Source organism: Polaromonas sp. (assembly GCF_010365105.1).
Lineage (GTDB): Bacteria > Pseudomonadota > Gammaproteobacteria > Burkholderiales > Burkholderiaceae_C > Polaromonas.
The window spans coordinates 1-57671 of the sequence record NZ_JAAFGZ010000027.1 but is presented as its reverse complement, the minus strand read 5'-3'; the positions used below and the strand labels follow the sequence as shown (position 1 = coordinate 57671).

Annotated in this window: 49 protein-coding genes and 1 tRNA gene (1 of these 50 running past the window's edge); 22 read left to right on the top strand and 28 right to left on the bottom strand. The window is 62.9% G+C overall.

The annotated features are described in order from the left end of the window. The 10 genes from rpoC to GZ092_RS16065 form a co-directional block, all read left to right on the top strand. On the top strand, positions 1-3405 hold the 3' portion of the coding sequence (gene rpoC / locus GZ092_RS16110; protein ID WP_293637904.1) for a DNA-directed RNA polymerase subunit beta'. It extends 810 nt beyond the left edge of the window; only the last 3405 of its 4215 coding nucleotides appear in the window; the start codon falls outside the window, past its left edge; it ends in the stop codon at positions 3403-3405. A gap of 277 nt (positions 3406-3682) precedes the next feature. Beyond that, on the top strand, positions 3683-4276 hold the full coding sequence (locus tag GZ092_RS16105) for a LemA family protein (RefSeq protein WP_293637902.1): 594 nt from the start codon (positions 3683-3685) through the stop codon (positions 4274-4276). Positions 4277-4296: 20 nt separating this feature from the next. Next, positions 4297-5313 (top strand): M48 family metalloprotease, encoded by a 1017-nt coding sequence (locus GZ092_RS16100; protein WP_293637900.1) that lies wholly within the window; start codon positions 4297-4299, stop codon positions 5311-5313. A gap of 304 nt (positions 5314-5617) precedes the next feature. Beyond that, positions 5618-6970, top strand: coding sequence for a 16S rRNA (cytosine(967)-C(5))-methyltransferase RsmB (gene rsmB / locus GZ092_RS16095; RefSeq protein WP_293637898.1), 1353 nt, complete (start codon positions 5618-5620; stop codon positions 6968-6970). Further along, a complete protein-coding gene (locus GZ092_RS16090) occupies positions 6951-7586 on the top strand; it encodes a DUF4390 domain-containing protein (protein ID WP_293637896.1) in 636 nt (211 codons plus the stop codon). Before rsmB ends, GZ092_RS16090 begins: the two co-directional genes overlap by 20 nt. Then, a complete protein-coding gene (locus tag GZ092_RS16085) occupies positions 7583-9871 on the top strand; it encodes an ATP-binding protein (RefSeq protein WP_293637894.1) in 2289 nt (762 codons plus the stop codon). The genes GZ092_RS16090 and GZ092_RS16085 overlap by 4 nt, the downstream gene beginning before the upstream one ends. Positions 9872-9950: 79 nt before the next feature. Then, positions 9951-10628, top strand: a complete 678-nt coding sequence (locus tag GZ092_RS16080; protein WP_293637892.1) for a response regulator — start codon at positions 9951-9953, stop codon at positions 10626-10628. Between the two features lie 58 nt (positions 10629-10686). Continuing rightward, positions 10687-10762: transfer RNA gene (locus tag GZ092_RS16075), tRNA-Phe, on the top strand. A gap of 6 nt (positions 10763-10768) precedes the next feature. Continuing rightward, on the top strand, positions 10769-11308 hold the full coding sequence (locus GZ092_RS16070) for a hypothetical protein (RefSeq protein ID WP_293637890.1): 540 nt from the start codon (positions 10769-10771) through the stop codon (positions 11306-11308). 73 nt (positions 11309-11381) lie between these two features. After that, on the top strand, positions 11382-11909 hold the full coding sequence (locus tag GZ092_RS16065) for a hypothetical protein (protein ID WP_293637888.1): 528 nt from the start codon (positions 11382-11384) through the stop codon (positions 11907-11909). Here GZ092_RS16065 and GZ092_RS16060 read toward each other — a convergent pair. Further along, on the bottom strand, positions 11902-12135 hold the full coding sequence (locus GZ092_RS16060; protein ID WP_293637887.1) for an integrase: 234 nt from the start codon (positions 12133-12135) through the stop codon (positions 11902-11904). The genes GZ092_RS16065 and GZ092_RS16060 overlap by 8 nt on opposite strands. 260 nt (positions 12136-12395) lie before the next feature. On the opposite strand from GZ092_RS16060, the gene GZ092_RS16055 reads away from it, so the two are divergent. After that, positions 12396-12572: a hypothetical protein gene (locus tag GZ092_RS16055; protein ID WP_293637885.1), complete on the top strand. Its 177-nt coding sequence runs from the start codon at positions 12396-12398 to the stop codon at positions 12570-12572. A gap of 240 nt (positions 12573-12812) precedes the next feature. On the opposite strand, the gene GZ092_RS16050 is transcribed toward GZ092_RS16055, so the two are convergent. Both GZ092_RS16050 and GZ092_RS16045 read right to left on the bottom strand, forming a co-directional pair. Next, positions 12813-13640, bottom strand: a complete 828-nt coding sequence (locus tag GZ092_RS16050; RefSeq protein WP_293637884.1) for an RcnB family protein — start codon at positions 13638-13640, stop codon at positions 12813-12815. A gap of 119 nt (positions 13641-13759) precedes the next feature. Beyond that, entirely contained in the window at positions 13760-14890 is a 1131-nt protein-coding gene (locus GZ092_RS16045) for a HAMP domain-containing sensor histidine kinase (protein ID WP_293637883.1), read from the bottom strand. Between the two features lie 463 nt (positions 14891-15353). Between GZ092_RS16045 and GZ092_RS16040 the strand changes: the two genes are divergently transcribed. Then, positions 15354-15734, top strand: a complete 381-nt coding sequence (locus GZ092_RS16040) for a response regulator (protein WP_293637882.1) — start codon at positions 15354-15356, stop codon at positions 15732-15734. Positions 15735-15892: 158 nt separating this feature from the next. On the opposite strand, the gene GZ092_RS16035 is transcribed toward GZ092_RS16040, so the two are convergent. From GZ092_RS16035 to GZ092_RS16000, 8 genes are all read right to left on the bottom strand, one after another. Then, positions 15893-17068 carry a glycosyl hydrolase family 18 protein gene (locus tag GZ092_RS16035; protein WP_293637881.1) on the bottom strand — a complete coding sequence of 392 codons (1176 nt, stop codon included), beginning with the start codon at positions 17066-17068 and terminating at the stop codon, positions 15893-15895. Between the two features lie 606 nt (positions 17069-17674). Next, positions 17675-18070 (bottom strand): RidA family protein, encoded by a 396-nt coding sequence (locus GZ092_RS16030; RefSeq protein WP_293637880.1) that lies wholly within the window; start codon positions 18068-18070, stop codon positions 17675-17677. Further along, a complete protein-coding gene (locus tag GZ092_RS16025; protein WP_293637879.1) occupies positions 18067-18507 on the bottom strand; it encodes a thioesterase family protein in 441 nt (146 codons plus the stop codon). Before GZ092_RS16025 ends, GZ092_RS16030 begins: the two co-directional genes overlap by 4 nt. Next, positions 18504-20156 (bottom strand): AMP-binding protein, encoded by a 1653-nt coding sequence (locus GZ092_RS16020; RefSeq protein ID WP_293637877.1) that lies wholly within the window; start codon positions 20154-20156, stop codon positions 18504-18506. The genes GZ092_RS16025 and GZ092_RS16020 overlap by 4 nt, the downstream gene beginning before the upstream one ends. Further along, positions 20153-21334 carry an acyl-CoA dehydrogenase family protein gene (locus tag GZ092_RS16015; protein ID WP_293637876.1) on the bottom strand — a complete coding sequence of 394 codons (1182 nt, stop codon included), beginning with the start codon at positions 21332-21334 and terminating at the stop codon, positions 20153-20155. The genes GZ092_RS16020 and GZ092_RS16015 overlap by 4 nt, the downstream gene beginning before the upstream one ends. 34 nt (positions 21335-21368) lie before the next feature. Continuing rightward, entirely contained in the window at positions 21369-22223 is an 855-nt protein-coding gene (locus tag GZ092_RS16010) for an enoyl-CoA hydratase family protein (RefSeq protein WP_293637875.1), read from the bottom strand. Then, entirely contained in the window at positions 22220-22711 is a 492-nt protein-coding gene (locus GZ092_RS16005; RefSeq protein WP_293637873.1) for a MarR family transcriptional regulator, read from the bottom strand. The genes GZ092_RS16010 and GZ092_RS16005 overlap by 4 nt, the downstream gene beginning before the upstream one ends. A gap of 31 nt (positions 22712-22742) precedes the next feature. Then, positions 22743-25238 carry a bifunctional salicylyl-CoA 5-hydroxylase/oxidoreductase gene (locus GZ092_RS16000; RefSeq protein WP_293637872.1) on the bottom strand — a complete coding sequence of 832 codons (2496 nt, stop codon included), beginning with the start codon at positions 25236-25238 and terminating at the stop codon, positions 22743-22745. 176 nt (positions 25239-25414) lie between these two features. Between GZ092_RS16000 and sstT the strand changes: the two genes are divergently transcribed. Then, a complete protein-coding gene (gene sstT, locus GZ092_RS15995; protein ID WP_293637871.1) occupies positions 25415-26650 on the top strand; it encodes a serine/threonine transporter SstT in 1236 nt (411 codons plus the stop codon). A gap of 80 nt (positions 26651-26730) precedes the next feature. Here sstT and GZ092_RS15990 read toward each other — a convergent pair whose 3' ends face one another. After that, positions 26731-27483 (bottom strand): 2OG-Fe dioxygenase family protein, encoded by a 753-nt coding sequence (locus GZ092_RS15990; RefSeq protein WP_293637870.1) that lies wholly within the window; start codon positions 27481-27483, stop codon positions 26731-26733. A 150-nt stretch (positions 27484-27633) separates the two neighbouring features. Here GZ092_RS15990 and GZ092_RS15985 point away from each other — a divergent pair, with 150 nt between their 5' ends. Next, positions 27634-27930 carry a DUF1840 domain-containing protein gene (locus tag GZ092_RS15985; protein WP_293637869.1) on the top strand — a complete coding sequence of 99 codons (297 nt, stop codon included), beginning with the start codon at positions 27634-27636 and terminating at the stop codon, positions 27928-27930. 80 nt (positions 27931-28010) lie between these two features. On the opposite strand, the gene GZ092_RS15980 is transcribed toward GZ092_RS15985, so the two are convergent. The 11 genes from GZ092_RS15980 to GZ092_RS15930 form a co-directional block, all read right to left on the bottom strand. After that, on the bottom strand, positions 28011-29024 hold the full coding sequence (locus tag GZ092_RS15980; protein ID WP_293637917.1) for a tripartite tricarboxylate transporter substrate binding protein: 1014 nt from the start codon (positions 29022-29024) through the stop codon (positions 28011-28013). 139 nt (positions 29025-29163) lie between these two features. Beyond that, positions 29164-30162 carry a tripartite tricarboxylate transporter substrate-binding protein gene (locus GZ092_RS15975; protein ID WP_293637868.1) on the bottom strand — a complete coding sequence of 333 codons (999 nt, stop codon included), beginning with the start codon at positions 30160-30162 and terminating at the stop codon, positions 29164-29166. A 168-nt stretch (positions 30163-30330) separates the two neighbouring features. Continuing rightward, positions 30331-31665, bottom strand: coding sequence for a ferric reductase-like transmembrane domain-containing protein (locus GZ092_RS15970; RefSeq protein ID WP_293637866.1), 1335 nt, complete (start codon positions 31663-31665; stop codon positions 30331-30333). Between the two features lie 403 nt (positions 31666-32068). Further along, complete coding sequence (locus GZ092_RS15965; RefSeq protein ID WP_293637865.1) at positions 32069-33319, bottom strand: AMP-binding protein; 1251 nt, start codon at positions 33317-33319, stop codon at positions 32069-32071. Positions 33320-33582: 263 nt separating this feature from the next. Then, complete coding sequence (locus GZ092_RS15960; protein ID WP_293637864.1) at positions 33583-34392, bottom strand: ABC transporter ATP-binding protein; 810 nt, start codon at positions 34390-34392, stop codon at positions 33583-33585. Positions 34393-34513: 121 nt separating this feature from the next. Next, the gene (locus GZ092_RS15955; RefSeq protein WP_293637862.1) at positions 34514-35842 is read right to left on the bottom strand and encodes an ABC transporter substrate-binding protein; all 1329 of its coding nucleotides are present in this window, start codon (positions 35840-35842) and stop codon (positions 34514-34516) included. Positions 35843-35908: 66 nt separating this feature from the next. Next, positions 35909-36985: a branched-chain amino acid ABC transporter permease gene (locus GZ092_RS15950; RefSeq protein WP_293637860.1), complete on the bottom strand. Its 1077-nt coding sequence runs from the start codon at positions 36983-36985 to the stop codon at positions 35909-35911. Positions 36986-37010: 25 nt separating this feature from the next. Beyond that, positions 37011-37940: a branched-chain amino acid ABC transporter permease gene (locus GZ092_RS15945; protein WP_293637858.1), complete on the bottom strand. Its 930-nt coding sequence runs from the start codon at positions 37938-37940 to the stop codon at positions 37011-37013. 161 nt (positions 37941-38101) lie between these two features. Continuing rightward, positions 38102-38887, bottom strand: coding sequence for an ABC transporter ATP-binding protein (locus tag GZ092_RS15940; RefSeq protein ID WP_293637856.1), 786 nt, complete (start codon positions 38885-38887; stop codon positions 38102-38104). Between the two features lie 11 nt (positions 38888-38898). Then, the gene (locus tag GZ092_RS15935) at positions 38899-40845 is read right to left on the bottom strand and encodes an AMP-binding protein (protein ID WP_293637854.1); all 1947 of its coding nucleotides are present in this window, start codon (positions 40843-40845) and stop codon (positions 38899-38901) included. Positions 40846-40991: 146 nt separating this feature from the next. Further along, a complete protein-coding gene (locus tag GZ092_RS15930; RefSeq protein WP_293637852.1) occupies positions 40992-42179 on the bottom strand; it encodes an ABC transporter substrate-binding protein in 1188 nt (395 codons plus the stop codon). 146 nt (positions 42180-42325) lie between these two features. Between GZ092_RS15930 and GZ092_RS15925 the strand changes: the two genes are divergently transcribed. The 7 genes from GZ092_RS15925 to kdpE all read left to right on the top strand — a co-directional run bounded on the left by GZ092_RS15925 (position 42326) and on the right by kdpE (position 51416). Beyond that, positions 42326-43057, top strand: a complete 732-nt coding sequence (locus GZ092_RS15925; protein ID WP_293637850.1) for a Crp/Fnr family transcriptional regulator — start codon at positions 42326-42328, stop codon at positions 43055-43057. A 268-nt stretch (positions 43058-43325) separates the two neighbouring features. Continuing rightward, on the top strand, positions 43326-43424 hold the full coding sequence (locus GZ092_RS15920) for a potassium-transporting ATPase subunit F (RefSeq protein WP_293637848.1): 99 nt from the start codon (positions 43326-43328) through the stop codon (positions 43422-43424). Beyond that, complete coding sequence (gene kdpA, locus GZ092_RS15915) at positions 43424-45223, top strand: potassium-transporting ATPase subunit KdpA (protein ID WP_293637847.1); 1800 nt, start codon at positions 43424-43426, stop codon at positions 45221-45223. Before GZ092_RS15920 ends, kdpA begins: the two co-directional genes overlap by 1 nt. Positions 45224-45235: 12 nt before the next feature. Beyond that, positions 45236-47317: a potassium-transporting ATPase subunit KdpB gene (gene kdpB, locus GZ092_RS15910; RefSeq protein ID WP_293637846.1), complete on the top strand. Its 2082-nt coding sequence runs from the start codon at positions 45236-45238 to the stop codon at positions 47315-47317. 12 nt (positions 47318-47329) lie between these two features. Next, entirely contained in the window at positions 47330-47920 is a 591-nt protein-coding gene (kdpC, locus tag GZ092_RS15905) for a potassium-transporting ATPase subunit KdpC (RefSeq protein WP_293637844.1), read from the top strand. A gap of 18 nt (positions 47921-47938) precedes the next feature. Continuing rightward, complete coding sequence (locus tag GZ092_RS15900) at positions 47939-50644, top strand: DUF4118 domain-containing protein (RefSeq protein ID WP_293637842.1); 2706 nt, start codon at positions 47939-47941, stop codon at positions 50642-50644. A gap of 64 nt (positions 50645-50708) precedes the next feature. Then, the gene (kdpE, locus tag GZ092_RS15895; protein WP_293637840.1) at positions 50709-51416 is read left to right on the top strand and encodes a two-component system response regulator KdpE; all 708 of its coding nucleotides are present in this window, start codon (positions 50709-50711) and stop codon (positions 51414-51416) included. Between the two features lie 385 nt (positions 51417-51801). Here kdpE and GZ092_RS15890 read toward each other — a convergent pair whose 3' ends face one another. The 4 genes from GZ092_RS15890 to GZ092_RS15875 form a co-directional block, all read right to left on the bottom strand. Beyond that, positions 51802-54189 (bottom strand): heavy metal translocating P-type ATPase, encoded by a 2388-nt coding sequence (locus tag GZ092_RS15890; RefSeq protein ID WP_293637838.1) that lies wholly within the window; start codon positions 54187-54189, stop codon positions 51802-51804. A 449-nt stretch (positions 54190-54638) separates the two neighbouring features. Beyond that, positions 54639-54881 (bottom strand): SHOCT domain-containing protein, encoded by a 243-nt coding sequence (locus tag GZ092_RS15885; RefSeq protein WP_293637836.1) that lies wholly within the window; start codon positions 54879-54881, stop codon positions 54639-54641. Positions 54882-54987: 106 nt separating this feature from the next. Beyond that, on the bottom strand, positions 54988-55485 hold the full coding sequence (locus tag GZ092_RS15880; RefSeq protein ID WP_293637835.1) for a hypothetical protein: 498 nt from the start codon (positions 55483-55485) through the stop codon (positions 54988-54990). 177 nt (positions 55486-55662) lie between these two features. Continuing rightward, positions 55663-55926, bottom strand: coding sequence for a heavy-metal-associated domain-containing protein (locus GZ092_RS15875; RefSeq protein ID WP_293637833.1), 264 nt, complete (start codon positions 55924-55926; stop codon positions 55663-55665). 225 nt (positions 55927-56151) lie between these two features. Here GZ092_RS15875 and GZ092_RS15870 point away from each other — a divergent pair, with 225 nt between their 5' ends. After that, positions 56152-56604, top strand: a complete 453-nt coding sequence (locus GZ092_RS15870; RefSeq protein ID WP_293637831.1) for a DUF305 domain-containing protein — start codon at positions 56152-56154, stop codon at positions 56602-56604. A 205-nt stretch (positions 56605-56809) separates the two neighbouring features. On the opposite strand, the gene GZ092_RS15865 is transcribed toward GZ092_RS15870, so the two are convergent. Continuing rightward, the gene (locus GZ092_RS15865) at positions 56810-57370 is read right to left on the bottom strand and encodes a DUF2244 domain-containing protein (RefSeq protein WP_293637829.1); all 561 of its coding nucleotides are present in this window, start codon (positions 57368-57370) and stop codon (positions 56810-56812) included. Between the last annotated feature and the right edge of the window lie 301 nt (positions 57371-57671).

Below are 57671 nucleotides of genomic sequence, written 5' to 3'. Positions count from 1 at the left end.
ATCAACCGCAACAGCCGTCTGCGCCGCTTGCTGGAATTGAAAGCGCCTGAAATCATTGCGCGCAACGAAAAGCGCATGCTGCAGGAAGCTGTCGACAGCTTGCTGGACAACGGCCGCCGTGGCAAGGCCATGACCGGTGCCAACAAACGCGCACTCAAGTCGCTGGCCGACATGATCAAGGGCAAGTCAGGCCGTTTCCGCCAGAACTTGCTGGGCAAGCGCGTCGATTACTCGGGTCGTTCCGTGATCACCGTGGGCCCGACGCTCAAGCTGCACCAGTGCGGCTTGCCCAAGCTGATGGCGCTGGAACTGTTCAAGCCCTTTATCTTTGCGCAGCTCGAAGTGCGTGGCATTGCCACCACCATCAAGGCGGCCAAGAAGGAAGTCGAAACCGGCACGCCAGTGGTCTGGGACATTCTGGAAGAGGTCATCAAGGAGCATCCGGTGATGCTCAACCGTGCGCCTACGCTGCACCGTCTGGGTATCCAGGCGTTTGAGCCGATCCTGATCGAAGGCAAGGCGATCCAGTTGCACCCGCTGGTTTGCTCGGCCTTCAACGCCGACTTTGACGGTGACCAGATGGCCGTTCACGTGCCGCTGTCGGTCGAGGCGCAGATGGAAGCCCGCACCCTGATGCTGGCGTCGAACAACATCCTGTTCCCGGCCAACGGCGAGCCTTCCATCGTGCCTTCGCAAGACGTGGTGCTGGGCCTGTACTACACGACCCGCGACCGCACCAACGGCAAGGGCGAAGGCCTGGTGTTTTCGGACACCGGCGAAGTGCGCCGCGCCTTTGACGCGGGTGAACTCGACCTGAACGCCCGCATCAGCGTGCGCCTGACCGAGTGGAGCAAGGACAAGGAAACCAACGAGTTCGTGCCCTCGACCAAGCTGTGGGAAACCACCGGCGGCCGTGCACTCCTGTCGGAAATCCTGCCCAAGGGACTGCCTTTCTCCAACATCAACAAGGCGTTGAAGAAAAAGGAAATCTCCAAGCTGATCAACGTGTCTTTCCGCAAGTGCGGCTTGAAAGAGACCGTTGTATTTGCCGACAAGCTGCTCCAGTCGGGTTTCCGCCTGGCGACCCGGGCCGGCATTTCGATCTGTATCGAAGACATGCTGGTGCCCAAGGAAAAGACCGCGATCATTGCGCACGCCCAGAAGGAAGTCAAAGAGATCGAGCAGCAGTACACCTCGGGTCTGGTGACGGCCGGCGAGCGCTACAACAAGGTGGTGGACATCTGGGGCAAGTCGGGCGACGACGTGTCGAAGGCCATGATGGCCCAGCTGTCCAAGGAAAAGGTCATTGACCGCCACGGCAATCTGGTCGAGCAGGATTCGTTCAATTCGATCTACATGATGGCCGACTCCGGCGCGCGCGGTTCCGCCGCGCAGATTCGCCAGGTGGCTGGTATGCGGGGTCTGATGGCCAAGCCTGACGGCTCGATCATCGAGACGCCCATCACCGCGAACTTCCGCGAAGGCCTGAACGTGCTGGAGTACTTCATCTCCACCCACGGCGCCCGCAAGGGTCTGGCTGACACGGCGCTGAAAACTGCCAACTCGGGCTACCTGACCCGCCGTCTGTGCGACGTGGTGCAGGATCTGGTCGTGACCGAACACGACTGCGGCACGCTTGATGGCTCGGTCATGCGCGCCATTGTCGAAGGCGGCGAAGTCATCGAATCGCTTCGCGACCGGGTTCTGGGCCGCACCATCGTCGAGGACGTGCTGCACCCCGAGAACCGCTCGGTGCTGACCAAGGCCGGCGTCATGCTGGACGAGGACATCATCGACGGGCTCGAAGCCGCTGGCGTTGACGAAGTCAAGGTACGCACCGCGCTGACCTGCGAAACCCGCTTCGGCCTGTGCGCCAGTTGCTACGGCCGTGACCTGGGTCGCGGCGGCCTGATCAACATCGGCGAGGCGGTCGGCATCATTGCTGCCCAGTCGATCGGCGAGCCCGGCACGCAGCTGACGATGCGGACCTTCCACATCGGTGGCGCAGCATCGCGCGCCGCCATTGCTTCGAGCGTCGAAGCAAAGTCCAACGGTGTGATCGGTTTCAACGCACCGATGCGCTATGTGACCAACGGCAAGGGCGACCTGGTGGTGATTGCCCGTTCCGGCGAGATCGTCATTCATGACGAGCATGGCCGCGAGCGCGAGCGCCACAAGGTGCCTTACGGCGCGACGCTGACGGTCAAGATCGACCAGACCATCAAGGCTGGCGCGATCCTGGCCAACTGGGACCCGCTGACACGCCCCATCATCACCGAATTCGCCGGCAAGGTGCAGTTCGAGAATGTGGAAGAAGGCGTGACCGTGGCCAAGCAGGTCGATGACGTGACCGGTCTGTCCACCCTGGTGGTGATCGATCCGAAGCGTCGCGGCGCGACCAAGGTGATTCGTCCTGGCGTCAAGCTGATCGATGCGACAGGCAACGAAGTAAAAATCCCCGGCACCGACCATTCGGTGACGATCGGCTTCCAGATCGGCGCGCTGGTTCAGGTGCGTGACGGCCAGGACGTGGGCCCAGGCGAAGTGCTGGCCCGCATCCCGATCGAAGGCCAGAAAACGCGAGACATCACCGGCGGTCTGCCGCGTGTCGCCGAGTTGTTCGAAGCCCGTACGCCGAAAGACAAGGGCACGCTGGCCGAGATGACCGGCACCGTGTCGTTCGGCAAAGAGACCAAGGGCAAGATTCGCCTGCAGATCACCGATCCCGAAGGCAAGGTCTGGGAAGACCTGGTTCCGAAGGAAAAGAACATTCTGGTGCACGAAGGCCAGGTGGTCAACAAGGGCGAGTCGATTGTCGATGGCCCGGCCGATCCGCAGGACATCCTGCGCCTGCTGGGCGTGGCCGAACTGGCCCGTTACATCGTCGATGAAGTGCAGGACGTTTACCGCCTGCAGGGCGTGAAGATCAACGACAAGCACATTGAAGTGATTGTTCGCCAGATGCTGCGCCGCGTGGTCGTTGAAAACGTCGGCGACACCACCTACATCGCCGGTGAACAGGTCGAGCGTTCGGCGCTGCTGGATGTCAACGACGCCCTGCGCGCCGATGGCAAGATTCCGGCCACCTTCAGCAACCTGCTGCTCGGTATCACCAAGGCATCGCTGTCCACCGATTCTTTCATCTCGGCGGCTTCCTTCCAGGAAACCACCCGCGTTCTCACCGAGGCGGCCATCATGGGCAAGCGCGACGAGTTGCGCGGTTTGAAAGAAAACGTGATCGTCGGTCGTCTGATTCCTGCCGGTACCGGCATGGCCTACCACGAAGCGCGCAAGGCCAAGGACCTGATGGACGACTCCGAGCGTCGCGCCATTGCCGAGTCCGAAGCCGCCGAACTGGAAGCCTCGCAGGCTGAAACCAGCGATGAAAACGCCGCCGCCGAGTAACTTCTGCGAACGCACGGTGCCTTGACAGGCACCCGGCCCCGCCCTTGAAAAAGTGCGGGGCTTTTTTTCATGGCTGGAAAACCGCTTTTTCTTAATGAAATCAGGTTTTCGCGCAATCTGGGCGTGCATTGACAGCTATTAAAAAAGTAGCGATGCGACGGTGGGATGTGTTCAAGGCGTAGAAAAACTGGCGTCAACCTTGCACCTGTCGCCCCTGATGGCTAGATAAAAGACTGATTTCAGTGCGAAACTGTCCTGCTTCACAAGGAATTTGCCCATGTCATTGCAAACAATTGTTTCCCTTACCCTGCTGGCCATGCTGGTGTTCTGGGCGGTGGGTGCCTACAACCGGCTGGTGCGGCTCAAGAACGTCATTGCCAATGCGTTCGGCCAGATCGATGTCCAGCTCAAGCGCCGCTACGACCTGATTCCCAACCTGGTGGAGGCGGCCAAAAAATACCTGGAGCATGAGCAAGTCACGCTGGAAGCGGTGATTGCCGCCCGCAACCAGGCCCGCAGTGCCAGCGATGCCGTGCGAAGCCGTCCCGGCCAGGCCGATGCGGTCATCGCGCTGGCCGCCGCCGAGCAGACGCTGGACGGCAGCCTGGGCCGGCTGTTTGCGCTGGCCGAGGCCTATCCCGACCTGAAGGCCGACCAGACGATCCGCGAACTCAGCGAAGAACTCACCAGCACCGAAAACAAGGTCGGCTTTGCCCGCCAGGCCTACAACGACGCCGTGCTTGACTACAACAATGCGCAGGGCCAGTTTCCTGCGCTGCTGCTCGCCCGTGCTTTCGGTTTCGCGCCCTCCGTGATGCTGCAGGCCACCGAGAACGCCACAGAGCGCCAGGCGGTTCGCATCCAGATGTGAGCGACCTGGGGGATCAATAAATGCGGTTTTTTCAAGCGCAGGAAAAGGCCCGGGCGCAAACCCTGCGTCTGCTGATGCTGTTTGGCCTGGCCGTGCTGGCACTGGTGCTGTCGGTCAATGGCGCGCTGGCGCTGACCTGGAGGCTGGTGACGCCGGGCTGGACCGGCTATCCGGCGTATTTTTTCAGTGTCAACACCGGCATGACGCTGCTGTTCGTGCTGGGCGGCTGGTGGCTGGAAACCTCGGTGCTGGACGGCGGTGGCCAGGCGCTGGCGCGTCAGGCGGGCGCCCGGGAAGCCTGGCCGGCCAGTCGCGAGGCCGAGCAGCGCCTGTGCAACATCGTCCATGAGCTGGCAATTGCCGCCAGCATGAAGCCGCCCCAGGCGATGGTGCTGCCGCGCGAGGACAGCATCAACGCCTTTGCCGCCGGCTGGGACGAAGACGACGCCATCGTGGCGGTCACGCAGGGCGCGCTCGATCGTCTGAGCCGCGATGAACTGCAAGGCCTGCTGGCACACGAGTTCAGCCATCTGCGCGAAGGCGATACCCGGCTGAACATGCGGCTGGCGGGCATGGTGTGCGGGCTGGAGATGATTTTTAGCCTGGGCCAGCGCATGTGCGAAATTGATGAAAACGGCAACCGCTCCTTTCTGGCGCTGCCGGGCTTTGCCATCATGAGCACCGGCTCGCTGGGCTGGCTGGCGGGCCGGGCGCTGAAGGCTGCCGTCTCGCGCCAGCGCGAATTCCTGGCCGATGCGCGCGCCGTGCAATTCACCCGCAGCAAGGACGGGTTGGGCGGCGTGCTGCGCAAGGTCGCCGGGGAAAGGGCCAGCGCCGGACGGCGGCCGGGTGGCAGGACGCATCATCTGCACCCGGCGGTGCACCATATGCTGCTGGTCAGCGACGCCGCCCCGACGCGCTGGTTTGCCAGCCACCCGCCACTGGCCGAACGCATCCGCCGGATTTACGGCCGGTCGATGCCGATGCTGTCTGCCCGGCACGACGAGGCCGTGACGCGGCCCGACGCCCTGTTCTAGAGTGCATTCATTCTGACCAGAAAATGTTTTTTGACATCAAACAGGCTTCTTGCGCACGCTGCGTATGCGCTGGAAGCTATGGTTTAAGTAGCAAAAATACGGTATTTCCTGCCTGCCGTGAGGGTCGGTCAAACCGGTTCCGCTCTGGCCTGGCCCCCTTTTCGTGCACCCGGCCCTGCCGGTGCTGCACAAGGGCTTTGTCCCGACCGGGGCCGGGGCTGGTCTAATAGGGCGAAATTGCCGCCCGCCGTCCGGGCGGATTCACGCCGGCCGGTGCAAGGCCGGCCTTGACCACACCGAACCGATGCAACCTCAACCGAATTCTTCCCCGTCCGCCCAAGTCCCGTTATGGCGCCAGCTTCAAGGCGCCGCTTCCATATTACTGGCCGTGCGCGACGGCCAGTCGATGACGCCGGCGCTGGAAGACGTCGATGCGCAACTCCGTCCCGGCGTCCAGGCGCTGGCCTTTCATGCGCTGCGCTGGCTGGGCCGGGCCGAAGCGCTGCGCCAGCAACTCGCCAAGCGCCCGCCGCCGCCTGAAGCCGATGCGCTGCTGTGCGTGGCGCTGGCATTGGCCTGCGGCGAGGAAGCGGCGCCTTACACCGCGCACACGCTGGTTGACCAGGCGGTGGAAGCGGCCAAGCGCAGCGACGCCACGCTGCACCAGGCCAGTTTCATCAACGGCTGCCTGCGCCGCTTCCTGCGCGAGCGCGACGCCTTGATGGCGCTGACCGAAAAAAGTCCGCTGGCGGTCTGGAACCATCCGCAGTGGTGGATAGACCGGGTGCGCAAGGACCATCCAACGCAGTGGCAGGACATCTTGCGCGCCAACAACAGCCGCGCCCCGCTGATTTTGCGGATTAATGAACGAAAAACGACTCCTGCGCAATACGTGCAAGCGTTGTTAGCTATGGATATAGGAGCGTTCCCCATCGGGGAACATGGCGTGGTCCTGACCGAGGCGCGGTCGGTGATGTCGCTGCCGGGGTTTGCCGAAGGCCATTTTTCGGTGCAGGATGCCGCTGCCCAGCTGGCCGCGCCCTTGCTGCTCGATGGCCTCATGGCCGCTGGCGAGGGCCAGCCCCGCCTGCGCATCCTGGATGCCTGCGCCGCGCCCGGCGGCAAGACCGCGCACCTGCTGGAACTGGCTGACTGCGAGGTCACCGCGCTGGACATCGACGCCAGGCGCTGCGAGCGTATTGCACAAAACCTGAAGCGACTGGGCCTGCAGGCGAACATCGTCGTGGGCGACGCCAGCCGGCCCAACGACTGGTGGGATGGCCGGCCGTACGACGGCATCCTGCTCGACGCGCCGTGCACCGCCTCGGGCATCGTGCGCCGCCATCCCGACGTGCGCTGGCTGCGCCGGCCCACCGACATTGCCCAGCTGGCGGCCATCCAGGCGCGGCTGTTGGCCACGCTCTGGCCGCTGCTCAAATCGGGTGGCAGGATGGTGTACTGCACCTGCTCGGTGTTCAGGGCAGAAGGCGAGCAGCAGGCGCAGGCGTTTGCCGCGGACCACCCGGATGCGGTGTTGATGCCTTCGCCCGGGCATTTGCTGCCGCAGGGGAGTGTCAAAGGTGCCGTATTCCCCGACAATTTGATGCGTGAACACGATGGTTTTTACTACGCAGTCGTTGAAAAACGCAGCGCTTGAAGCGATTGCGCATTGCCTGCTGGCTGCAATCCTGTGCCTGCTGTGGGTGCCAGCGACCTGGGCGGCAGCACCGACCGAGATCACCCAGCTGCGCACCGAGCGCACCGAAGACGGGGTTTACCTCTCGGCGGTGGTGCGGTTTGAGGTTCCGCCCGTCGTGGAGGACGCGCTGCTCAAGGGGATTGCGGTCTATTTCGTCGTCGAAGCCGATGTTTACCGCGACCGCTGGTACTGGACCGACCTGCGCGTGGCCAGCGCTGCCCGCACCCTGCGACTGGCCTACCAGCCCCTGACCGGCCGCTGGCGCGTGAACATCGTTTCCGGCCTCATCACCAGCTCGTCGGGCCTGCGCGCCACGCTGAGCCAGAACTATGAAAGCCTGCCCGAAGCGCTTTCGGCCATCCAGCGCGTGACCCACTGGAAAATTGCCGATGCCTCCGAGGTCGATCCGGGCGAACAATACATGCTCAACCTGAATTTCTGGCTTGATTTGTCGCAGTTGCCGCGTCCTTTCCAGATCGGCGTCGCCGGGCAGCGCGACTGGACCATTTCTGCCCAGTTCAGGGACCGGCTTCGCCTGACGCCTGCGCCTCCCGCTGCCGAGGGCGGTAAATGAGCCGCACCGTCAAGCTGATTGCCCTGAAAAGCAGTCCTGCGTTTCGCTGGACCGTCGGCGTGGGGGCCGGTGTGATCGTGGCGCTGGGCCTGGTCCTGCTTTATCTGCTGACCCAGGCGACCGACAACCGCGAACTGTACGAGCGCAATTACGCCTTGCTTTTCGGCCTGAATGTCGCCGTCGCCGTCCTGCTGCTCGGCGTCGTCGCGTGGATCACCCTGCGCCTGGTGCTGCGGGTGCGCCAGGGGCGTTTTGGCAGCCGCCTGCTGGTCAAGCTGGCCGCCATCTTTGCGCTGGTCGGCCTGATGCCGGGCCTGATGATCTATGTGGTGTCTTACCAGTTCGTTTCGCGTTCGATTGAAAGCTGGTTCGATGTCGAGGTGGAGTCCGCGCTTGCAGCCGGCCTGAACCTGGGGCGCGCAACCCTTGACACCCTCGCCGCAGACACGGGAAACAAGACGCGCCAGGCTGCCACGCAACTGGCGGAAACGCCGGACGCCACGGTAGGCCTGGCGCTGGAGCGCCTGCGTGAGCAGCTTGGCGCCAGCGACGTGGTGCTCTGGAGCGCCTCCGGCCAGCTGATTGCCAATGCCGGTGAATCGCGCTTCCTGATCCAGCCTGAACGGCCGTCGGTGCAGCAGTTGCGCAGCGCGCGCAGCCAGCAGGTGACGACCCAGATCGAAGGGCTGGATGAAGTCGTGCCGGGCGGCAATGGCGAACTCGGCGCCAGCACCGGTCCGCCTGCGCCCGGCGTCACCACGGCGGCCCGGGTCAAGGCGATTGCCGTCGTCAACAACCCGAGCCTGAATGTGCTCGGGCAATCGCGTTTCCTGCAGATTACCACGGTGCTGCCCGCCAGCCTGGTGGCCAATGCGATCGCCGTGCAGGAGGCCAACCGCCAGTACCAGGAGCGGGCGCTGGCGCGCGGCGGGCTGCAGAAAATGTACATCGGCACGCTGACGCTCAGCCTGTTCCTGGCGGTGTTCAGCGCGGTGCTGCTGGCCGTCATTCTGGGCAACCAGCTGGCCAAGCCGCTGCTGCTGCTTGCCGAAGGTGTCAAGCAGGTGGCCCAGGGCGACCTGACGCCCAAGGCCGCGCTCAAGGGCAAGGACGAGTTGGGCGGGCTGACGCGCTCGTTTGCAGACATGACGCAGCAGCTGGCCGATGCGCGGTCGGCGGTGCAGCACAGCATGAGCCAGGTGGACGCCTCGCGCGCCAATTTGCAGACCATCCTGGATAACCTCACCGCCGGCGTCATCGTGCTCGATGTACAGGGCCGCATCCAGTCGAGCAATCCGGGCGCCACCCGCATCCTGCGCGCCCCCCTGCACGACTATCAGGGCCAGCCGCTCGGGCAGGTTCCGGGGCTGGAAGTATTCGCAAAGGACGTGCTGGCGCAGTTTGCCGACTACCTCAGCAATGCGGCCCAGACGCTGGCGCACTGGCAGCAGTCGTTTGAACTGCATGGCGCGGGACACGGCGCCAGCGACAACGCCATCACGCTGATTGCGCGCGGCGCCAAGATGCCCGGCACCGAGGAATACCTGCTGGTGTTCGACGATATTTCCGACATGGTGTCGGCGCAGCGTGCGCAGGCCTGGGGCGAGGTGGCACGCCGCCTGGCGCACGAGATCAAGAACCCGCTCACGCCCATCCAGCTGTCGGCCGAACGGCTGGAAATGAAGCTCAATGGAAAACTGGCGCCGGTCGAACAGGCGCTGCTGACCAAGTCGGTCAAGACGATTGTTGACCAGGTGGACGCCATGAAGCGGCTGGTCAACGAGTTCCGCGACTATGCCCGCCTGCCGGCCGCCGAACTGGTGGCGGTGGACCTCAATGCGCTGGTGGGCGACGTGCTGCAGCTCTACCACGGCGATGCGGCAGGTCCGGTGGTGCCCGTGGTGGCCGAGCTCGATCCCCGCGCGCCACCCATCCGGGGCGATGCCCAGTTGTTGCGCCAGGTCATCCACAACCTTCTGCAAAACGCGCAGGATGCACAGGAAGGCAGGGAACATGCCCTGGTCACCCTCAAGACCGACTATTCCGACAGCTCGCACCGGGTACGCCTGACGGTACGTGACAATGGGGCGGGTTTTCCGGAATACATCCTCAAGCGTGCCTTCGAGCCTTACGTCACCACCAAGGTCAAAGGCACCGGCCTGGGCCTGGCAGTGGTCAAGAAAATTGCCGACGAACATGGCGCGCGGATTGATATTTCAAACCGTGTGGTGGAGGGGATCGTGCAGGGCGCGCAAGTGTCGTTATCATTTGGCGTTGCGACTTGACCGCGACCCGGACAATTCAGGCGCAAAACCTTCATATTGGCAGCAAACATATCAACAACAGGCAGGCAGCAATTCAATCATGGCAAATATTCTGGTGGTCGATGACGAGCTCGGCATACGCGACCTTCTCTCAGAAATTCTCAATGATGAGGGACACCAGGTCGATCTGGCTGAAAATGCCGCCCAGGCCCGTGCTGCCCGTGCCCTGGCGCGGCCCGATCTGGTGTTGCTCGATATCTGGATGCCCGACACTGATGGCGTGACCCTGCTCAAGGAATGGTCGTCCAGCGGGCTGCTGACCATGCCCGTCATCATGATGAGCGGACATGCCACCATCGACACGGCGGTTGAAGCCACCAAGATCGGCGCCATGGCCTTCCTGGAAAAGCCCATCACGCTGCAAAAGCTGCTCAAGGCCGTCGAACAGGGCCTTGCCCGAACGGTGGCCCGGCCGCCCGCCAATGCGCTGAAGGCGACTTCGCCCCTGGTTGATTTTGTGCCTGAAGTCATCATGGCCGGCAGTGTTTTGATGGCCACCGCCGACAGGGGTCTGCAGTCAACCCAGAGCTTCATGCTCGAAAAGCCGCTGCGCGACGCGCGCGACGAGTTTGAAAAAGCGTACTTTGAATTCCACCTGGCCAAGGAAGGCGGCTCCATGACCCGTGTGGCTGAAAAAACCGGTCTGGAGCGAACCCATCTTTACCGAAAACTCAAGCAGCTCGGCGTTGACCTGACACGCGGCAAGCGCAACCTGTGAATTTTGGCGCCGGAGCGGGGCAAAACCGCCCTGCAGGTGATATATACTCATGTGCTCAGGCCCGGTAGCTCAGTCGGTAGAGCAGAGGATTGAAAATCCTTGTGTCGGTGGTTCGATTCCGCCCCAGGCCACCAGTGTTCATGCGCCCCAGCGCCCTTTTCGGGTTCTGGGGCGTTTCTACAATCATGTCAGAATTTCTACATTTCGTGATGGCACCTGAAGCATTAGAAACGAATCTGGCACCTCTTTTCCTCGAGTTGATCCGCAAAAACTCGAAGCTGGAGCCTTCGACACCTCTTTACCGCATTACCGACTTTTTCTCACTTGCGCAAACGTTGAGTGAAAGAAGGCTTTGGATGACCAGGGTGAGCACCTACCCAGATCAAAACGAGGGGGTGGACCGGCTTGTGAAAACCCTATATGCGTCTGCAAGAGGTGAAGGATGCGGAGGTTTCGGGGCGCATGATGAGTTCTCGGCCGCAAAAATGGTTCATGCGGAGCGAAATTGCCGATTCGTGTCGTGTTGGTCAAAAAATCCTGAGTCACATGCGATGTGGTCGATGTACTCGCCTGATCAGGCATCTGTGAAGGTTCAAACGTCTGTAGGTAAGCTACAAGAGCTTTGCGCCCTAGCACTAGCCGAGCAATGGAGTCAGTACTACTATCGCGATAGGGGATGAGGAGCGTAAGCAGACTGCATTCTTGTGTGTTGCGGAAGTTTTGCCAGCACGCTATGAGGATTTGCAGCACCTCTTGAAGCGCCTGGCCCGACGAACGCGACTGGCTCGTCGCGTCGTGAAAAACACAAAGTTCTCGCTCGAAAATGTGAGCTTTAATGGCAGAAAAAGATCATCGCAATGGACGGGCTTTTTGGAACCATCAGTTCTCAAACACAAAGCATTTGAGTATGAGTATGAGGATGAGGTCCGAGTGGCACTCCGATTCGGGTGGGAGCCCTCGTTGCAATCTGGCCTTGATGAAATTAAAAATTCTGTTTTGGAAGCCGCCAAGGGATCGGTAGACATATTAAGAATGCTTCAATCGGTGAACAGTGCTACACAGCCGAACGTCGACGATACGAACTTCAAGTACTACTCGGCACCTACGCCAGACGGAATGATAAGCGCAGCATTCATTGATCCAAGAGCACCCGCGCACAAGCGGAACTTCATTGCTAAATCTTTGCGTGAGTGGGGCATCGAGGTGAAAAATTCAGAAGCGTTTGGGCTGTCCTATACCGGACTCGAGGCTTATCCAGACAAACCCTTTTCTTTCACCTGAGCGGTTTAACGCGTTCACCTATCCGCGTTCGAACGTAGTGCTCGGTCATCTCGCGATTCTTGTGAGCAAGTAACTTTTGTGAATGTGCAAGGTCACCGGTATCTGTAGCTGCTTTCGCTCGAATATCCCGAAACTGGAAATCCACCTTCGCCAGCGTGCGCGCTTTGTCGAAGCGTAAGCGCAGGGCAAACTGAGTCAACAGCTGGCCATTTTCATCTTGGATCAAGTAAGCGCTGATTGCGCGCCGTGGACGCTCATTGATTCGGGTTATCGTGGACGCCAGTTCACCGGTGACCTGAAAGCAATATGACGCACAGGCACGACTTGCACACCGACACGTATCGAGCGTGATCACCGTGCTGGTGTGTCGGCTGTGCCAGAAGAAATTATCAATTGCCGCGTCCTACGGCCAGATGCTATTTTTCCCACAGCGCAGCGCTTGGCACCTGCCTACAGTGTATTGACCGGTTGAAAGGGTTCAGCCGCATGACCCAAGGAATGAAGATGCCTCAAAACACCAAAGACTCCCAAGGTGGGAAAAAGCATTCACCGACGAAATCCGCAGATACCGGCCAGACCGGCGACAAGGCGCAGGCCAAAAAGAGTTCGGCCAACTCGCCGACTGGACCGCATAAACATGGCGAGAAAAAGACCATACCTTGAGCCCTATCGGCCGATTCTCAGCAGTGAACCACTCACTTTTACCCGCAGCTCACTGCATCCCTAAAGCCTGCCACGTGCGGGCTTTTTGCTGACTTTTTGTTGCCGCAGATGCCGATTCGACTAGGCGCCCCTGGTCAAACCGGCGCCGGCGCCGACAGGCATGAAAAACTGTGTGGGTAAATTTTGGCGCAGATCGGGGTCGCTCTCTTCTGTCCCGCTGCGCAGTCTGCTCGAATCAGATCAGCCGAGCAGGCCGATGATGATGTCCACGATCAGGTTGTTTTGTTGCTGCACCAGAACGATATCGCCGCCGATTCGGGCGTAGCGATAACCGTATGGGGCAGGCGGCAGCAGGCGAATCACGGGCTGGGGTACCGCGTAAACGACCACGCCTCTGGGCACACGCTGGCCGACTTGCCAGTTCCGGGCTTGTCCCGGAGGCATGCAGCCGTTGTGCTTTTTGGCCAGTCCCGGCGGGCAGTTTTTGCCATTGCCGTAGTTATGGGTGTAGTACTGCTGCACAGCGATGCGTTGCCGGTCATCGAAGTAGCGGCCTTGCCTGATGTCTTCACGCTGACGCTTTTCGGCCTGCTTGTGCGCCTTTTCGTACTGCTTCTGATCATCCTTTCGATCCTTGGCATATTCTTTTTCAGCGTGTTTTTGCGCCTTTTGGTATTCCTTCTGCGCGTGTTTTCCCTGGCCGTTTCCTTCATCGCCATGGTCCTTGGCAAAGCCGGGGGCTGCCGCAAGGAAAAGCGAGGCCATGGCCAGCGCGACGAGGCGCCGTGGGGTGGGGGAGGGCAGGAAGTGGGTCATTGTGTATTCCATCAAGCTCAAAACAAGCTCATCAGTTAGTATCACGCCGTCGCTGACAGGCTTCTGTAGGATGCGCCCGCATGTTGCTGCCCCACTTGGCTTGACTTGCTCGGGCACGGGGCAAGGGGTAACTGGCACACTCACTGGAGCAATGGTCCCGCAACGACGCTTCATTTCCGTCATAGTTGCCCACCAGCATTGCCCATACTTGTTCACCACCCCGAAAATTTTGCCAGCCCGCAGCCCGAACATGGCTTTCTCCCTGAAGCGAATTGCATCGGTCGTGCCTTCAGGACGTGTCCGTACGTCGAACGTACCGATACTGTCGGCGCAGCATCAGGTATGCGCATTCGACTGTGGGCCGAATCGTCTCAGCCCACCGAATGGCGCGGCAGGTCGATGGTGAAAATGCATCCCGTGCCCGGCCTGTCCTGAACGCTCAGGGTGCCGCCGTCAGCCTCGACGTTTTTTCGGGCAATCGACAGGCCAAGGCCGACGCCCGTCCTGTCATCGCTGCGCTGACTGAAGGGCGTGAACAGCTTTTCGGGGTTGCCGGAGGGCAGGCCGCCGCAGTGGTCTTTCACCTCGATCAGGATGCGCTCGCCCGCTGCGTACGCCTCCAGCGTCACCTCCGTGTGCTGGTGCGTGAACTTGAAGGCGTTGTGCAGCAAGTTCATCAGCGCGGCCAGCATCAGGTCGTGGTTGACCTCGATTCCCAGCCGTGGGTCCACGTCGGCCACGGTGAAACGGCACCCTCGCGTGGCCGCATCCAGGTCGGCGTCGCTTTTGGCGTCGGCGATGAAAGCCGCCAGCGAGAGGGGCTGCTGTTGACGGAGTGGCCCGCCCTCGACTGCCACCTCGGCCAGGGCGTTGCTGATCAGCCTGGCCATCGACACATGGCTGCGCTTCAACACGGCGCCGGTGGCTCCGGCCGGTGTCAGGTTGCCCATCTCCATGGCCGTGACCGCAAGGATGGCTGTCCCAAGCGCGTTGCGCAACTCGTGCATCAAAAAGCCCAGCTGCTCGTTCTCACGCAGGCCTTGCTGCACCGTGATGACGGCATCGCGCTGGGCGCTGAATTCGCTCACGGCGTCCGCAATGGCATTGTCCAGGCAACGGTTCAGGGTGCGGTATTCGTCGATGCTGAAAGGCGCATCCCGCTCAAAGGCCAGGTCCGTGATGGCCTGGCAGAGGTCGCCGTAATCATGCACGACCTGGTCCACGCTGTAGCCCAGGTGCAGCAACGCCTTGCCATGTGCCGCCGCACTGAGCCCCATTTCGGACAATTTGGACGCATCACCGCCCGACGGGCCGGAAATTTGAAGGCTGGTGCCGTCTTGATTGTTTTGCTCGGCCGCCAGTGTTCTGGTCAACTGGTCGATGAACATCGGGATGCCGTTTTTAAGCTGCAGTGAGGTAGCAGCCCGTTTCGGTCTTTTGGCAACCTTTTCGATGCACCTGGCAATCAGGTCGGCCCGATTGTTGGCTAAAAAGTCGTTCATCATGGAGTCAATCCTCGTGGCGTTTCAAGCCTTTTATTTGCGATGGACGGGCTCTACCGGTTATTCGCTGACCCAGCACGCACGCTGCATCAATACTGTGAAAGCCAGCGTGGTATCAACTTGAGCTTGTCTCGCGGCGCGCAGGACATCAGAAATTTTGCTACTGAATTTATAGCTCTTCGCGCCTTCTGCGCATGCGCCAGAGGCCTGTTTGGTACCAAAAAAAGCTTGGCTGTTCAAAACGAATACCGCCAACCCTGTCGCGTCGAAATTTAGCCGCCCAAGTTAACACGTTGAAATGAAACCGTATGTGCGTTGCCGCACACAGTGTTTGAATAGGCTGTGCCGCGTGCGCAGCCAGTGCCCTGCATGCACAGGGAAAAGGCGGAACGGGCGTATCAGCCTTAGGCGCAGGAAGGCCGGTGTCCTACCTGCGCCTGCAGGCCACTGGTTACCCTTGTTCATGCAATTGAGAATCTACCTTGTTGAAGACAACCCGATCATTCTGGAGTGGCTTGCCGAAGCCCTGGAGGAACTGACCGATACGCGTGTGATCGGCTCGTCGGGAACCGAATGCGAAGCATGCCGCTGGCTGAGCACGCACCAGTGTTGCTGGGACGTGGTGGTGGTGGACCTGTGGCTTGCCCAGGGCAATGGGCTTGAGGTGATCAGGCAACTGAGTCCGACGCTTGCGCAGAAAGTGGTCGTGCTGACGAACTATCCGACCCCGCAAATGCGCGAACTTTGCATGTCTGCGGGTGCCGATGCGTTTTTCGACAAGTCAACGGAACTTGATGAGTTCACGACTTACGTGTTTGAGGAGAGCGCGAATCATCAAGACTAGCGAGAAATCGAAATGCCCATGTCCCTGGTGAACTGGAATCACCGTCATGGGCCCGCTATTTCAGACCGGAGGAATGCCCAAAGTTCTTCATCAGACTTTGGGTCTTCTGCATTCCTGTGCCCGCGTTTGAACACGGGTCCAGGCCGGACTCAAATCCTTCAACAAAAATACTGCGACCAGTAGTAGGTGCTGATGGTCGGGTTGTAGCCGGGGTTGGCAAATTTGGCGACATACATCTTGTTGTCCTGATAGGACACGATGCTGCCCGCCGCATACTGCTTGCCCTGGTTCCAGCTTCCAGCGCTGCAGCTTCCCGCCACAACAGCTGCCTGCGCCGGGGCTGGGGCCGGGGTGGCAGCAGCGGCCACAGCGCCGCCGGAAGACTTGAAGATGTTGTAGAACTGGAAGTCAGTTTGCGCCACACCGCTGAACGATGCCAGATTGGTCGATCCATTGCTGGATTGCGCGCGGTCTCTCTGAAAAGACCAGTAAGAAATCAGGCCCACGCCGTTTTGCCTGACAAAGTTGGCAACCATTTGCGCGTCATCGAGCGTGAAGGTCGAACCATCATCGTTCTTTCCAATCATGGGCGTGATCCCCATCATGGCGTGAAGCTGTCCCTGGGTCTTGCCGCGAAAGACCGACGCCATCTGGTTGGCGGCAGCACGGAACGTCGTGAGTGACGCTTCGCCTACGGTGGAAGGTGACACCATGGTGCGCAGGTTCTCGACGCCGAAGCTCATCGTCATCACATTGACCATGTCGATTCGCACGCCGGCTGCCACGCTCGTGTTCAACAAATTCATGGAATCGGTGCTGAAGCCCCGCAGCCAGCCAGGCAAGGTAAAGGAAACATACAGGTCGGGATACTTCGCCTGTAGCCGCGCCAGAACACGCGCTCTGCGGGCCGTGCCTTCCACATCCTTCAACTGCTGGCCTTCAATGTCGAAGTCGAAGCGGCGGGTATTCGCGTCGCTCATCAGCTTTTCCATCAGGTTGAACAGCTGGTCGTCGTCCTTGCAGGCAATCTCTGCATACACGCCGTTTTGACCACCGAACGAAATCATCAGCTGGCCGCCTGACCCGACATAGGTGCGCGCATCCGCCAGCTTGTTCATCAGATCGGGGACCAGCGCGCAACTGCCGTTGGTGACGGCAAAGGCAAGGATGGCACTGTTCATGCCGGCGGATTGTTTCGCATCATTCAACGAGCCGCCCCATGAATGAAAATACGGGGCTACCTCGGCCGCGCTGGCTGCCTGGCCCAGGCAAAGGACAAGGGCGCCAGTCAGGGCTTTGGTGATCGAATTGAATTGGGGACGTGAATGCATCATGTTGAATTTTGGGCGTGAAAGGATCATTTGATCCAATGAATGAACCGAATAACTGCGGATTGAACGGGAGCCTGGCGACCAGAAAGTGCTGAAATTCACACTGGCGCCGGACGGCGAAGCCAGGGCAGGGCACGCGTCATCTGGCAATGCTTCCCCGGGCTGCAATTCATTCGAAAGCGGCACAACAGGCCGGTGAACGAAAAGTCAGCGGATTTTGACGGTCGAGCTAATAAGGGTCAACCCGTGTGAAGTAACACACAGTTTCGAGCGAAATAGCAAGTAACAGCGCACCGGCGGGCTGCGTCGCGGCTCATTCAGCCGGCCGCCAAAGGTGCTGAAACGGTTGGTAAAACGGCTGTTCAGGGGAGAGAACTGCCCTGCAGCGAGTCGGCCTTGCTTTTTTCAGTGCCTGCAAAACAAGGCTTTTTTGGCTGCGACTGTGTTAACGCAACGTGAACTGCCAGCAACAACTTGTTGCGAACACGTCGAAATGAAGCGCGACGATACGACGCGCCGGCCGGTCTTCAGCCCGTCTTTCGTCGGGATGACCGGAGCCGGCATGAACAGCCTGGCCTTGCTTGCACAAAGCGCTGGCGGCGCCGGGTTTCATGCCGGCAGCACGGCCGTCACCTCGATCTCGACCTTGGCCTGGGTCTCGACCAGCGCCGCGACCTGCACGCAGGTCATCGCCGGAAAGTTCCGGCCCATGACTTCGCGGTAAACCGCGCCAATGTCTTTCAGCCGGGCGTTGTATTCGACCCGGTCAACGATGTACCAGGTCATGCGCACCATGTGCTCGGGACCGGCGCCGCCGGCTTTCAGGACAGCGCCGATGTTTTGCAGGGCCTGCCGGGTCTGGGCGACAAAATCGTCGCTTTCAAAGCGCTGCTGCGCGTTCCAGCCGATCTGGCCGCCGACAAACAGCAGGGCGCCACGCGCCAAAATGCCGTTGGCATAGCCCCTGGGTTCGGCCCAGTCGGGCGGCTGGAGTCTGGTGATCATGGTGTTTCCGACAGGGTCTGGAGGTAGGGCCGCAGGGCCAGGCGCAAATCGTCAGGGATGCGCACCGGTTTGCCCTGCGGAACGGTTGAATGGACGACCACGCCTTGCGCTCTTAATTTAATAGCGGTTGACCCGCCTGGGGTAAGCGGGGAAGCATGAATTTCATAGTGCATGCCCAAGCTGGCGCCACCGAGGCGCGTCAGCTCCAGCGTCAGGCTGAGTGCATCGCCATGGCGGCACATGCCGAGGAATTCGGTCTTCATGTCAACGATGGGCAGGCCCATGCCTCTGGCAATCAGGTCATGCTCGGGGAACCCGATATGCGCCAGGAAGTCTTCCTGCACCTCGTGCAGCAGCACATAGAACTGCGGGTAAAAAACAATGCCCGCCGGGTCGCAATGCTGAAAGCGTACGCGCTTGTGGACGGTGAACTTCATGGCTGGCGCAGCTTGAAGCGCTGAAGCTTGCCGGTTTCGGTGCGCGGCAATTGCAGGAGGAAGGCGATCTGGCGCGGGTACTTGAACGGCGCCAGCATCGCCTTGACATGCGCCTGCAGGGCCTTGACCTGGGCGGCGTCGCCCGTATGGCCGGGCCTGAGCACCACAAAGGCCTTCACGACCATGCCCCGGTCGGCATCGGGAACGCCGACCACGCCGCATTCGGCCACTGCCGGGTGCTTGAGCAGCGCGTCCTCGACCTCCGGGCCGGCGACGTTGTAGCCGGCGGTGATGATCAGGTCGTCATCGCGTGCCTGGTAGAAAAAATAGCCGTCCGCGTCCTGCGTGAAGGCGTCGCCGGGGAAGTTCCAGCCGTCTTTCACATAGTTGCGCTGGCGCTCGTCGTCCAGGTAGCGGCAGCCGGTCGGACCGATCACTGCCAGCCGGCCGATGTGTCCGTGCGGCACTTCCGCGCCGCTGTCATCCACCACTTTCGCGGTGTAGCCGGGCACGACCTTGCCGATGGCGCCCGGCCGCACCTCGCCGGGAGATGAGGAAATGAAGATGTGGAACATCTCGGTCGCGCCGATGCCGTCGATGATCTCGATGCCGGTGGCGTCCTTCCAGAGCTGGCGCGTGGCGTCTGGCAGGCTTTCACCGGCGCTCACGCAAAGGCGCAAATCCGGTACGCCATGCAGCCGGGCAAACGCGGCCATCTGCCGGTAGAACGTCGGTGCGGTGTAGCAGATCGTCGCGCCGACCTGCTGGATCAGCTGGACCATCGCTTCGGGTGTGTAGGGAATCGACGGGTAGTACACCGACGCGCCGGCCCACATCGGAAAGATCAGCAGGCCGCCCAGCCCGAAGGTGAAGGCCAGTGGCGGCGAGCCCATGACGATGTCGTCGGGCCGTGCCTGCAGCACATGGCGCGGCCAGGCTTCGCACGCGGCCAGCACGTCGCGGTGGCTGTGCACCGCCGCCTTGGGGCTGCCGGTGGTGCCCGAGGTGAAGGCCATCAGGGCGATGTCGTCGCTGGCGGTCGGGCAGGGCGTGAAATGGCCGTCCTTTTGCGCCGACAGCACCGCCATCGAGCCGGGTGCGTTCATCAGGTTGAAGGGAATGATGGTCTGCAGCGTGCCGCCTCGCGACTGGGCAATCTCCAGTTCTTCCAGCAGTGCGCCGTCGCACAGCGCCAGCAGGGGCTGGGCCTTGGCAATGATTTCGCCAAGTTCCTTGGCGCGCAGCAGCGGCATGCCGGCGACCGCCACCCCGCCGGCCAGCACCACCGCCAGCCAGGCCAGCGCCATGCCGATCGAGTTGCCGCCGCGCAGCAGCACGCGGTTGCCGGGGACCAGCCCGAAATCCTCGGTCAGCACCTGCGCGATGCGCTTGACACGGTCCAGGGCATCGGCATAGCTCAGCGTGATGCGGTCCGAGCGCAGCATCGGCCGGTCGGCATGGCCGTTTTGAAAAGCCCGGCTGAACAGCACCTCGACCAGGTTGGCCTGTTCCGGGATGTCGCTGCCCGGCAGATAGACGCGCCGGGGCCACTGGTCCGGCGGCGGCAGGCGGTCGTGCACGAAGCGGTCGGTCTGCGCAGACGCTGCGCTGTGAGCCGGAGCGGACGTTGACGCGGAAGTGGTGTTCATGATTGCAGTACCGCCTTGCCAATGATGAGTTGCTGAACTTCGGTGGCGCCTTCGTAAATGCGCAATGCGCGGATGTCGCGGTACAGGCTTTCGACCTTGGTGCCGACCTTCACGCCCAGGCCACCGTGCAATTGCAGCGCCATGTCGATGACGCGCTGGGCGTTTTCGGTGGCGGTCATCTTGGCCATGGCGGCTTCCGCTGTCACCCGCACCGGGTTGCCCTGGCGTTCGCCTTCGTCGCGCAGCCAGGCGGCGCGGTAGGTCAGCAGCGCCGCCGCATCGACCAGCGCGGCCATTTCGCCGACTTTGGCCTGCGTCAGTTGAAAGTCGGCGAGCGTCTGGCCGAACATCTGGCGGGTCCTGGCATGCCGCACCGCCTCTTGCAGTGCGCGCCGCGCCATGCCCAGCGCCGCGCCCGCCACCGAGGCGCGGAAAATGTCCAGCGTCTGCATCGCCAGCCGGAAGCCGCCGTTGAGCAGCCCGAGTTGCGCGCCGCCGTCCAGCCGGCAATCGGTGAACTGAAGCGTCGCCAGCGGGTGCGGCGACATCACGGCGATGTGCTCGCTGGCGTCCAGGCCGGGCGCGTCGGCGTCGATGATGAAGGCGGTGATGCCGCGCGTGCCCGCGCCGGGGTCGGTCTTGGCAAAGGTGACGTAGAAATCTGCGATGCCGCCGTTGCTGATCCAGGTCTTGCTGCCGTTGACGGCCCAGCCGCCCTCGGCCTGGGTCGCACGTGTCGTCATCGCGCCGGCGTCCGACCCGGCATCGGCTTCGCTCAGTGCGAAGGCGGCTATTTTTGCGCCGCTGGCGACCAGCGGCAGGTAAGCGGCCTGCTGCGCCGGCGTGCCTGCCAGCGTGATCGCGCCGCTGCCCAGACCCTGCATGGCGAACGCAAAATCGGCCAGCGGCGAGTGAAAGGCGAGTGTCTCGCGCAGGATGACCAGCGCCCGCGAGTCGAGCGCGGGCAGCGCGCCACCCAATGCGCCGTCGATGCCGCTAGGCACGCAATAGCGCAGCCAGCCCGCGTCGGCCAGCCGTTTCACCCATGCACGGCAGGCCTGCCTGTCGTCGCGTTCATCGACCTGCTGGTCTGGAATCCAGCCGGCCAGCCGCGCGCCGAGTTCGCGGTGAACGTCGTCAAAGAAAGGCAGCGTCAGGTGGGTGGTCGTGGGGGTCATGGGCTAGATCTTTCTGCGGGCGTGATGCTCGGGTTCAGTCGCCCTGAAACACCGGTTTTTCTTTGGCGGCAAAGGCTTCGTAGGCGCGGGTGAAGTCCTGCGTCTGCATGCAGATCGCCTGTGCCTGCGCCTCGGCCTCGATGGCCTGGTCCAGCGTCATGGCCCACTCCTGGTGCAGCATGGTCTTGGTCATGGCGTGTGCGAAGCTCGGGCCGCTGGCCAGGTCGCGCGCCAGCTTTTGCGCAGCTTCCATCAACGCTTCGGGCGCATGCAGCGCATTGAAAAAGCCCCACTGCAGACCTTCGTCGGCGTTCATGGCGCGGCCGGTGAACAGCAGCTCCGACGCCCGGCCCTGGCCGATCAGGCGCGGCAGCAGCGCGCAGGCGCCCATGTCGGCGCCGGCCAGGCCGACGCGGGTGAACAAAAAGGCGGTGCGCGCCTGCGCCGTTCCCAGCCGCAGGTCGGACGCCAGCGCCATCATCGCGCCGGCACCGGCGCAGATGCCGTCAATCGCCGCCACGATGGGCTGCGGGCAGGCGCGCATCGCCTTGACCAGGTCGCCCGTCATGCGGGTGAATTCGAGCAGTTCGGGCATCGTCATTTTCGTCAGCGGCCCGATGATTTCATGCACGTCGCCGCCCGAGCAAAAGTTGCCACCGGCGCCGGTCAGCACGATGACCTTCACGTCGGTGGCGTAGTTCAGCGCGCGAAACAGGTCGCGCAGCTCGGCATAGGATTCAAAGGTCAGCGGATTCTTGCGCTCCGGGCGATTCAGCGTCAGTGTGGCAACGCCGCTGTCAAAGGCGTAGGCGAAATGCTGCGCCTGGTAGGCAGCCAGCGCATCGAACTGCGCATGCATGGGATTGGCCGGGCCGATGTAGTGTTTCATGCACTTTCCAATGGGGTTTCGAGTGAAGTGTCGAGGTGGTAATGCTGCTTGACCTTGCCGAGCAGCTGGTGCAGGGCTTCGACCTCGGCGGGCGACAGGCCTTCAAAAGCGGCGACGATCCAGCCTTCATGCTGGCGCGCCATGTCTGCAAACAGGCTGCGGCCGCGCGTCGTCAGGCACACCCGGTAGGCGCGGCGGTCGCCTTCAACCTCGATGCGTTCGACCAGCCCTTCGGCCACCAGCTGGTCGGTGATCCCGGTGACGTTGCCGCCGGTCACCATCATGCGGCGCGACAGCTCGTTCATCTTCAGGCCATCGGGCTTGCGTTCGAGCTGCGCCATGAGGTCAAAGCGCGGCAGCGTGGTGCCGAACTGCTCGCGCAACTGGGTGCGCACCTGCTTTTCAATCAGCTGCGTCAGCGTCAGCATGCGCAGCCACAGGCGCAGGGCTTCGGGGTGCTCGCTGTGGCCGCGTGCTTCCATGTCCATCGGTTTGTTCCTGTTGTCCATTGAGCGCTACTTATTCGATAGCTGTCTGGGTAGATGGAGCTTGCGCAATTGCCGTTTTCTGCTTGAAAACCTCGCGGTAGAGCTGGTCCCGGCCGCTCAGGTACGGCTTGGGCCAGTCCAGCTGCCGGCTTTGCAGTCTGGCTCCTTCATGCAGCGTCCAGGCCGGGTCGGCCAGGTGCGGGCGGGCAATGGCGCACAGGTCGGCGCGACCGGCGGCAATGATGCTGTTGACCTGGTCGGCCTCGGAAATCGCGCCAACCGCCATCGTCCGGATGCCGACCTCGTTGCGGATGCGGTCGGCAAACGGCGTCTGGTACATGCGGCCATAGACCGGCTGGGCCGCGCGCGTGGTCTGGCCCGACGACACGTCGATGACATCGCAACCGGCGGCCTTGAACAGCCGGGCAATTTGCACCGCGTCGTCGTCGGTATTGCCGCCGGGTGCCCAGTCGTGGGCGGAAATGCGCACGCTCATCGGCAGGTGCGCGGGCCACACCGCACGCAGGGCGCTGAACACTTCGAGCGGGTAGCGGCAGCGGTTTTCCAGACTGCCGCCGTAGTCGTCGCTGCGCTGGTTGGTCAGCGGCGTGATGAAACTCGACAGCAGATAGCCGTGCGCGCAGTGCAGTTCCAGCCAGTCAAAACCGGCTTCGACTGCGCGCCGCGCGGACTGCACAAACTTGTCCTTCAGGCGCTGCATGTCGCCGAGCGTCATGGCCTGCGGCACCTGGTTGGTCGGGCCATACGCCACGGCGCTGGCGGCCAGCAGCGGCCAGTTGCCTTCAGGCAATGGTTCGTCGGGCGATTCCCAGCCGACCTGGGTCGAGCCCTTGGGGCCGCTGTGGCCGAGCTGCAGCCCGATCTTCGCGCCCGTGCCCGAGGCATGGACGAAATCGGCAATCCGCTTGAAGGCCAGCATCTGCGTGTCGTTCCACAGGCCGGTGCAGGCCGGCGTGATGCGGCCCTCGGGCTCGGGCGACGTCATTTCCACGAACACCAGCGCCGCGCCGCCCAGCGCCCGCGCGCCCAAGTGCACCAGGTGAAAGTCCTGCGGCACGCCCTCGACCGCGCTGTACATCGCCATGGGCGAGACGACGATGCGGTTTTTCAGCGTCAAGCCACGCACCGTCAGCGGCAGCAACATGGGTGGCACGGACCTGGACTTGGCGCTCGCCACACTTTCGCGGTTTTCCTCAGCCTGTCCAAGGCCGTCCTTCAACGGCGCCTCGTCTTTCAAGCCGGGGCCGCGGGACCGGCTTTGCCGGACCGCAGGCGCAGCGGCCCCCTCGGGGGGCAGCGCATGACACGAAGTGAAAAGCGTGGGGGCTTTTTCAGCCAGCCACTGCTCATAGCCTTGCAGCCAGGTGGCATCGCGCACGCGCAGATTCTCGTGGCTGATGCGCTGCGAACGGGTCATCATCGAATAGAAGAACTGCTCGGCTTCCAGGCTGCTGTAGCGTTCGACGTTTTCAAACCATTCGGTCGAGTTGCGTGCGGCGTTCTGGATCTTCAGCACCTCGACCGAGCGCACGGCTTCGTAAGTCTGCAGCGCGGCTTCGAGGTCGGGTTGCCCGGCCAGGCAGCGCGCCAGCTCGATCGCGTCTTCGAGCGCCAGCTTGGTGCCGCTGCCGATCGAAAAGTGCGCGGTGTGCGCCGCGTCGCCCATCAGCACGATGGGCACGCGTTTGCCTTGTATGGTTTCGTGGTGCACCCAATGCCCGCAGACCACGCGCGGAAAGCGGATCCAGATGGCCGAGCCGCGCACATGCGTGGCATTGTTCATGAGTGCGTGGCCGCCGAGGTACCTGGCAAACAGCCGCTCGCAAAACGCAATGCCGTCCTGCTGGCTCATCTGGTCCAGGCCGTGTGCCTTCCAGACCGCTTCGGGCGTTTCGACGATGAAGGTCGAGGTGGTGGCGTCGAACTGGTAGGCATGGGCGGCAAACCAGCCGTGCTCGGTCTGCTCGAAGGCAAAGGTGAAGGCGTCAAAGGTCTGGTGCGTGCCAAGCCAGACAAAGCGGCAGTTTCGCAATTCCACATCGGGCTGGAAGCTGTCGGCATAGCGGCTGCGGATTCGGCTGTTCAGCCCGTCGCAGGCAATCACCAGGTCGGCGTCGTACTGCGCGGCGATTGCCTGGTCGTCGCTCACGTCAGTCTCGAACACCAGATCGACGCCGAGCGCCAGGCAGCGGTCCTGCAGGATGTTGAGCAGCCGCTTGCGGCCAATGCCGCAAAACCCGTGACCGCCCGAACGCACTGCGGTGCCCTTGAAGAACATCTCGACGTCGTCCCAGTGGTTGAAGGCGTCGCCGATCAGCTTCGCGCTGTCCGGGTCGGCCGCCTGCAGGTTGGCCAGTGTCTGGTCCGACAGCACCACGCCCCAGCCAAAGGTGTCGAAAGGGCGGTTGCGCTCGACCACCGTGACCTGGAGGGAAGGGTCTTGCCGCTTCATCAGCAGGCTGAAATACAAACCGGCGGGACCGCCGCCCAGGCAAAGGATGTGCATGCAATACGTGCCTCGTGAATTGATACAGCCTTAATTGTTTAGGTTTAAAGTAAATTCGTCAAGCGGGTTTCTTGACTGAATGCCTCCCGCGGCCGCGCGAAAAATGCTTGTGGCGCAAAGCTACACTCAAAACAGGCAGCCGCCGCTGCAAACCTTTTGACGATGGACTCCCTGGCATGACTTCAAGCAACCGACCGTTTCCCCTTTCTCTTTTGCGTATGTCGCTGATCAGCCAGATCGTCATCGGCCTAATCTGCGGCATCGCGCTGGCGCTGCTGGCGCCTGCCGCTGCGCGCGCTGTTGCCTTGCTGGGTGACCTGTTCATCGCCGCGCTGAAGGCCGTAGCGCCGGTGCTGGTGTTCGTGCTCGTGGCGGCGTCCATTGCCGGTCACCAGCGCGGCCAGCCGACGCACATCCGGCCCATCTTGCTGCTCTACCTGATCGGCACGCTGGGTGCGGCTGTGGTGGCCGTGATGGCCAGCTTTGCCTTTCCGACGACCTTGGTGCTCAACGCGCCACCCGCTGTCGGCGCGCCGCCCGGCGACATTCTGGGCGTTTTGCGCAACCTGCTGCTGAGCGCGGTCGCCAACCCGGTCCAGGCGCTGGCCGAGGCGAATTTCATCGGCATCCTGACCTGGTCCATCGGGCTGGGCATGGCGTTCAGGCATGCCAGCCTGAGCACGCGCACCCTGCTGCTGGACCTGTCCGGGGCGGTGTCGCGCATTGTCAGGGTGGTGATTGGTTTTGCCCCGCTGGGTATTTTCGGCCTGGTGGCCGGCACGCTGGCCACGTCGGGCCTGGGCGCGCTGCTGGGCTACGGCCGGCTGCTGCTGGTGCTGGTGGGTTGCATGCTGTTCGTCGCGCTGGTCATGAACCCGTTCATTGTCTTTCTGGCCATGCGCCGCAACCCTTACCCGCTGGTGTTCACCTGCCTGCGCGAAAGCGCCGTCACGGCCTTTTTCACGCGCAGCTCGGCGGCCAACATTCCGGTCAACATGGCGCTGTGCAAACGCCTGAACCTGCATGCCGACACCTACTCGATCTCGATTCCCCTGGGCGCAACCATCAACATGGCGGGCGCGGCCATCACCATCACCGTGATGACGCTCGCGGCCGTCCACACGGTAGGCCTTGGCGTTGACATTCCTACGGCGTTGCTGCTGTGCGTGGTGGCTTCGCTGGCTGCGTGCGGGGTCTCTGGCGTGGCGGGCGGCTCGCTGCTGCTGATTCCGATGGCGCTGAGCCTGTTTGGTATTTCGGCGGATGTGGCCATGCAGGTGGTGGCAATTGGTTTTGTCATCAGCGTGGTGCAGGATGCGGCGGAAACCGCGCTCAATTCATCGACCGACGTGCTGTTCACCGCCGCTGCCTGTCCGCGCGAGGTGGACCTGCCCGCCACCCCGCTTTCATGAGCCTGTTGCTGTGTTGACGCTGACCGCCGGCCTGGCGGTGTCAGCGGCCGCTGAACAGCGATTTGCGTCATTTCAGATTTTCAGGGCGCCTGGAAGCCGTCTGCCCGGTAGGTCAGCACCAGCGTGTCGCGCACGCCGCCTTGCCGGTCCTGGCCGTCGGCCGGGAAGATCGGCGTGGTTTCGTGGATCACCCGCTCGTCGTCCATGAGCAGCGCCGTCAGCGGCTCCTGCATCAAGAAGCGCATGCCATGCGGGCCGTGGGCATCGAAAACGCGGGTTTCGCCACCCTTGACGCCGCGCCGCGCCACCAGCAGCACGACGACAAAATCCACGCCGTCGCGGTGCGCGCCCTCGGGCGTCGGCCGGCCCACGCCTTCGGTGGTGTCGATGCGGAACTGGTGCGCTTCGATGTACCAGCGCGGCACCGCCTTGACCTGCGCAAACAGCCGGCCCAGGCTGGCCAGCAGCTCCTGCCAGGCCGGTGCTTCGGCGATGGCCGGCTCGACCGGGTCGAACCAGCGCTCGAACCCGCCATGCAGCGCGTTGTAGTCGGTCGGCTGCCAGTGCGCCCGGTGCGGCGTCTGCTCAAGCGCGCCGCTGTCCAGTGTCTGAACGAAGCAGGCATGGCGGCGGCGGCGGTAGTGGCCGCCATCCTTGAGGTGCGCGTCGGGCGGCAGCCGGTTCCAGGAAGCGGTCAGGTCATTCCAGCCGTGCTGCCACTGCGGCACTTCAAGCTTCAGGCTGGCGGGGAAATCAGCCGGCAGCAGCAGGCTCAGTCCGTCCTGGCGCAGGGCCTGGTCGGCGGGTTTTTGAACGGTGGCAATATTGAACATGTCCGCTATTTTGCTTGATGCCCGTCGGCCTGAAGGGCGCGCGCCTGGCGCCGCCTGCGGGCGGCTGCAGGACGTGGCAGTCACCTACATACAGGCGCGCAAAAGCTGCGGATAATCACGCCAGTGTTTCAACCTGAGGAGGCGTATTCGATGCTGTACAGATTCAAGTCAAAAAATATGGGCGATGTGATCATGCTGGAGCCCAACGGCCGGCAGGTGCTGGAAATCATCGGCAAGACGCCCGGCCCGCGCGGCATCATCCTGCCCGAGCAGATGCCCGCCGCCGTCAAGGCGCTGGAGGCCGCCATCAAGCTCGAAGAGTCGGGCGACGACAAGGACGGCGAGGGCCTGCCCGAAGGCGTTGGCCTGCATCAGCGCGCCAAGCCCTTCATCGACATGCTGCGCTGGAACATCCAGGCCGGCCAGGAAGTGGTCTGGGGCGTTTAAGCCTGTCCAGGCCGCTACTTGCGCCGAATTGAAAAAGCCCCGGCAACGGGGCTTTTTTGCGTCTGGCGGCAAGAGCCGCGTCAATCGACCTTGGCTCCCGAGGTCTTCACCACCTGCGCCCATTTCTTGTGTTCGGCGTTGATGAAAGCGGTGAACTGCTCGGGCGTGTTGCCACCGGGAATGGCGCCCTGCGCCAGCAGCTTTTCCTTGATGGCCGGCGTGCCGAGCGATTTGGCTGCCTCCTGCTGGATGCGGTTGATGATGTCAGGCGGCGTGCCGGCAGGCGCCAGCAGGCCGAACCAGGAACTGGCCTCGAAGCCCTTGAGCGCCGGGCCGCCGGCTTCCTCGACCGTCGGCACGTCGGGCAGCGCGGCCGAACGCTGCGCGCTGGTCACGGCCAGCGCCTTGAGCTTGCCCGACTTGATCAGCTGCATCGACGACGGCAGGTTGTCGAACATCACATCGATGTCGCCGCCCACCATCGCCATCAGGGCCGGGCCCGAGCCACCGTAGGGGAAATGAACCATGTGGATGCCGCTCATGGTCTTGAACAGCTCGCCGGCCATGTGGATCGAGGTGCCGTTGCCGCTGGACGCCATGTTGAACTTGCCAGGGTTCGCCTTGGCCGCGCGAATGAAGTCGGTCACGTTGTTGATGCCCGCCGCCTTGGCTTTTTCGGCATTGACCACCATCACGTTGGGCACGCCGGCCACCAGCGTGATCGGCGCAAAGTCCTTTTGCGGGTCAAAGGCAAGCTTGCTGTACAGCGCCTTGTTGATGCCGTGCGTGCCGACGGTTCCCATCAGCAGCGTGTAGCCGTCGGGCGCCGACTTGGCCACCACGTCGGCGCCGATGTTGCCGCCCGCGCCAGCGCGGTTTTCCACCACGAAGGGCTGGCCAAAGGCCTTCTGCAATTCGGGTGCCATGGCGCGGGCCAGGATGTCGGTGGTGCCGCCGGGCGCAAACGGCACGACGATCTTGACCGGGCGGGCCGGCCAGGGCGTCTGGCTCCAGGCCGGGTTTGCTGCGAAAATAGTAGCAATAAGTGCTGTGCAGGCAAGCGCAGAGCGGCGATTCGGCTTGAAATTTGGCATCAACAGGGTCTCCGTGTGTAGTCTGGCTTTCACCATAGCGGTACGGGGCTGCAGTTTCAACCGGGTTAATCCGGGAGCCCATGAAAAAAGCCGCCGGGCTTGTGCCGGGCGGCTTTGCAGCACAGCGTGCCAAAGGCGATCAGTCGGCGAACTTGCCGCCGGCTTCAATCACCGGCTTGAGCTTGTTGATCTCGGCCGTCACGAAAGCCTTGTGCGCGGCGGGATCGACGCGCTTGTCGGTCACCACGACGGCGCCCAGGCCTTCCTGCTTTTTGATGAAGTCAGGGTCTTTGAGTGCCAGTTTCAAGGCGGTATTGATCTGGGCCAGCACGGCGGGTGGCGTGCCCTTGGGCGCGTACAGGCCGTGCCAGATCGTCAGGTCAAAGCCCTTCAGGCCCATTTCCTGCAGGGTCGGCAGGTCCTTGAGCACTTTGTTGCTTTTCAGGGGTTTGGAGGTTGTCACGGCATAGGCCTTGACGCGGCCGGCTTCGATCTGGCCGGTGGTGTTGGTGGTCTGGTCGCACATCATGTCAACCTGGCCGCCGACCAGTGCATTCATCGCCGGCGCCGTGCCGCCGAACGGAATGGTGGTCATCGGTTCCTTGGCATTGATGGCCGATTGCCACATCAGGCCGCACAGGTGCGAGGCTGATCCCAGCCCGGCATGCGCGATGTTGAGCTTTCCGGCATTGACGCGAATGTAGTTTTCCAGGTCGCGGTAGTTGTTGGCCTCCAGCTGGGGCTTGCCGATCAGCGTCATGGGCACTTCATTGATCATGCCGAGGTATTCAAAGTCTTCCAGCGGCTTGTACTGCAGCTTGCGGTACAGGCCTGGCGCAGCGGCCATGCCGATGTGGTGCAGCAGCAGCGTGTGGCCGTCGGGCGAGGCCTTGGCGACCTTGTTGGCGCCGATGGTGCCACCGGCACCGTTCACGTTTTCAACGACGAAGTTGGCGCCGCCGCCCATGGACTTGCGCATCGCTTCGGCCAGGTCGCGCGCCACGCGGTCGGTCGGGCCGCCTGCGGCAAACGGCACGACAAAGGTGATGGGCTTGGAGCCGGGAAAGGTCTGTGCGCTGGCCGGGAAAGCTGAGAAGAGGGTGGCCGCAGCGGCGGCAAGAACTAACAGGCGTTTCATGAACTTGTCCTTTGAATGAAGGATGTAGTCTAGATGCCGAGCTCATCCGGCACATGGCGGAAACTACTTAGAAATCCGTATTCTGCCGGCGGCAAACCCTTGCGCAGGACGCCAGCAAGGACGCTGCGCGGAGCCGGGGTGCGTGCCCCGTACGCACGTGAATTTTCCTCAGCGCATTTCGAACAGTTCCTGGTGAAAATCGTCAGGCGCCAGCCCGGCGGCCATGAAGTCCCGGCGCAGTGCCTGTCCAAAAGCGCCCGGACCACAGAACCAGACGCTGGCCGACTGCCACTCGGGCACGGCAGTGCGGATGCGCGCTGCATCCAGCCTGCCATCCCTCTTGTTGACCAGCAGGTGCAGGCGAACATTGGCGGCCCGGGCATCGGCTTCGAGCTTGTCGATGGCGGCTTGCTCGTAGTCGGCGGTGGTGTGGAAAAGGTCGATGACCTGGTGCCCCGGCGTGTTGGCCAGGGCCTTCAGGCGGGCGACAAAAGGCGTGATGCCGATGCCGCCGCCCACCCATATCTGGCGCGGATGCTGGTCGGTAAAAGTGAAGCATCCATAGGGGCCTTCGACCTTCACCTCGTCGCCTGTTTTCAAGCGCTGCTGCAGGCGGCTGGTGTGGTCGCCCAGCGCCTTGGTGATGAACACGATGCGCCCGTCGCCGGTCCATGCGGAGGCGATGGTGTAGGGGTGCGCGCCTTCGCGGCGGTCGGAGGTCACGAAGGCGAATTGCCCGGCCTCATGACCGCGCCAGCCGTCCTGCAGTTTGATGGCGGTTTCGAGCACGCGCAATTCGGGGTAGTAGGTCAGCGATTCGATCGTGCCCCGGGTCCGCCGGCCCGCGCCGATGCGGCCGGACAAGGCCAGCAGCGCCGCCACCACGCCGCCTGCCATCAACAGCGCCATGACAACGCCGATTGGCTGGGTCCAGTAGCTGAACTTCATCAGCACCACCGAGTGAAATACCAGCACCAGATAAACCACGGCCAGCCACTGGTGCAGCTTGACGAACTGGCGGTACGGAAAGCGCTTGATCAGGGCCAGTGCAATCAGCACCACGGCCGCATAAAACGCCCATTCACCCAGCGACTCGGCCAGGCCGCGCTGGCTGCGCAGGAACTGCTCAACCGGACCCAGTCCCTCGCCCTGCACCCGTGGCCCACGCGCCGGACGGACCAGCCAGCCCCAGCCCACCATCCATTTCGCCCCCTGCGCCCATAACCAGTGCGTGACGGCCAGGACCAGGGCCGCGATGCCCAGCCATTTGTGCAGGCGGTACATCTTGTCAAGCCCGTCAAGCCGAGGCTCCAGCCATTTCGGTCTGGCGGCGAGCCACATGGCCGCGCTCATGGCGCCGATGCCGAGGACGCCGGTGAATTGGATGAATACGCTGCGCAGCGAAAAGAAGTCAAGCGTGGCAGGCAGCAAGGTGTCGGCCAGTAGCCATAACGCCGAGCACATGGCCAGCAAGGCCCAGAAAGTGAGTTTGATGCGTTTCATGTTCGGTCTTTCATGGCTTGTGACGGGCGTCTGCGCACGCCAGGCAAGCCGGCATACCCGGTTCAGGATGCGTGCTTCAGGGGCGTGCGTGTTTGCTTGAGCGGCCAAATAGGCCAGCAGGGCGTTTGACCGCCGTTGGGTAGCGCCACCCCCTCTGCCGGTTGGGGACATGGGCCGCCAGATGACAAGCAGGTTGTGCGATGGCAAAGGGGCATCGTGCAAGACCGGCTTGCGGGTATCGAAGCACTACGGCGTTCACCCGTGGCTGGGGACGAGTGTATGCACAGGCATCCTGGCGCGCATTGATGTATCTCAACGCCAGGCAAGCGCCATTTCCTTCTGCACAGGAAGGACGCGAGCCAAGGGGAGGTTTTCGCAAGTCCCGATTGAAACGGAAACGAAGTTATTGATAGCTGCGCGCGTCTTCGATGACCTTGCCGTCGTTGGGCAGGCTGCCGGGTGCCAGCAGCTCGACCTGGCCGCGCAGCTTGGTGACATCGCGGATCGCGTCGCCGATGCGCTGGTCCAGCCCGTCCGGCGAAGAGCGGGTCTCGACCTGCAGGCTCATGGTGTCATTCGCCATCTCGCCGCTGACCACCAGCCGGGCCTTGATGACTTCGGGAAAGCGCCGGGCAATCTCGGCGACCTGCGCCGGATGCACGAACATGCCGCGCACCTTGGTGGTCTGGTCGGCCCGGCCCATCCAGCCCTTGATGCGGGTGTTGGTGCGACCGCTGGGGCATTGGCCCGGCAGCACCGCCGACAGGTCGCCGGTGCCAAAACGGATCAGCGGGTAGTCGGGGTTCAGCGTGGTCACGACCAGTTCGCCGACTTCGCCCTCGGCCACCGGGTCGCCGGTGCCGGGACGCACGATCTCTACGATCACGCCTTCGTCAATCACCAGGCCTTCGCGGGCCTCGGTTTCATAGGCAATCAGCCCCAGGTCGGCGGTGGCATAGCACTGGTAGCCGGTAATGCCGCGCTCGGCCAGCCAGTCGCGCAAGCTGGGCGGAAAGGCTTCGGCCGACACCAGCGCCTTGGTCACGCTGGGCAGCGCCACGTTCATTTCGGCGGCTTTTTCGACGATGATTTTCAGGAAGCTCGGTGTGCCGATGTAGCCTGCCGGCTTGAGTTCGGCCATCGCCTGGACCTGTTGCTCGGTCTGTCCGGTGCCGCCGGGGAACACACTGCAGCCCAGCGCGTGCGCGCCGCTTTCCATCATCGAGCCGGCCGGTACGAAGTGGTAGCTGAAGCTGTTGTGAACCAGTTCGCCAGGCCTGAAACCCGCCGCAAACAGTGCGCGTGCCATGCGCCAATAGTCGCGCCGCGTGCCTTCCGGCTCGTACATCGGGCCGGGGCTGGAAAAGACGCGCGGCATGGCAGCGCCAAAACCAATCGTGCTGAAGCCGCCGAACACGTTGTGCCCACGCTGTGCCTGCTGGCGCGCCAGCAGTTCGGACTTGCGTGTGACCGGCAGCGTGGCCAGGGCCGCGCGGCTGGTGATGGCGGCCGGGTCAATACCCGCCAGGATTTCGGCAAAAGCCGGCGAGGCGGTGCGAGCATGGGCGATCTGCGCGGGCAGGGCGGCCAGCAACGCGGCTTCGCGTTCGGCGGGGGCGCGGGTTTCCAGCGCATCCATGTGGAGTGATGTCATGAAAGGGTGTTGGGTTGAGCGTTAAAGCACGCGGTGAAGCGGGTTAAATTCATTGGCGCAAGGGAACCAGGCAGGGACAGAGAACCAGCTTTGCGAGGGTGCAGAGGCAGCAACTTCATTCTGGAGAAGCGCAATACGCCAAGCGACAAGCGTGGGGACAAGTCCAACCCAGCCAGGGCCGCGGGACTGGCTTCGCCAGACTGCAGGCGCAGCGGCCCCCTCGGGGGGCAGCGCAGTACGCGAAGCGACAAGCGTGGGGGCCATCAAGCCAACCAGCGCTTGCGGCGCTTGTAGCTTTTCACGTCCTTGAAGCTCTTGCGTTCACCGCCGCCGACGCCGAGGTAGAACTCTTTCACGTCCTCGTTGTTGGCCAGGTCGCTGGCGATGCCGTCCATCACCACGCGGCCCGACTCCATGATGTAGCCGTAGTCAGAGTATTTCAGCGCCATGTTGGTGTTCTGCTCGGCCAGCAAAAAGGTGACTTTTTCCTTGGTGTTCAGGTCTTTCACAATGTTGAACACTTCCTCGACGATCTGCGGCGCCAGCCCCATCGACGGCTCGTCGAGCAGCACCATGCTCGGGTTGGTCATGATGGCGCGGCCAATCGCGCACATCTGCTGCTCGCCGCCCGAGGTGTAGGCGGCCTGCGAGGTGCGGCGCGTCTTCAGGCGCGGAAAGTAGTTGTAGACCTTTTCCAGGTTGGCGGCAATCTCGCCCTTGTCGCTGCGGGTGTAGGCACCGGTCATCAGGTTTTCCTCGATGGTCAGGTGGGCAAAGCAGTGCCGCCCTTCCATGACCTGCACCACGCCGCGCTGCACCAGGTCGGCCGGCGACAGGCTCTCGATGCGCTCGCCGCGCAGCTCGATCGAGCCCTTGGTGACTTCGCCTCGCTCGCCCTGAAGCAGGTTGGAGATGGCGCGCAGCGTCGTGGTCTTGCCCGCTCCGTTGCCGCCCAGGATGGCCACGATCTTGCCTTCGGGCACCTGCAGCGAGACCCCCTTGAGCACCAGGATCACATGGTTGTAGATAACCTCGATGCCGTTGACGTTGAGAACGATTTTTTTGGGTTCCATGGGGTTTCTCCGTATCGGTGTCTGTCTGTGTCGGTGCCAGGCGGGAGGGCTGCTCGCAAGCCTCTCGCCTGGCAGCTACCACGCGCCGGTGCGGCCAGGCCGCACCGGCGCGAATGTCATCTCAGGACTGGCAGTCCGCTGCGGTGCGGCGCGTCAGCTTCTTGTCGGCCAGGTACTTGTCGGCACCGGCCTTGACCAGCGGCTTGATGATCTGGTCATCCGACTGGTACCAGTCGGAGGTCATGTTCCACTTCTTGCCGTCCCAGGTCTGCACGCGTGCCCAGGTCGAGCCCATGTGGTCGGCGCAGCTGGTGGAGAGCGGACGCATCAGGCCGCTAAAGCCCAGCGCGTCCAGCTTTTTCTGGTCAAGGGCCAGGTTTTCCAGGCCCCAGCGCACCTGTTCGCCCGTCATGACCTTGCCCTTGCCATAGCGTTCCTGCGCGCGGCGCACCGCTTCGATACTCAGCATCTGGATGATCGCGCCGCGGGTGTACAGCACCGAGCCCACTTCGTCCTTCGGACCCGAGCCTTCGCCCTTGTCGTGCACCAGCTTGAGGATGTCCTTCATGACCTTGGATTCGGTGCCCGAGCCGTTGAGCGCCAGCGCCTGGTAGCCCTTGGCACCATCGCCAACGTCGCGCACATCAGGCTCTGCACCGGCCCACCACACGCCATACAGCTTGTCGCGCGGGAAGCCGGTGGCTTGGGCTTCCTTCAGGGCGGTGGAATTCATCACGCCCCAGCCCCACAGCAGCACATAGTCAGGGCGCGCCTGGCGCACCTGCAGCCAGGTGGCTTTCTGCTCGACACCGGGTGCCGTCACGGGCAGCAGCTGCAACTCGAAGCCGTGCATCTTGGCGCGTTCCTGCAGCAGTGGAATCGGCTCCTTGCCGAACGGGCTGTCGTGGTAGACCAGCGCAATTTTCTTGCCCTTGAGCTTGTCCAGGCCGCCGGCGCTCTTGCCGATGTGCTGGATCAGGATGTCGGCAGCGGTCCAGTAGCTGCCCATGAGCGGAAAGTTCCACTTGAACGCCATGCCGTCCTGCGCCACCGACAGGCCATAGCCCAGCGTGAGCAGCGGAATCTTGTCCACCGGGGCTTTTTCGGTCAGCGCAAAGGTGATGCCGGTGGCCTGCGGGTCGATCAGCGCCACGCCGGGGCGATTTTTCAGGCGTTCGTAGCATTCCACACCGCGGTCGGTGGCATAACCGGTTTCACATTCTTCATAGGTGATCTTGACGCCGTTGATGCCGCCGTCGCGCGCATTGACCATCTTGATGTAGTCCTGCTTGCCGTTGGCCCAGGGTGTGCCGTTGGGCGCGTAGGGGCCGGTACGGTAGGACAGCAGCGGGAAGAACTGCTCCTTGGCCTGCGCAAAGGCGCTGGTGGACAGCGATGCTGCCCCTGCAGCGACCACGGCCGCAGCGATCACGAGTTTCGAAAGCTTCATGGATGTCTCCTTGGAATAAAAGTGTTGAAGCACGGTGAAAAAACGAGGGTCTTGCAATGAATGCATTCAGTGGGGGAAGGGCCAGAGGCGCAGTTTCTGTTTGGCCATCGACCACAGCCGGGCCAGGCCATGCGGCTCGACGATCAGGAACCAGACGATCAGCCCGCCAAAAATCATCAGCTCGGCATGCGACACGCCGGCGGTGGAAATATCGATGCCGAACAGGCCCATGAAAGCCGGCAGGAAGCGGTTCAGTGCAATCGGCAGCACGACGATGAAGGCCGCGCCGAAGAAGGCGCCCATGATCGAGCCCAGGCCGCCGATGATCACCATGAACAGCAGGCGAAACGAGATTTCGACCGAAAACGCCGCCGGCTCCCACGAACCCAGGTGCACAAAGGCCCAGAGCGCACCGGCCATGCCGATGATGAAGGAGCTGACCGCAAAGGCGCTGAGCTTGGCGTACATGGGACGAATGCCGATGACCGAGGCTGCCACGTCCATGTCGCGGATCGCCATCCACTCGCGGCCGATGGCGCCGCGCACCAGGTTCTTGGCCAGCAGGGCGACGACGACCAGAATGGCCAGGCAGAGCAGGTATTTGGACACCGGACTCTGGATCGGCAGGCCGAACACCTGCAGCTGGCTGACCGACACCGAGCCCGATGCCGAATCGTTGGTCAGCCACTTGATGCGCAAGAACATCCAGTCGCTGAAGAATTGCGCCGCCAGCGTGGCCACGGCCAGGTACAGGCCCTTGACGCGCAGGCTCGGCAAGCCAAACAAAATGCCGAAGGCCATGGCACAAAAACCACCCAATATGACCGTCGGAATCAGCGGCATGCCCGGAATGCGCACAAAGAAGTTGTACGCGCCGTAAGCCCCGACCGCCATGAATGCGCCCGAGCCGAGCGAAATCTGGCCGCAGTAACCGACCAGGATATTCACCCCGATGGCCGCCAGCGACATGATGACCAGCGGAATCAGGATCGAGGCGTAGAGATAGTCACTGGCCATCAGCGGCACGGCGACAAAGGCAAACAGCAGCATCAGGCCGATGGCGACGCGGTCCTGCGTGATCGGGAATATCTGCTGGTCGGCCCGGTAGGTCGTCTTGAACTGGCCGTTTTCGCGGTAGAGCATTGGGTTTCCTTATTCTTCTTGTGGCTTAAACACGATCAATGATCTTCTCGCCGAACAGCCCTTGCGGACGGAACAGCAAAAACACCAGTGCCAGCACGTAAGCAAACCAGATCTCGATGCCGCCGCCCACATACGGGCCAAGGTAGACCTCGGACAGCTTTTCGCCGACGCCGATGATCAGGCCGCCCAGAATCGCTCCGGGCACCGAAGTCAGGCCGCCCAGGATCACCACCGGCAGGGCGCGCAGCGCAATGGTTGTCAGCGAGAACTGCACGCCCAGCTTGGAGCCCCAGATCATTCCGGAGACCAGCGCGACCAGACCGGCCACGCACCAGACAATGACCCAGATGCGGTTGAGCGGAATGCCGATGGACTGTGCGGCCTGGTGGTCATCGGCCACGGCGCGCAGGGCGCGGCCGGTGGTGGTTTTCTGAAAGAAGATGCTCAGCAGGATGACCAGGCCGGCGGCGATGGCGGCGGCAATCACGTCTTCCTTGTTCACCAGGATGCCGCCCGGAAACACCGTATCGAACATGAAGATCGGGTCCTTCGGCATGCCGATGTCGATCTTGTAGATGTCGCTGCCGAACAGCGTCTGGCCCAGCCCTTCAAGAAAATAGGCAATGCCCAGCGTGGCCATCAGCAGCGTCGCGCCTTCCTGGTTGACCAGGTGGCGCAGCACCAGACGCTCGATCAGCCAGGCGACGACGAACATCAGCACACCGGCAATCGCAAAGGCGATCAGGTTGGCGACGAACAGGTTGTTGATGCCGGTCCAGACCGGAATCCACTCTGAAAACCGGGCCATTGCCAGCGCCGCGAACAGCACCATCGCGCCCTGCGCAAAGTTGAACACGCCCGACGCCTTGTAGATCAGCACGAAGCCGAGTGCCACCAGCGAATACAGCATGCCGGCCATGAGGCCGCCAATCAAGGTTTCAAGAAAAAATGCCATGAAATCAAACTCCTAAAGATTCAATGCGGAGCAGCGCAGCAAGCGTGAGGGCATCCGTTCCCCACCAGCAGGGGCCGCGGGGCTGGCTTTGCCAGACCGCAGGCGCAGCGGCCCCCTCGGGGGGCAGTGCAGCACACGAAGTGGCAAGCGTGGGGGTCATATCAATGGCTGGTGCCGAGGTAGGCGCTGATCACGTCCGGGTTGGCACGGACTTCTTCGGGCTCGCCGTCGCCGATCTTCTTGCCGTAGTCGAGCACCACCACGCGGTCGGAAATGTCCATCACCACGCCCATGTCGTGCTCGATCAGCACGATGGTGGTGCCGAATTCCTCGTTCACGTCGAGGATGAAGCGGCACATGTCCTGCTTTTCCTCGACGTTCATGCCGGCCATCGGCTCGTCGAGCAGCAGCACCTGCGGCTCCATCGCCAGCGCGCGGCCCAGGTCGACGCGCTTTTGCAGGCCGTAGGGCAGCTGGCCAACCGGTGTCTTGCGAAAGGCCTGGATTTCCAGAAAATCGATGATGCCTTCGACATATTCGCGGTGGCGTGTTTCCTCGCGCTCGGCCGGACCGATGCGCAGCGCCTGCATGAAGATGTTGCTTTTGATCTTCAGGTTGCGCCCGGTCATGATGTTGTCGATCACGCTCATGCCCTTGAACAGCGCCAGATTCTGGAAGGTTCTGGCCACGCCCATCTCGGCCACCTGGCGCGAAGACATGTGCGAGAACTTCTTGCCGCGAAAGGTGATCGAGCCTTCCTGCGGCGTGTAGACGCCGTTGATGCAGTTGAGCATCGAGCTTTTGCCGGCGCCGTTGGGGCCGATGATGGAGCGAATTTCATGCTCCTTCACATTGAAGGAAATGTCGGTCAGCGCCTTGACGCCGCCAAAGCGCAGGCTGATGTTGTTGACGTCCAGGATGACGTCGCCGGTCTTCTTTTTTGTCATGGTTTTTATGTTCAGGCCGCAGCTTTGACCGGGGAAAAGGTTTTGGCGTCCGACAGCTTGAGCGTGGCGCTGACGCTGCCGGTTCGGCCGTCCTCGAACTTGACGACGGTTTCGATGAACTGCTCGGTGCGCCCGGCATACAACGCCTCGACCAACACGCCGTACTTGTCGGCGATGAAGCCGCGCCGCACCTTGTTGGTCCGTGTCAGTTCACCGTCGTCGGCATCGAGTTCCTTGTGCAGGATCAGAAAGCGGCTGACCTGGCTGCCCGCCAGCAGCGCGTCGGTCGCCAGGTCGGCATTGACCTTTTCGACGCATTCCTGCATCAGCTGGTAAACCTCCGGCTTTTGCGCCAGGTCGGTGTAGCCGGCGTAGGGCAGGTTGCGCCGCTCGGCCCAGTTGCCGACGGCATCGAAGTCGATGTTGATCATGACGCAGACGCGATCGCGCCCGTCGCCCAGTGCCACGACTTCCTTGATGAAGGGGAAGAACTTGAGCTTGTTCTCGACGTACTTCGGCGCGAACATGGCGCCGTCATTCGGGCCGCCCTTGATGCGTCCGACGTCCTTCACGCGGTCGATGATCTTGAGGTGGCCGTGCGCGTCGAGGAAACCGGCGTCGCTGGTGTGGTACCAGCCGTCAGCGGTCAACACCTCGGCCGTTGCTGCCGGGTTTTTGTAGTATTCCTTGAGCAGCCCGGCCGACTTGACCATGATCTCGCCGTTGTCGGCGACCTTGATCTCGACGCCGCGAATCGGCACGCCCACGGTGTCGGCGCGTGCCTGGTTGTCTGGCTGCAGGCAGACGAACACGGCGGTTTCGGTCGAGCCGTAGAGCTGCTTGAGGTTGATGCCGATGGAGCGGTAAAAGCTGAACAGGTCGGGGCCGATGGCCTCGCCGGCGGTGTAGGCCACGCGCACCCGGCTGAACCCCAGGTTGTTGCGCAGCGGTCCATAGACCAGCACATTGCCAATCGCATACTTCAGCCGGTCCAGGCTGCCTACGGCTTCGCCGTTCATGAGTGCAGGGCCGACGCGCCGGGCGACATTCATGCAGGCTTCGAACATCTTGCGCTTGAGCGTTCCGGCGTCTTCCATGCGGATCATCACGCTGGTCAGCAGGCCTTCGAACACACGCGGCGGCGCAAAATAATAGGTCGGGCCGATTTCCTTCAGGTCGATGGTCACGGTGCTGGCCGACTCGGGGCAGTTCACCACGTAGCCGCAGGCCAGCCACTGGGCGTAGCTGAAGATGTTCTGGCCAATCCAGGCCGGCGGCAAATAGGCCAGCACTTCTTCGGCGGAAGTCAGTTTGTCGAACTCGGCGCCGGCCGTGGCGCGGTCGAGCAGCGTGCTGTGGGTATGCACCACGCCCTTGGGGTTGCCGGTGGTGCCGGAGGTGAAGAACATGGCGGCCACGTCGCCCGGCTGGACCTTGGCGACTTCGGCGGCAAACCACTGCGGGTGTTGGGCGATAAAGGCCTTGCCTGACTCGATCAGCGCATCGAGCGAATCAAGTCCCGGCTCGCTGTAGGTGCGCAGACCGCGCGGGTCGTCGTAATAAATGTTCGAGATTTGCGGGCAGCTTTCGCGGATTTCGACCAGCTTGTCGACCTGCTCCTGGTCTTCGACCATGGCAAAGCGCACTTCGGCGTTGTTCAGCGGAAAGACGCATTCAGCGCCGACCGCATCCTGGTACAGCGGAATCGGAATGGCGCCCAGTGACTGCACCGCCAGCATGGTGGCATACAGGCGCGGGCGGTTGGCGCCAATCACCACCATGTGCTCGCCACGCCTGAGACCGGCCTGGCTCAGCCCGGCGGCCAGCTGCCCGACCAGGCCGGCCAGGGCCGACCAGCTGTGCGCCTGCCAGATGCCGTATTCTTTCTCGCGCATGGCCGGTGCGTCCGGACGGTCGGCGGCATGCTTGAGCAGCAATTGGGGAAATGTGGTCTGCATCCGGTCCGTGTCTCCAGGTTGGGCTGCCTTTTTGAGAAAGGCTGCTGTTGTGTATTCGATAGTACGGCTGCGTTTGACGTCCGGGTGTCGTTGTAACGACAATTTAGGGGTAAGTCCCACTGGGGACAGCCCGGGGTTAACCGCTTTTACCGGATGAAACGGCCATCGCGCGAAACCATGTTGAGTTCCACGAAGCGCGAAGCGTTTTTGGATGAATCGGTAAAGCTCACTTCGAAGCCGCCGAGGTCGTAATGTTTCATGGCCCAGACGCTGTCGATGAAACTGGCCTGCGTCGGGTTGCGGCCTGCCCGGCGCAGCGCTTCGGCAAACACCCTGGCATTGACGTAGCCTTCCAGCGCCAGGTGGGACGGCTCCAGCGTCACGCCTGCGGCTTTCCAGGCCTGCTGGAATTCGCGCACCAGCGGCAGCATGTTGTTGGCAGGCAAGGGCATGACCTGCGACACGGTGATGCCGGCGGCGTCCGTGCCCATGGCTTTCAGGGTGGCTGCGGCGCCCATGACCGACAGGGCGTACAGCGGCAGTCCCTTGCGCTCCTTGCGGATGGCCTTGACAAATTCGACTGTCGGCTGGCCTGCCAGTCCCATCAGCACGGCTTCAGGCTGGGAAGCAGCAATTTTCGCAGCCGCTGCGGCGGCATCCGACGAGTTGTTTTCCACTGTGGCGATGGCGGTTTCGGTCAACTTGCTGCTGGCCATGAATTGCCGGGCTACGCTGGCAACGTCCTTGCCGAAGCCGTTGTTCTGGTGGACGATGGCAATGCGCTTGATCCCGATGGTCGCCAGATGCTGCACCAGGTGCTCTGTTTCATCGGCGTAACCGGCTCGGATATTGAACACATTGCGGGCATTTTTGGGCCGGGCCGATGAAGCCCCGGTAAATGGCGCAAAAAATGGAATGCCCGACGCCATCACCGGCGCCAGCATGGCTTCGACCATGGGGGTGCCCAGGCAGTTGAAGATGGCAAAGCAGTTGCGGTCGGCCACAAAACCCCTGGCATTGGTCAATGCGCGCTGTGTGTCGTAGCCATCGTCCAGAGCGTTCAGTTCAATGCTGCGGCCATTGACACCGCCCTTGGCATTGAGGGCTGAAAAGTAAACCCTGGCGCCCTGGTTCATGGCCAGGCCAAGGTCGGCCAGCGGTCCGGTCAGCGAGGTTGACTGGAAGATTTTCAGGGCGCCAGCGTCCTGTGCCCGCTCGGTTGCGTGAATGGCCAGGGGCAGGGATGCGAGGGCGCCCAGCACGCTGCGCCGGGACAGCGTGCCCCGGGCAATGGTGCGGGAATCAGGGTTCAGGGACGATGGAAAGTGGGTCATGCGCTCTTGTTCCGGGTGAGGTTGCGGGGAGGTTCAACTGAAGCCGCGCCGATGGTAGGTTTTCAATTGACAATAAATTGTCAATTCGCCGACAATTTAAGGGTTTAACTTGACGCCTGCATGACGCCGGAGTGTTTTTATGAGCCATGTCAACTGATCTGACCCTTCACCAGCGCCGAAGAACTCCCACACCGGACGAGTTGCGGGGCATTCCCTGGCTGCCCTTGCTGCTTCCCGACGAGCGGGCGCGTGCCGTGGCAAGCCTGCAGGTCGGCGATGCGGCGGCGGGTGACTATGTCTGCCGTGTGGGCAAACCGGTGACCTACTGGTTTGGCGTGGTCGAAGGCCTGCTCAAGATGAGTTCGGACAATGCCCAGGGCATCACCATGACCTTTGCCGGCATGCCGCCCGGCGGCTGGTTCGGCGAAGGCACGGCGCTCAAGCGCGAGCCTTACCGCTACAACATCCAGGCGCTGCGCAAAAGCGTGGTGGCCGGCCTGCCCATTGAGAGTTTTCACTGGCTGCTCGACCACTCCATCGGCTTTAACCGTTTTGTGATGAACCAGCTCAACGAGCGCCTGGGCCAGTTCATTGCGGCGCGCGAGATCGACCGCATGAACAACCCCGACCTGCGCGTGGGGCGCAGCCTGGCCGCGCTGTTCAATCCGGTGCTCTATCCGGGCGTCGGGGAAGTGCTGCGCATCACGCAGCAGGAGCTGGCCTACCTGGTGGGCCTGTCGCGCCAGCGCGTCAACGAAGCGCTGCGAACCCTGGAGGCGCAGGGAACGATTCGCGTCGAATACGGCGGCCTGCGCGTGCTCGACATTGCGGCGCTGCGCTCCAGCATTTATCAGGATAAAAACAGCCATAGCGCTTGATGGACGAGCGATTACAGCTATTAAAAAAGTAGCTATTATTTCATCCTGAATACCGTCGGTGCCAGGTGGCGTTTACGCTTTTTTTACAGGCAATGGCTCAATCTCATCCCTGTTTTTACACGCCCATCTCGATACTTTGCTCCATTCATTTGAATCAGGAGTGGTGTATGGACATGGTATTTTTGGCCGCAGCCGGCGCGCTGTGGGGCGTGATGGTGTTGCTGGTCTGGGGGTTTGAAAAGCTCGAAGTTTTAGCAGGAGGCCGGTCATGATCAGCCTTGCCGTGATTTATGGCTTTGGCGGCTTTTGCGCCGTCTTGCTGCTGGCCTATCTGGTCTATGCGCTGATCTGCGCGGAGGAGTTTTGATGACTTCTTCAAGCTCGGGCCTGCTGGCCCTTTTTCTGGGATTGCTGCTGGTGCTTTCGTGGCCGCTGGGCATCTGGCTGTCACGCCTGGCCTCGGGCCAGTTGCCGCTCTGGATGCAGCGGGTCGAAGCGCCGCTGTACAAACTCGCCGGCACTTCTGCCGACAAATCCATGCCGTGGGGCCAGTACGCACTGGCGGTGCTGGCTTTCAACCTGATCGGCGTGGCGGCGGTTTACGCCCTGCAGCGTTTGCAGGTTGCGCTGCCGCTCAATCCGGCCGGCATGGGCACTATTTCGCCGGACTCGGCGTTCAACACCGCCATCAGTTTTGTCACCAACACCAACTGGCAAGGTTACGGCGGCGAGTCCAGCATGAGCTACCTCACGCAGATGCTGGGGCTGGCGGTGCAAAACTTTTTGTCGGCGGCGACCGGCATTGCCGTGGTGTTTGCCTTGTTTCGCGGCTTTATTGCCCGCTCGACCCGCGTGATTGGCAACTTCTGGGTCGATGTGACGCGTATTACGGCATGGCTGCTGGTGCCGCTGTCGCTGGTGGTGGCGCTGCTGTTCGTGGGCCAGGGCGTGATCCAGAATTTTGACGCCTACAAGGATGTCAACACGCTGGAAACGACCAGCTACCAGGTCGCCAAAAATGGCCCGGACGGTCAGCCCTTGAAGGACGCCAAAGGCAACGCCGTTATGGAAGACGCCAAAACGCGCACGCAAACGCTGGCCATGGGCCCGGTGGCGTCGCAAGAAGCGATCAAGATGCTGGGCACCAACGGCGGCGGTTTCTTCAACGCCAACTCGTCCCATCCGTACGAAAACCCGACCCCGCTGTCCAATTTGTTGCAGATGCTGTCGATCTTCCTGATCCCGGCGGCGCTGTGTTTTGCCTTTGGCCGGGTGGTCGGTGACCAACGCCAGGGCTGGGCCGTGCTGGCCGCCATGACGGTGATGTTTGTCGTGGCCGTCATCGCCATCACGCCCGCCGAGCAGGCAGGCAACCCCTTGCTGCCGGCGCTGGGCGTGGACCAGACGGCCAGCGTGATGCAGTCGGGCGGCAACATGGAAGGCAAGGAAACGCGCTTCGGCATCAACGGCTCTACTTTGTTTGCCGTGGTGACGACCGGCGCTTCGTGCGGTGCCGTCAATTCGATGCACGACTCCTACACGCCGCTGGGCGGCATGGTGCCGATGGTGATGATGCAACTCGGCGAAGTGGTGTTTGGCGGCGTCGGCACCGGCCTGTACGGCATGCTGATCTTCGCTATTTTGGCGGTGTTCATTGCGGGGCTGATGATTGGCCGCACGCCGGAATACCTGGGTAAAAAGATTGAAGCGCATGAGATGAAGCTGACCTCGATCGCCATTCTGGTGACACCGATTGTGGTGCTGGCCGGCACGGCCATCGCGGTGATGACGGGGGCCGGAAAGCTCGGCGTGGCCAACCCTGGCGCGCACGGTTTTTCTGAAATTCTTTACGCCTTTACCTCGGCTGCCAACAACAACGGCAGCGCGTTTGCCGGGCTGTCTGCCAACACGCCGTTCTACAACACCGCGCTGGGGCTGGCGATGTGGCTGGGCCGCTTTGGCGTGATCGTGCCGGTGCTGGCCGTGGCCGGGGCGCTGGCGCGCAAGCAGCGCCTGCCGGTGACCGCCGGCACCATGCCGACGCACGGGCCGCTGTTTGTGCTGCTGCTGGTGGGCACCGTGCTGATGGTCGGCCTGCTCAATTACGTGCCTGCGCTAGCCCTGGGCCCGCTGGTGGAGCACCTGATGCTTTGGGCCGGAAAGTAAGGAGAAAAGACCATGAATACAACTGTCAAAAAACCGTTTGTCCTGCTTGACCCGGCGCTCCTCAAGCCCGCCATCGTGTCGTCGTTTGCCAAGCTCAGCCCGCGTGTCCAGTGGCGCAACCCGGTGATGTTTGTTGTCTATATCGGCAGCATCCTGACGACCTTGCTGGGCCTGCAGGCCTTGCAGGGCAACAGCGACACGCCGGCCAGCTTTATTTTTGCCGTGTCGGTGTGGCTCTGGTTCACCGTGCTGTTCGCCAACTTTGCCGAAAGCCTGGCCGAAGGCCGCAGCAAGGCGCAGGCGGCTTCCCTGCGCGGGCTGAAGAAAAGCACCTGGGCCAAAAAGCTCAAGGAACCCAAACATGGCGCTACCTTTTTGCCCGAGCAGGCCGAGAACCTGCGCAAGGGCGACGTGGTGCTGGTCGAAGCCAACGACATGATTCCGCTTGACGGCGAAGTGATTGAAGGCGTGGCGTCGGTCGATGAAAGCGCCATCACCGGCGAATCGGCGCCCGTCGTGCGTGAATCGGGCGGTGACTTTTCATCGGTCACTGGCGGCACACGCGTGCTGTCGGACTGGCTGGTGGTGCGCATCACCGTCAATCCGGGCGAATCGTTTCTGGACCGCATGATCAGCATGGTCGAAGGGGCCAAACGCCAGAAGACGCCGAATGAAATTGCGCTGACGATTCTGCTGGTGGCGCTGACCATCGTGTTTTTGGTGGTCACGGTGACCTTGCTGCCGTTCTCGATTTTCAGCGTTGCCGCCGCAGGCACGGGCACGGTGGTCAGCCTGACCGCGCTGGTGGCCTTGCTGGTGTGCCTGATTCCGACCACCATCGGCGGGCTGCTGTCCGCCGTGGGCGTGGCCGGCATGAGCCGCATGATGCAGGCCAACGTGATTGCCACGTCGGGCCGCGCGGTGGAAGCCGCCGGCGACGTGGATGTGCTGCTGCTCGACAAGACCGGCACCATCACCCACGGCAACCGCCAGGCGTCCAGTTTCGTGCCCGCACCCGGTGTACTGGAGGCCACGCTGGCGCTGTGTGCCATGCAGGCCTCAATGGCCGATGAAACCCCCGAAGGCCGCAGCATCGTGACGCTGGCGCAGCGCGCGGGCAACGCCGAGCCGCTGGTGGGCGACGTGCATGAAGTGCCTTTCACCGCCCAGACCCGGATGAGCGGCGTCGATGTGCAAAAAGCCGACGGCACGACCCGCCAGTTGCGCAAGGGCGCGGTGGATGCGGTTCGCAAATACGTCGAGGCGCATGGCGGCAGCGTGCCCGCTGAAGTCATGCGCGCCGCCGACGAGGTCGCGCGCCGTGGCAGCACGCCCCTGGCCGTGGCAGACGGCAACATGGTGCTGGGCATCGTCGAGCTGAAAGACATCGTGAAAGCCGGCATCAAGGAGCGCTTTGGCGAACTTCGCCGCATGGGCATCAAGACGGTGATGATCACCGGCGACAACAAGCTGACCGCCGCCGCCATTGCCGCTGAAGCGGGTGTCGATGACTTCCTGGCCGAAGCCACGCCCGAACAAAAGCTCGCGCTGATCCGCCAGTACCAGGCCGAAGGCCGGCTGGTGGCAATGACCGGCGACGGCACCAATGACGCCCCGGCGCTGGCGCAGGCCGACGTGGCGGTGGCCATGAACAGCGGCACGCAAGCCGCCAAGGAAGCGGGCAACATGGTTGATCTGGACTCGAACCCGACCAAGCTGCTGGAAATTGTCGAAACCGGCAAGGCGCTGCTCATGACGCGCGGCTCGCTGACGACGTTTTCGATTGCCAACGACGTGGCCAAGTATTTCGCCATCATTCCGGCGATTTTCGTGACGACTTACCCGCAGCTGGGCGCACTCAACGTGATGCAGCTGGGCAGCCCGTCGTCGGCGATCTTGTCGGCAGTGATCTTCAATGCGCTGATCATCATGTTTTTGATCCCGCTGGCGCTCAAGGGCGTGAAATACCGCGCGGTGGGCGCGGCCGCGCTGCTGCGCCGCAACCTGTTGATTTACGGCCTGGGCGGCCTGATCGTGCCCTTCATCGGCATCAAGGCTATTGACCTGCTGCTGGTCGCCATGCACCTCGTTTAAGGAAATAAAACCATGAAAACCATTCTTCGTCCGGCCCTGGTGCTGTTTGTCTTGCTGACGCTGCTGACCGGCGTGGCGTATCCGCTGGTGGTGACGGGCGCGGCCCAGGCGCTGTTTCCGGCGCAGGCCGCAGGCAGCCTGATCCTGCGGAACGGCCAGCCGGTCGGCTCCAGCCTGATCGGCCAGAACTTCACCGACCCGGGTTATTTCTGGGGCCGTCCTTCAGCCACCGGCCCGATGCCCTACAACGCTTCCGCGTCCGGCGGCTCCAACCAGGGGCCGCTGAACCCGGCGCTGACGGATGCCGTCAAGGCGCGCATCGAGGCCTTGCGCGCCGCCGATCCCGGCAACACGTCGCCGGTTCCGGTTGATCTGGTCACGGCATCGGCGAGCGGACTGGACCCGCACATCAGCCCGGCCGCTGCCCGCTACCAGGCCGCGCGCGTGGCCCGGGTGCGCGGCCTGCCGCTGGAAAAGGTGGAGCAACTGGTCGCGCAGGAAACCGAAACGCCTTGGCTCGGCCTGCTGGGCGAGGCGCGGGTGCAGGTGCTGCGGCTCAACCTGGCGCTTGATGCCTTGACGACCGCCCATGCGCCCGGCTGATTGCCGTAAGCTGACGCCATGAACCTGCCCGCCGACCAGCGCCCCGACCCCGACGCGCTGCTGCAGCGGCTGCAGCAACAGGAAGCGCAGGGCGCGCGTGGCCGGCTGCGCATTTATTTCGGCGCCAGCGCCGGCGTCGGCAAGACCTACGCCATGCTCGGCGCCGCCCAGCGCGAACTCAAAGACGGCCGCGACATCGTGGTCGGGGTCATCGAAACCCACGGCCGCAGCGAAACCGCCGAACTGCTGGCCGGGCTGGAGCAGCTGCCGCTGCGCCAGGTGCCTTACCGTGGCCGAACCTTGCAGGAATTCGACCTGGACGGCGCGCTGGCGCGCAAGCCGGCCGTCCTGCTGGTCGATGAACTGGCGCACAGCAACGTCGAGGGCTCGCGCCACCCCAAGCGCTGGCAGGACGTGCAGGAGCTGCTGGACGCCGGCATCGATGTCTGGTCGGCCATCAACGTGCAGCACCTGGAAAGCCTGAACGGCACGGTGGGCGCCATCACCGGCATCCGCGTCAATGAAACCGTGCCTGACACCGTGCTGGACGCCGCCGACGAGATCATCCTGGTCGATGTCACGCCCGACGAGCTGACGGCGCGCCTGAAGGCCGGCAAGGTCTATCTGCCGCAGCAGGCCGAGCGCGCGGCGCAGAACTTTTTTCGCAAGGGCAACCTGATCGCCCTGCGCGAAATTGCCCTGCGCCGCACCGCCGAGCATGTCGAGGACGATGTGCGCAGCTACCGCGCCGAAAAATCCATTGCTTCGGTGTGGAACACCGAAGGCGCCCTGCTGGCCTGCATCGGCCCGCGTGAAGGCGCCGAACAGACGGTGCGCACGGCGGCGCGGCTGGCCGGCCAGCTCAATGTGCGCTGGCATGCGGTGTATGTCGAGACCCCGCGCCTGCAGCGGCTCGGCGAGGCCGGGCGCGACCGGATTCTGGCCGTCATCAAGCTGGCCGACGAACTGGGCGCGGCGACCGCCGTGCTGGCCGCCAGCGATGTCGCCGCCGAACTGGTGGCACAGGCGCAGGCGCTCAACTGCGCCACGCTGGTCGTCGGGCGGCCCGCACCGCCGGACTGGCACACGCTGTGGCGCGGCCGCAGCCTGACGCGCCGGCTGGCCCGTCTGGCGCCCACGCTGGACATCGTGGAAGTGGGCGATGCCCGCAGCAGCCGGCGCCTGGTACCGGCCGTGCCGCGCAGCGACGAAGACGCTGCAGCCGCCTGGTATGGCAGCCTGCCGCGCTATGCCTGGGCGGTGGCCGGCAGCGTGGCCGTCACGCTGCTGGCCACGCCGCTGCTCGATGTCTTCGACCTGGCCAACATCGTGATGCTGTTTTTGCTCGGCACGGTGCTGGTGGCGCTGAAGTTCGGGCGCGGCCCGGCGGCGCTGGCGGCGTTTCTCAATGTCGCTGCGTTTGACTATTTTTTTGTCGCGCCGCGCCTGTCGCTGGCGGTCAGCGACCTGCAGTATGTGGTGACGTTCGCCGTCATGCTGGTGGTCGGGCTGCTGACCGGCCAGTTGACGGCGGGCCTGCGTTTTCAGGTGCGCATCTCCAGCAGCCGCGAGCGCCGCGCGCAGTCGCTGTTCGAGCTGACGCGCGATTTGTCAGCCGCCTTGCTGCACTCGCAGGTGGCCGAACTCGGCGAGGCTGCCGTGCAGCGCGACTTCGGCGGCCAGGCGCTGGTGCTCACCACCGATGCCCGGGACCAGCTGGTGCTGCCCGGCCAGGCGCCGCCGGGCTTTGACGCCAGCGTGGCCGACTGGGCGTTTCGGCATGGGCAGGCCGCCGGGCTGGCCACGTCCACGCTGTCCGCCCAGCCCTGGCATTACGTGCCGCTGAAGGCGCCCATGCGGGTGCGCGGCGTGCTGGCGCTGCAGCCCGCCAGGCCCCGCTGGCTCGTGATTCCCGAGCAATTGCAGCAGCTCGACACGCTGGCGCGGCAAGTCGCCATTGCGCTGGAGCGCGTGCATTACGTGGACATTGCCCAGCAGGCGGTGGTCGAGATGGAGTCGGAACGGCTGCGCAACACGCTGCTGGCAGCCCTGTCGCACGACGTGCGCACGCCGCTGACCGCGCTGATCGGGCTGGCCGAATCGCTGCAGCGCTCGCAGCCGCCACTGGCGCCGCAGCAGGCCGGCATGGCGCAGGCCATGACACAGCAGGCGCGCCAGCTCAATGCGCTGGTGAGCAACCTGCTGGACATGGCGCGACTGCAAAACGGCGCGGTCATCCTGCGCAGCGAATGGCAGTCGGTCGAAGAGGTGGCGGGCTCGGCGATTCGCGCCGCGCAACCCGCGCTCGATGGTCTGCCCGTGCAGGCCGACATTCCGCCGGACTTGCCGCTGGTCGAGTTTGACGCCGTGCTGATGGAGCGCGTGCTGGTGAACCTGCTGGAAAACGCGGCCAAATACGGCGCGCCTCCGCTTGAAATCCACGCGCACGCAACACCTGACAGCCTGGTGATGAGCGTGCGCGACCACGGCACTGGCCTGCCGCCCGCGCTGCGCGGGCGCGAGGCCGAACTGTTCAATAAATTCACCCGGGGCCAGGCCGAATCCGCCACGCCGGGTGTCGGGCTGGGGCTGGCGATTTGCAAGGCCATCGTCGATGCACATCGTGGCAGCATCGTGGCGCGCAATGCCCAGGGCGGCGGGGCAGAGTTCAGCGTGACGCTGCCGCGCAGCACGCCGCCCGAGCCGGCGCCGGAAAATGAATGACGCTGTGCGCCTGTCAGCACGCGCCCTGCGCTGCCCGGCACTGCGCAGGCTCTAAACTGCGCTGATGGTCACTCCCGTTGTTGTCATCATTGAAGACGAACCGCAAATCCGCCGTTTTGTCCGCAGCGCACTGGAGGCCGAGGGCTGGCAGGTGTTCGAGGCCGACACGGCCAGAAAAGGCCTGAGCGAAGCCGGCACCCGCAAGCCCGACCTGCTGGTGCTCGACCTGGGACTGCCCGACGGCGACGGGCTGGAGGTGATCCGCGACGTGCGTGGCTGGTCGGGCGTGCCCATCATCGTGCTGTCGGCCCGCAGCAGCGAAGACGAGAAGATCGCCGCGCTGGACGCCGGTGCCGACGACTACCTGACCAAGCCCTTCGGCGTCGGCGAGCTGCTGGCCCGGGTGCGCGCCAACCTGCGCCGCCCGCGCGCTGCCGCGGGTGGCGGCGCGGCGGTGGAAGTGGCCGATCCGGTGTTCCGGTTTGGCCAAGTCGAGGTGGACCGGCAGGCACGTTTGGTGCGTTGCGCCGGCGCGGAAGTCCACCTCACGCCCATCGAATACCGGCTGCTCGGCGTGCTGGTCGCCAACGCCGGCCGGGTGCTGACGCACCGCCAACTGCTGCGCGAGGTGTGGGGACCGTCGCATGCCGGGCAAAGCCATTACCTGCGCATCTACATGGGCCACCTGCGGCAAAAGCTGGAGCTTGACCCGGCCCAGCCGCAGCACCTGCTGACGGAAACCGCCGTGGGCTACCGGCTGGTCGCGACGTGAAGCCGAAGGCCTCTTCCATTCGGAACGGCTCAGCCTGGCCGGTGGTTTTTGCCTTCGGCTCCGGACTTCTCTTTTCGCCCAAGGCGGGAGGGAGCAATCCGGATGCAGGACAAGGGTCGCCTGAACCTCTGCACAGGGACTGAATTTCAAGCGAAAAATGCCATTTCGGCACGTCCATCATGCGCGGGCAGCTATGAATTCAGGAGTAAACCATGGGCCGGCTCTTGCGCTTGGCTGAACGTGCAGCGCAACGCATCGCATCGCGAACAAGCCCTGTCCGGTTGAGCCCGGGGCATGCAGAGTCAGCTTGCGCAAAGACAAGCTTCAAAAACCACCACTGACAGTCAACACGCCCGCACAAGCGCCAAAAACTTCATTGGCCGGATCAATCGTCCGGTTTGAGTGCCGTGATCCGCAGCCGCAGTGCATTGCTGATCACCGAGACCGAGCTGAGGCTCATCGCCACCGCGCCGACCATCGGCGACAGCAGCCAGCCGGTGAACGGAAACAGCACGCCGGCGGCCAGCGGCACGCCCAGCAGGTTGTAGACAAAGGCAAAGCCGAGGTTCTGCTTCATGTTGGCCACCGTGGCGACCGACAAGGCCCGCGCCGTCGCAATGCCGCGCAGGTCGCCTTTGACCAGCGTGAGCTGCGCGCTGTTCATGGCCACGTCGGTGCCGGTGCCCATGGCGATGCCGACATCGGCTCTGGCCAGCGCCGGGGCGTCGTTGATGCCGTCGCCGGCCATGGCGACGATGCGGCCTTCCTTTTGCAGGCGTTCGACCAGTTGCAGCTTGTCCTGCGGCTTGACCTCACCATGCACCTCGTCGATGCCCAGGCGCTTGCCCACGGCCTGCGCGGTGGTCAGGCCGTCGCCGGTGGCCATGATGATGCGCAGGCCCGACTTGCGCAGCGACGTCAGGGCTTCTTCGGTGCTGGCCTTGATGGGATCGGACACCGCCAGCAGCCCCGCCAGCTGGCCATCCACCGCCAGGTGCATGACGCTGGCGCCCGTGCCGCGCAGTTGCTCGGCCCGGTCGGCCAGGGGTGCCATGTCGATGCCGAGCTGCTCCATCAGTGTTGCATTGCCAATGGCAAGCGACTTGCCGCCGACCACGCCCTTCACGCCGATGCCCGACGCGGAATCGAAATCCTCGGCTTTTTCCAGGGACAGCTTGCGCTCCCGTGCCGCGTTGACGATGGCGGCCGCCAACGGATGCTCGCTGCCCTGGTCCAGGCTGGCGGCCAGGCGCAGCACCTCGTCTTCGCTGAAGCCATGGGCGCCCACTGCCACCTCGAACGCCGGCTTGCCTTCGGTCAGCGTGCCGGTCTTGTCAACGATCAGCGTGTCAACCTTGCACAGGTTCTCGATGGCGGCGGCGTCCCGGAACAGCACACCTTGCGTGGCGGCCCGGCCGGTGGCGACCATGATCGACATGGGCGTGGCCAGCCCCAGCGCACACGGGCAGGCAATGATCAGCACCGTCACCGCCGTGATCAGGCCATAGACCCAGCTCGGCTGCGGGCCGAAGAAGCCCCAGGCAAAGAAGGTCAGCAGCGCGATGCCCACGACGCCATAGACAAAATACGCGGCCACCACATCGGCCATGCGCTGCATCGGCGCCCTGGAGCGCTGCGCCTGCGCCACCATCTGGACGATCTGCGACAGCACGGTCGCCGACCCCACATGCTCGGAGCGCATCAGCAAGGAGCCGCTGGTGTTGAGCGTGGCGCCGATCAGTTTGTCGCCGACCCGCTTGGTCACCGGCAACGGCTCGCCGGTCAGCATGGATTCGTCCAGGGCGCTGCTGCCCTCCAGCACCACGCCATCGACCGGCACCTTCTCGCCGGGACGCACGCGCAGGCTGTCGCCTTCGTGTACCTCGGCCAGGGGAATGTCTTCCTCGCTGCCGTCCGGCTTCACGCGACGCGCCGTCTTGGGTGAAAGCCCAAGCAGTGACTTGATGGCCGCCGAGGTCTTGGACCGCGCCTTCAGTTCGAGCAGCTGGCCGAACAGCGTCAGCGAGATGATGACCACGGCCGCCTCGAAATACACCGCCACGCGGCCCATCGAGATGAAGGAGGCCGGAAAGACACCAGGCGCCAGCGTCGCCACCACGCTGTAGACAAAGGCGGCGCCCGTGCCCAGGCTGATCAGCGTCCACATGTTGGGGCTCCGGTTCACCACCGACTGTGCGCCGCGCACGAAAAACGGCCAGCCGGCCCACAGCACCACCGGCAAGGACAGGACCAGCTCGACCCAGCTTTGCGTGGCCATGTCGAACCAGCCCAGCCGGTGGCCGAACATGGACAGCGTTGCCACGGTCACGGTCAGCGGCAGCGTCCACCAGAAGCGGCGGGTGAAGGACGCGAGTTCGGGGTTCTCGTCGTCGTCCAGAGTGGGCATGACGGGCTCCAGCGTCATGCCGCATATCGGGCAATTGCCCGGATGGTCCTGCCGGATCTCGGGATGCATTGGGCAGGTGTAAATCGTGCCGGGATCTGCTGGTTCAGATGCCTCGGGCGCCTCTGAACCAGCTGCACCGTCGTTTGTTGTGTAAGTAGCCGGCGCTGCCTCGAACTTCGACTTGCACTTGGCGCTGCAAAAGTAGAAGGATCGTCCGTCGTGCTCCAGGTGGTGCTGCGATGCAGTCGTCACCGTCATGCCGCATACGGAGTCTTTCAGCGGGCCGTCCCTGCCGGAGGCAGCGCCGTGAACGCCGTGGCCGTGGTCCGAATGACCAACTGGGTTGTGCTTGGAAGGTAAATCCATGGTGTAAGTCCTCGTCGAATTCGATGGTTTGTCCGCAATCCCTGTTGGGGGGTATCCGGGGCGATCCACTCGGTGAGCGTCAGGGTCATCATTCCCAAAAGTTCAATCTGCGGCGCGGCCTCAGTTGGCATGTCTGATACCTTCGCCTTTGCCGATACAGACACTTTTAGATTTCAGGATTTGCGCGCACGTCCACGGCAACGAAAGCAAGCGAAAGTGCGGTCAGCGCGAGCCACATCAGCATGACGCCTTCCAGCAAAAACCCTTCCGAATCTCAATGCAATAACGCCGACCGCAAACCCAGGGGTTCCCAACAAATAACCGCGTCGCCGGTCCGTGAGGGGAGGGCACGCCGCTGCTTGAAGTCGAGTGGGCCACCCATGAACAGACAGTCGCTGTTCTTCCCGGATGTCATGGCCAGCGACTGGCGAAAGCACCGGTCGCTGGTATCAGGACCTGGTGCCATCCCGATCAAGCAGCGCTTTGCGCTTTTCATACTCTTCGGGGGTGAGCTCGCCGTCGGCCAGCCGCCGCTGCAACACCGCGTGCGGCGTCTCCCGCGAAGAGGGCTGCCGATTTTTTGACCGGCCCCATCCATAGAATGCAAGCACGCCAACCAGAAAAATCCAGAAAATCCACCAGAAATAGTGCATTCCGCCCATGTGATGACCACCACCAGAGAACATGTGCATTTCAGTCAGCCATGCCTGTGGAGGGTTTCAGCGCCACCGGATACCTGAAACCCACCGCCTGACTGCGTGGCAGCCGAAAGGTGTGAGATGTTCATTTCATCTTCCTTCAAGGCTTGGCCGGGGCTGGCGGCATGCGGTCCGTCATCATTTGCATCATGGACTGCATCATCTGCATGCACTTTTCCATCATCTGACGGTCCATGCCCATGTTGCCCTCCATCGCGCCTTTGCCATGCATGCCGGGCATGCCGGGCTTTGCATCCATGCTGCCTTGGCCCATCATGCCGCCACGGCTCATGCCGCCCATACCGCCCATGCCTCCCATCATGGCCATGCTGTCCTGCATGACGTTCATGTGTTCAGCCATCAAGGCGTTGCGCTGTTCCGGCGTCCTGGCCTTCATCATCTTGTCGTGCATGGCCTGCATGGCTTTTATCTGCTCGTCCATGCGGGCCATGGAGGCACCCTGGCCGTCCATGGGCATGCCTGCCGTAGGCGAGGCATAAGGATGGTGTGCATCCTCATGAACGGGCGTCTGGGCACATCCGGCAAGGCCCAAGGTGAAAGTGGCGGCTATAAACGCAACGGTGCGAAGTGACAGCATGTGAAAGCTCCTGTGGTTGGCATGAAGAACGGAATCGCTGCGATGCAAGCAAGACTTCCGGGATTTGTCAGAAACTGAATCGAGGTTTTAGGCCAAGCTTTTTTGTAAACCTGAAAACTTGCGGCGTCTGTGCGGCAGCGAACACCCGGGCAGCTCAAGCAACGCTGACCACAAGGCTTAGCCGCAGCAGCAGCCCTTGCGTGCTGGCGTGGCAGCTGGTGTTGAGGCTTGGGCTGTGCCCTGAATCGCGATGGGGGTGTAGCCTGCTTGCGTGATGACATCGCTCCACTGCGCGGCAGAGGCGTCACTGGATTCGATCCCGACGCGGTGCGTTGCCAGGTCGATCTGCACCCTGGCGTCAGGGTCCATTGCTTTTACGGCCTGGGTGATGGTGCTGACGCAATGGCCACAGGTCATGTCCTTGACTTCAAACGTATTCATTTGCAGGTCCTTGATGAGGTTGGATGGAGGAAAAGCATACTTTCCACCTTGCCATTGTGGGAAGGTCAAACGACATCTACGGGTAACCCGCCTGGCCGCGCGGATATTGGATTGAGGGATGCTGGGCCTGTCCTCTCGATGGAACCCTACAGTCTTCACCGCCATTCAGCTACGCCAGACCCTGTTGGCCAGCGCGATGATTCTATTTTTGGCCGGAGGATGAAAATGAACCCCTATCGACGTTTTATTGCCATGGTCCTGGTGTCGACCCTCGTGATGTTCGGTTTGATGTACCTGAACACCTACGAGCTGGGCCATGTGTTTTTTAGCGAGACGCGGGCGTATATGGCGCTGGTCATGGGTGCAACGATGGCCATCGTCATGCTGATGTTCATGACCCACATGCTCAAAAACCGCAGCGCAAACTGGGGCATCGCGATTGCCAGTTCGCTGATCTTTGCGGTGTCGCTGTGGCTGGTCCGAAGCCAGGCAACGGTCGACGACGTGTCGTACATGCGCGCGATGATTCCGCACCATTCAATCGCCATCATGACCAGCACGCGGGCGCGGATCACCGACCCCCGCGTTCGCAAGCTGGCCGATGGAATCGCTGAAACACAGGTTCGGGAGATTGCAGAGATGGAGCAATTGATCCGGGACATCGACGCACGGCGCTGAGCCGAATCCGGAAAGCCGGCCGGCATCCGGACGGGCGCTGCCATGAGGGCTGCGAACACCGCATTGACGCCTGCTGCGATGCACGGAATGCCTTCAACCCAAGCGGAATCATCGGATTCAGGCTTGTGAACGGCTTGAAAATTTCCCGGAATTCAAATAAAAAAAGGCTGTACCGCACATTCGGCAACACTTTGCAGCTATTGATTCAGGAGTGACTCACAACTTGCTGAACGGGCGGTTGCATGTCCGGCGTACGGCCCATGCCGGTCCGTCTTTCGGCCAGCGCCAGCTTGAGCTCGCGTTCCACCCGGCGCTTTTCACCAAAGCCCAGTTGCGTGGCGACCTCGATCCGCAACGGGCTGCAGCACAGCCACAACCGGTCATTGCGGGCACCGCCGCGTTCCAGGCGCGCCCAGGCCGTGTTCATGCAGTAATGCTGGGTATTCAGGCCGCGCACCACCTCGATGGCCAGTTCGCCTTCCGGGCTGAAGCTGATCTGCTCGCCGTCGGCCGCATGCACCATGTAAAAAAGGTACAGCGTTCCGGCGATGGTGATTTCCACCAGGCACCACAGCGGAATCATCCAGACGCCATGCAAACCAAAGGGCAGGGCAACGGCAGCGCTGAACACCGCCAGCGTGGCAAAGCTGAGCAGCATTTGCCGCGGGGTGAGCGCACAGCGCCGTTTCAGGCGCCAGCGGGGCGGTTCGTCGTCCGCAGTTGCCGCAGGTTGACTGCCGGCATCGGTCGATGAAAAAGTGTTCATGGCGTGAGGCGGCAGTAAGGTGGATGCGGCGGGGCCGGCTTCATGACGGGCCGGTATCTGCGCAGGGAAAAGCAAAATATACCTGTGCCGGGTAAAAAGTAAATGCGCTGCCGGCAACAGCCCCAAGACATACGGCATGGCGGGTTGCCGCCGCGCCGCGCCGCCCGCGCCTGGCCCAAAAGCCGCGTTGCGCGTGCAGTCAACGCCCGTCCTAAAATACCGCCCAGCCATGTCCGATCAAAATTTCCCCAAACCTCCCGCTTCCGGCGCCGTGCGTGTACGCGCCGTGCCGGCCGACGCC

Coding starts and splice junctions, on each gene's coding strand:
- GZ092_RS15875 (WP_293637833.1), bottom strand. CDS start 55,926: ATGAATACGTTTGAAGTCAAGGACATGACCTGTGGCCATTGCGTCAGC.
- rsmB (WP_293637898.1), top strand. CDS start 5,618: ATGCAACCTCAACCGAATTCTTCCCCGTCCGCCCAAGTCCCGTTATGG.
- sstT (WP_293637871.1), top strand. CDS start 25,415: ATGACTTCAAGCAACCGACCGTTTCCCCTTTCTCTTTTGCGTATGTCG.
- GZ092_RS15920 (WP_293637848.1), top strand. CDS start 43,326: ATGATCAGCCTTGCCGTGATTTATGGCTTTGGCGGCTTTTGCGCCGTC.
- GZ092_RS15945 (WP_293637858.1), bottom strand. CDS start 37,940: ATGGCATTTTTTCTTGAAACCTTGATTGGCGGCCTCATGGCCGGCATG.
- GZ092_RS15970 (WP_293637866.1), bottom strand. CDS start 31,665: ATGAAACGCATCAAACTCACTTTCTGGGCCTTGCTGGCCATGTGCTCG.
- GZ092_RS15980 (WP_293637917.1), bottom strand. CDS start 29,024: ATGCCAAATTTCAAGCCGAATCGCCGCTCTGCGCTTGCCTGCACAGCA.
- GZ092_RS16040 (WP_293637882.1), top strand. CDS start 15,354: ATGCAATTGAGAATCTACCTTGTTGAAGACAACCCGATCATTCTGGAG.
- GZ092_RS15950 (WP_293637860.1), bottom strand. CDS start 36,985: ATGCTCTACCGCGAAAACGGCCAGTTCAAGACGACCTACCGGGCCGAC.
- GZ092_RS15865 (WP_293637829.1), bottom strand. CDS start 57,370: ATGAACACTTTTTCATCGACCGATGCCGGCAGTCAACCTGCGGCAACT.
- GZ092_RS15880 (WP_293637835.1), bottom strand. CDS start 55,485: ATGCTGTCACTTCGCACCGTTGCGTTTATAGCCGCCACTTTCACCTTG.
- GZ092_RS15925 (WP_293637850.1), top strand. CDS start 42,326: ATGTCAACTGATCTGACCCTTCACCAGCGCCGAAGAACTCCCACACCG.
- GZ092_RS15990 (WP_293637870.1), bottom strand. CDS start 27,483: ATGTTCAATATTGCCACCGTTCAAAAACCCGCCGACCAGGCCCTGCGC.
- kdpE (WP_293637840.1), top strand. CDS start 50,709: ATGGTCACTCCCGTTGTTGTCATCATTGAAGACGAACCGCAAATCCGC.
- GZ092_RS15955 (WP_293637862.1), bottom strand. CDS start 35,842: ATGAAGCTTTCGAAACTCGTGATCGCTGCGGCCGTGGTCGCTGCAGGG.
- GZ092_RS16105 (WP_293637902.1), top strand. CDS start 3,683: ATGTCATTGCAAACAATTGTTTCCCTTACCCTGCTGGCCATGCTGGTG.
- GZ092_RS16055 (WP_293637885.1), top strand. CDS start 12,396: ATGACCCAAGGAATGAAGATGCCTCAAAACACCAAAGACTCCCAAGGT.
- GZ092_RS15885 (WP_293637836.1), bottom strand. CDS start 54,881: ATGCACATGTTCTCTGGTGGTGGTCATCACATGGGCGGAATGCACTAT.
- GZ092_RS16085 (WP_293637894.1), top strand. CDS start 7,583: ATGAGCCGCACCGTCAAGCTGATTGCCCTGAAAAGCAGTCCTGCGTTT.
- kdpA (WP_293637847.1), top strand. CDS start 43,424: ATGACTTCTTCAAGCTCGGGCCTGCTGGCCCTTTTTCTGGGATTGCTG.
- GZ092_RS16025 (WP_293637879.1), bottom strand. CDS start 18,507: ATGAAGTTCACCGTCCACAAGCGCGTACGCTTTCAGCATTGCGACCCG.
- GZ092_RS16050 (WP_293637884.1), bottom strand. CDS start 13,640: ATGTTCGGGCTGCGGGCTGGCAAAATTTTCGGGGTGGTGAACAAGTAT.
- GZ092_RS15935 (WP_293637854.1), bottom strand. CDS start 40,845: ATGCAGACCACATTTCCCCAATTGCTGCTCAAGCATGCCGCCGACCGT.
- GZ092_RS15960 (WP_293637864.1), bottom strand. CDS start 34,392: ATGGAACCCAAAAAAATCGTTCTCAACGTCAACGGCATCGAGGTTATC.
- kdpB (WP_293637846.1), top strand. CDS start 45,236: ATGAATACAACTGTCAAAAAACCGTTTGTCCTGCTTGACCCGGCGCTC.
- GZ092_RS15870 (WP_293637831.1), top strand. CDS start 56,152: ATGAACCCCTATCGACGTTTTATTGCCATGGTCCTGGTGTCGACCCTC.
- GZ092_RS16045 (WP_293637883.1), bottom strand. CDS start 14,890: ATGAACGACTTTTTAGCCAACAATCGGGCCGACCTGATTGCCAGGTGC.
- GZ092_RS16100 (WP_293637900.1), top strand. CDS start 4,297: ATGCGGTTTTTTCAAGCGCAGGAAAAGGCCCGGGCGCAAACCCTGCGT.
- GZ092_RS16015 (WP_293637876.1), bottom strand. CDS start 21,334: ATGACCCCCACGACCACCCACCTGACGCTGCCTTTCTTTGACGACGTT.
- GZ092_RS15985 (WP_293637869.1), top strand. CDS start 27,634: ATGCTGTACAGATTCAAGTCAAAAAATATGGGCGATGTGATCATGCTG.
- GZ092_RS16020 (WP_293637877.1), bottom strand. CDS start 20,156: ATGAACACCACTTCCGCGTCAACGTCCGCTCCGGCTCACAGCGCAGCG.
- GZ092_RS16000 (WP_293637872.1), bottom strand. CDS start 25,238: ATGCACATCCTTTGCCTGGGCGGCGGTCCCGCCGGTTTGTATTTCAGC.
- GZ092_RS15890 (WP_293637838.1), bottom strand. CDS start 54,189: ATGGATTTACCTTCCAAGCACAACCCAGTTGGTCATTCGGACCACGGC.
- GZ092_RS16005 (WP_293637873.1), bottom strand. CDS start 22,711: ATGGACATGGAAGCACGCGGCCACAGCGAGCACCCCGAAGCCCTGCGC.
- GZ092_RS16070 (WP_293637890.1), top strand. CDS start 10,769: ATGCGCCCCAGCGCCCTTTTCGGGTTCTGGGGCGTTTCTACAATCATG.
- GZ092_RS16010 (WP_293637875.1), bottom strand. CDS start 22,223: ATGAAACACTACATCGGCCCGGCCAATCCCATGCATGCGCAGTTCGAT.
- GZ092_RS16080 (WP_293637892.1), top strand. CDS start 9,951: ATGGCAAATATTCTGGTGGTCGATGACGAGCTCGGCATACGCGACCTT.
- GZ092_RS15940 (WP_293637856.1), bottom strand. CDS start 38,887: ATGACAAAAAAGAAGACCGGCGACGTCATCCTGGACGTCAACAACATC.
- GZ092_RS15900 (WP_293637842.1), top strand. CDS start 47,939: ATGAACCTGCCCGCCGACCAGCGCCCCGACCCCGACGCGCTGCTGCAG.
- GZ092_RS15930 (WP_293637852.1), bottom strand. CDS start 42,179: ATGACCCACTTTCCATCGTCCCTGAACCCTGATTCCCGCACCATTGCC.
- GZ092_RS15965 (WP_293637865.1), bottom strand. CDS start 33,319: ATGACATCACTCCACATGGATGCGCTGGAAACCCGCGCCCCCGCCGAA.
- GZ092_RS16035 (WP_293637881.1), bottom strand. CDS start 17,068: ATGATGCATTCACGTCCCCAATTCAATTCGATCACCAAAGCCCTGACT.
- kdpC (WP_293637844.1), top strand. CDS start 47,330: ATGAAAACCATTCTTCGTCCGGCCCTGGTGCTGTTTGTCTTGCTGACG.
- GZ092_RS15975 (WP_293637868.1), bottom strand. CDS start 30,162: ATGAAACGCCTGTTAGTTCTTGCCGCCGCTGCGGCCACCCTCTTCTCA.
- GZ092_RS16030 (WP_293637880.1), bottom strand. CDS start 18,070: ATGATCACCAGACTCCAGCCGCCCGACTGGGCCGAACCCAGGGGCTAT.